The sequence below is a fragment of the Deinococcus roseus genome (assembly GCF_014646895.1).
Lineage (GTDB): Bacteria > Deinococcota > Deinococci > Deinococcales > Deinococcaceae > Deinococcus_C > Deinococcus_C roseus.
In genome coordinates this window covers 169,613-227,283 of the sequence record NZ_BMOD01000005.1, presented here as the reverse complement: position 1 = coordinate 227,283, position 57,671 = coordinate 169,613, and the positions used below count along the sequence as shown (strand labels likewise).

44 protein-coding genes and 1 pseudogene (2 of these 45 running past the window's edge) are annotated in these 57,671 nt (G+C 55.9%); 29 read left to right on the top strand and 16 right to left on the bottom strand.

All coding sequences use genetic code 11. From position 1 onward, the window contains the following. From IEY52_RS09700 to IEY52_RS09660, 9 genes are all read left to right on the top strand, one after another. Positions 1 to 1,206, top strand: the 3' portion of a protein-coding gene (locus IEY52_RS09700) for an ABC transporter substrate-binding protein (RefSeq protein ID WP_189002481.1). Its footprint begins 96 nt before the window's first position; the window shows 1,206 of its 1,302 coding nt (coding positions 97–1,302); the start codon falls outside the window, past its left edge; it ends in the stop codon at positions 1,204 to 1,206. Positions 1,207 to 1,263: 57 nt separating this feature from the next. Then, a complete protein-coding gene (locus tag IEY52_RS09695; protein ID WP_308425004.1) occupies positions 1,264 to 2,217 on the top strand; it encodes a carbohydrate ABC transporter permease in 954 nt (317 codons plus the stop codon). Continuing rightward, positions 2,214 to 3,077, top strand: a complete 864-nt coding sequence (locus tag IEY52_RS09690) for a carbohydrate ABC transporter permease (RefSeq protein ID WP_189002480.1) — start codon at positions 2,214 to 2,216, stop codon at positions 3,075 to 3,077. The genes IEY52_RS09695 and IEY52_RS09690 overlap by 4 nt, the downstream gene beginning before the upstream one ends. Next, positions 3,074 to 4,309, top strand: coding sequence for a family 1 glycosylhydrolase (locus IEY52_RS09685; protein WP_189002479.1), 1,236 nt, complete (start codon positions 3,074 to 3,076; stop codon positions 4,307 to 4,309). Before IEY52_RS09690 ends, IEY52_RS09685 begins: the two co-directional genes overlap by 4 nt. Beyond that, the gene (locus IEY52_RS09680; RefSeq protein ID WP_229684706.1) at positions 4,306 to 5,289 is read left to right on the top strand and encodes a glycoside hydrolase family 43 protein; all 984 of its coding nucleotides are present in this window, start codon (positions 4,306 to 4,308) and stop codon (positions 5,287 to 5,289) included. The genes IEY52_RS09685 and IEY52_RS09680 overlap by 4 nt, the downstream gene beginning before the upstream one ends. Beyond that, positions 5,286 to 6,410, top strand: a complete 1,125-nt coding sequence (locus IEY52_RS09675) for a M24 family metallopeptidase (RefSeq protein ID WP_189002478.1) — start codon at positions 5,286 to 5,288, stop codon at positions 6,408 to 6,410. The genes IEY52_RS09680 and IEY52_RS09675 overlap by 4 nt, the downstream gene beginning before the upstream one ends. A gap of 64 nt (positions 6,411 to 6,474) precedes the next feature. Beyond that, positions 6,475 to 7,404 (top strand): glycoside hydrolase family 43 protein, encoded by a 930-nt coding sequence (locus IEY52_RS09670; RefSeq protein WP_189002477.1) that lies wholly within the window; start codon positions 6,475 to 6,477, stop codon positions 7,402 to 7,404. Between the two features lie 215 nt (positions 7,405 to 7,619). Continuing rightward, complete coding sequence (locus IEY52_RS09665) at positions 7,620 to 8,330, top strand: 2-phosphosulfolactate phosphatase (RefSeq protein WP_189002476.1); 711 nt, start codon at positions 7,620 to 7,622, stop codon at positions 8,328 to 8,330. A 29-nt stretch (positions 8,331 to 8,359) separates the two neighbouring features. Beyond that, positions 8,360 to 9,070: a WecB/TagA/CpsF family glycosyltransferase gene (locus tag IEY52_RS09660; protein WP_229684705.1), complete on the top strand. Its 711-nt coding sequence runs from the start codon at positions 8,360 to 8,362 to the stop codon at positions 9,068 to 9,070. Positions 9,071 to 9,097: 27 nt separating this feature from the next. On the opposite strand, the pseudogene IEY52_RS26645 reads toward IEY52_RS09660, so the two are convergent. After that, positions 9,098 to 10,365: pseudogene (locus IEY52_RS26645) on the bottom strand (DUF2254 domain-containing protein). Positions 10,366 to 10,494: 129 nt separating this feature from the next. On the opposite strand from IEY52_RS26645, the gene IEY52_RS09645 reads away from it, so the two are divergent. After that, on the top strand, positions 10,495 to 22,149 hold the full coding sequence (locus IEY52_RS09645) for a polymorphic toxin-type HINT domain-containing protein (RefSeq protein WP_189002472.1): 11,655 nt from the start codon (positions 10,495 to 10,497) through the stop codon (positions 22,147 to 22,149). Further along, positions 22,146 to 22,619: a hypothetical protein gene (locus IEY52_RS09640; protein WP_189002471.1), complete on the top strand. Its 474-nt coding sequence runs from the start codon at positions 22,146 to 22,148 to the stop codon at positions 22,617 to 22,619. Before IEY52_RS09645 ends, IEY52_RS09640 begins: the two co-directional genes overlap by 4 nt. An 87-nt stretch (positions 22,620 to 22,706) precedes the next feature. Here the strand turns inward: IEY52_RS09640 and IEY52_RS09635 are convergent, their stop codons facing one another. From IEY52_RS09635 to IEY52_RS09615, 5 genes are all read right to left on the bottom strand, one after another. After that, positions 22,707 to 23,135: a hypothetical protein gene (locus IEY52_RS09635; protein ID WP_189002470.1), complete on the bottom strand. Its 429-nt coding sequence runs from the start codon at positions 23,133 to 23,135 to the stop codon at positions 22,707 to 22,709. A gap of 44 nt (positions 23,136 to 23,179) precedes the next feature. Further along, a complete protein-coding gene (locus tag IEY52_RS09630) occupies positions 23,180 to 24,358 on the bottom strand; it encodes a type II secretion system protein GspD (protein ID WP_189002469.1) in 1,179 nt (392 codons plus the stop codon). A gap of 57 nt (positions 24,359 to 24,415) precedes the next feature. Then, on the bottom strand, positions 24,416 to 26,458 hold the full coding sequence (locus IEY52_RS09625; RefSeq protein ID WP_189002468.1) for a S8 family peptidase: 2,043 nt from the start codon (positions 26,456 to 26,458) through the stop codon (positions 24,416 to 24,418). A gap of 24 nt (positions 26,459 to 26,482) precedes the next feature. Continuing rightward, positions 26,483 to 27,610, bottom strand: coding sequence for an Ig-like domain-containing protein (locus IEY52_RS09620; protein ID WP_189002467.1), 1,128 nt, complete (start codon positions 27,608 to 27,610; stop codon positions 26,483 to 26,485). 167 nt (positions 27,611 to 27,777) lie between these two features. After that, positions 27,778 to 28,230 carry an Lrp/AsnC family transcriptional regulator gene (locus IEY52_RS09615; protein ID WP_189002466.1) on the bottom strand — a complete coding sequence of 151 codons (453 nt, stop codon included), beginning with the start codon at positions 28,228 to 28,230 and terminating at the stop codon, positions 27,778 to 27,780. Positions 28,231 to 28,395: 165 nt separating this feature from the next. Here IEY52_RS09615 and purN point away from each other — a divergent pair, with 165 nt between their 5' ends. Beyond that, complete coding sequence (gene purN, locus IEY52_RS09610; RefSeq protein ID WP_189002465.1) at positions 28,396 to 29,343, top strand: phosphoribosylglycinamide formyltransferase; 948 nt, start codon at positions 28,396 to 28,398, stop codon at positions 29,341 to 29,343. Between the two features lie 10 nt (positions 29,344 to 29,353). After that, complete coding sequence (purD, locus tag IEY52_RS09605) at positions 29,354 to 30,607, top strand: phosphoribosylamine--glycine ligase (protein ID WP_189002464.1); 1,254 nt, start codon at positions 29,354 to 29,356, stop codon at positions 30,605 to 30,607. 87 nt (positions 30,608 to 30,694) lie between these two features. On the opposite strand, the gene IEY52_RS09600 is transcribed toward purD, so the two are convergent. Beyond that, positions 30,695 to 31,603 (bottom strand): hypothetical protein, encoded by a 909-nt coding sequence (locus IEY52_RS09600; protein ID WP_189002463.1) that lies wholly within the window; start codon positions 31,601 to 31,603, stop codon positions 30,695 to 30,697. A gap of 277 nt (positions 31,604 to 31,880) precedes the next feature. Here IEY52_RS09600 and IEY52_RS09595 point away from each other — a divergent pair, with 277 nt between their 5' ends. The 3 genes from IEY52_RS09595 to queC are packed head-to-tail and all read left to right on the top strand — an operon-like array spanning position 31,881 to position 33,697. Beyond that, on the top strand, positions 31,881 to 32,285 hold the full coding sequence (locus tag IEY52_RS09595) for a 6-pyruvoyl trahydropterin synthase family protein (protein WP_189002462.1): 405 nt from the start codon (positions 31,881 to 31,883) through the stop codon (positions 32,283 to 32,285). Positions 32,286 to 32,291: 6 nt separating this feature from the next. Next, a complete protein-coding gene (locus tag IEY52_RS09590; RefSeq protein ID WP_189002461.1) occupies positions 32,292 to 32,984 on the top strand; it encodes a 7-carboxy-7-deazaguanine synthase QueE in 693 nt (230 codons plus the stop codon). An 8-nt stretch (positions 32,985 to 32,992) separates the two neighbouring features. Next, a complete protein-coding gene (gene queC, locus IEY52_RS09585) occupies positions 32,993 to 33,697 on the top strand; it encodes a 7-cyano-7-deazaguanine synthase QueC (protein WP_189002460.1) in 705 nt (234 codons plus the stop codon). 60 nt (positions 33,698 to 33,757) lie between these two features. Here the strand turns inward: queC and IEY52_RS09580 are convergent, their stop codons facing one another. Continuing rightward, positions 33,758 to 36,625 (bottom strand): DUF2135 domain-containing protein, encoded by a 2,868-nt coding sequence (locus tag IEY52_RS09580; RefSeq protein ID WP_189002459.1) that lies wholly within the window; start codon positions 36,623 to 36,625, stop codon positions 33,758 to 33,760. Between the two features lie 111 nt (positions 36,626 to 36,736). Here IEY52_RS09580 and IEY52_RS09575 point away from each other — a divergent pair, with 111 nt between their 5' ends. Genes IEY52_RS09575 through bioA form a run of 5 tightly spaced genes read left to right on the top strand, consistent with a single transcriptional unit; the run spans position 36,737 to position 41,129 of the window. After that, positions 36,737 to 37,930 (top strand): aminotransferase class I/II-fold pyridoxal phosphate-dependent enzyme, encoded by a 1,194-nt coding sequence (locus IEY52_RS09575; protein WP_189002458.1) that lies wholly within the window; start codon positions 36,737 to 36,739, stop codon positions 37,928 to 37,930. Next, the gene (locus IEY52_RS09570; protein ID WP_189002457.1) at positions 37,927 to 38,547 is read left to right on the top strand and encodes an alpha/beta fold hydrolase; all 621 of its coding nucleotides are present in this window, start codon (positions 37,927 to 37,929) and stop codon (positions 38,545 to 38,547) included. The genes IEY52_RS09575 and IEY52_RS09570 overlap by 4 nt, the downstream gene beginning before the upstream one ends. Then, a complete protein-coding gene (locus IEY52_RS09565) occupies positions 38,544 to 39,293 on the top strand; it encodes a methyltransferase domain-containing protein (RefSeq protein WP_189002456.1) in 750 nt (249 codons plus the stop codon). The genes IEY52_RS09570 and IEY52_RS09565 overlap by 4 nt, the downstream gene beginning before the upstream one ends. Then, positions 39,290 to 39,883, top strand: a complete 594-nt coding sequence (bioD, locus tag IEY52_RS09560; RefSeq protein WP_189002455.1) for a dethiobiotin synthase — start codon at positions 39,290 to 39,292, stop codon at positions 39,881 to 39,883. Before IEY52_RS09565 ends, bioD begins: the two co-directional genes overlap by 4 nt. Continuing rightward, positions 39,873 to 41,129: an adenosylmethionine--8-amino-7-oxononanoate transaminase gene (gene bioA, locus IEY52_RS09555; protein WP_189002454.1), complete on the top strand. Its 1,257-nt coding sequence runs from the start codon at positions 39,873 to 39,875 to the stop codon at positions 41,127 to 41,129. Before bioD ends, bioA begins: the two co-directional genes overlap by 11 nt. A 48-nt stretch (positions 41,130 to 41,177) precedes the next feature. Here bioA and IEY52_RS09550 read toward each other — a convergent pair whose 3' ends face one another. Further along, positions 41,178 to 42,716: an ABC transporter ATP-binding protein gene (locus IEY52_RS09550; RefSeq protein ID WP_189002453.1), complete on the bottom strand. Its 1,539-nt coding sequence runs from the start codon at positions 42,714 to 42,716 to the stop codon at positions 41,178 to 41,180. A 254-nt stretch (positions 42,717 to 42,970) separates the two neighbouring features. Here IEY52_RS09550 and IEY52_RS09545 point away from each other — a divergent pair, with 254 nt between their 5' ends. Further along, a complete protein-coding gene (locus IEY52_RS09545) occupies positions 42,971 to 43,822 on the top strand; it encodes an HD domain-containing phosphohydrolase (RefSeq protein ID WP_189002452.1) in 852 nt (283 codons plus the stop codon). 75 nt (positions 43,823 to 43,897) lie between these two features. Here the strand turns inward: IEY52_RS09545 and IEY52_RS09540 are convergent, their stop codons facing one another. Continuing rightward, positions 43,898 to 45,004: a BMP family lipoprotein gene (locus IEY52_RS09540; protein WP_189002451.1), complete on the bottom strand. Its 1,107-nt coding sequence runs from the start codon at positions 45,002 to 45,004 to the stop codon at positions 43,898 to 43,900. Between the two features lie 495 nt (positions 45,005 to 45,499). Between IEY52_RS09540 and ligA the strand changes: the two genes are divergently transcribed. Further along, a complete protein-coding gene (gene ligA, locus IEY52_RS09535; RefSeq protein ID WP_229684703.1) occupies positions 45,500 to 47,530 on the top strand; it encodes an NAD-dependent DNA ligase LigA in 2,031 nt (676 codons plus the stop codon). 74 nt (positions 47,531 to 47,604) lie between these two features. Here the strand turns inward: ligA and IEY52_RS09530 are convergent, their stop codons facing one another. Next, positions 47,605 to 49,152: a C1 family peptidase gene (locus tag IEY52_RS09530; RefSeq protein WP_189002449.1), complete on the bottom strand. Its 1,548-nt coding sequence runs from the start codon at positions 49,150 to 49,152 to the stop codon at positions 47,605 to 47,607. A 231-nt stretch (positions 49,153 to 49,383) separates the two neighbouring features. On the opposite strand from IEY52_RS09530, the gene IEY52_RS09525 reads away from it, so the two are divergent. The 4 genes from IEY52_RS09525 (at position 49,384) to IEY52_RS09510 (ending at position 51,596) form a co-directional block, all read left to right on the top strand. After that, positions 49,384 to 49,650: an Asp23/Gls24 family envelope stress response protein gene (locus tag IEY52_RS09525; RefSeq protein WP_189002448.1), complete on the top strand. Its 267-nt coding sequence runs from the start codon at positions 49,384 to 49,386 to the stop codon at positions 49,648 to 49,650. Between the two features lie 61 nt (positions 49,651 to 49,711). After that, entirely contained in the window at positions 49,712 to 50,305 is a 594-nt protein-coding gene (gene nusB, locus IEY52_RS09520) for a transcription antitermination factor NusB (RefSeq protein WP_189002447.1), read from the top strand. After that, entirely contained in the window at positions 50,302 to 51,129 is an 828-nt protein-coding gene (locus tag IEY52_RS09515; protein ID WP_189002446.1) for a bifunctional 5,10-methylenetetrahydrofolate dehydrogenase/5,10-methenyltetrahydrofolate cyclohydrolase, read from the top strand. The genes nusB and IEY52_RS09515 overlap by 4 nt, the downstream gene beginning before the upstream one ends. Positions 51,130 to 51,131: 2 nt before the next feature. Further along, positions 51,132 to 51,596 (top strand): divergent PAP2 family protein, encoded by a 465-nt coding sequence (locus IEY52_RS09510; protein WP_189002445.1) that lies wholly within the window; start codon positions 51,132 to 51,134, stop codon positions 51,594 to 51,596. 1 nt (position 51,597) lies between these two features. Here IEY52_RS09510 and IEY52_RS09505 read toward each other — a convergent pair whose 3' ends face one another. The 3 genes from IEY52_RS09505 to IEY52_RS09495 form a co-directional block, all read right to left on the bottom strand. Continuing rightward, on the bottom strand, positions 51,598 to 52,875 hold the full coding sequence (locus IEY52_RS09505; protein ID WP_189002444.1) for a glycosyl hydrolase: 1,278 nt from the start codon (positions 52,873 to 52,875) through the stop codon (positions 51,598 to 51,600). A 68-nt stretch (positions 52,876 to 52,943) separates the two neighbouring features. Further along, complete coding sequence (locus IEY52_RS09500; protein ID WP_189002443.1) at positions 52,944 to 53,327, bottom strand: NADH-quinone oxidoreductase subunit 15; 384 nt, start codon at positions 53,325 to 53,327, stop codon at positions 52,944 to 52,946. A 44-nt stretch (positions 53,328 to 53,371) separates the two neighbouring features. Next, complete coding sequence (locus IEY52_RS09495; protein WP_189002442.1) at positions 53,372 to 53,815, bottom strand: hypothetical protein; 444 nt, start codon at positions 53,813 to 53,815, stop codon at positions 53,372 to 53,374. Between the two features lie 230 nt (positions 53,816 to 54,045). Between IEY52_RS09495 and IEY52_RS09490 the strand changes: the two genes are divergently transcribed. Next, entirely contained in the window at positions 54,046 to 55,848 is a 1,803-nt protein-coding gene (locus IEY52_RS09490; protein ID WP_189002441.1) for an arginine--tRNA ligase, read from the top strand. Positions 55,849 to 55,872: 24 nt separating this feature from the next. Here IEY52_RS09490 and IEY52_RS09485 read toward each other — a convergent pair whose 3' ends face one another. Then, positions 55,873 to 56,451 (bottom strand): PadR family transcriptional regulator, encoded by a 579-nt coding sequence (locus IEY52_RS09485; protein ID WP_229684702.1) that lies wholly within the window; start codon positions 56,449 to 56,451, stop codon positions 55,873 to 55,875. Positions 56,452 to 56,516: 65 nt separating this feature from the next. On the opposite strand from IEY52_RS09485, the gene IEY52_RS09480 reads away from it, so the two are divergent. Continuing rightward, positions 56,517 to 57,503 carry an NAD-dependent epimerase/dehydratase family protein gene (locus IEY52_RS09480; protein WP_189002439.1) on the top strand — a complete coding sequence of 329 codons (987 nt, stop codon included), beginning with the start codon at positions 56,517 to 56,519 and terminating at the stop codon, positions 57,501 to 57,503. Here the strand turns inward: IEY52_RS09480 and IEY52_RS09475 are convergent. Beyond that, positions 57,495 to 57,671: the final stretch of a sterol desaturase family protein gene (locus tag IEY52_RS09475; protein WP_229684701.1), read on the bottom strand. Its footprint extends 600 nt past the window's final position; the window shows 177 of its 777 coding nt (coding positions 601–777); its start codon lies off the right edge, out of view; it ends in the stop codon at positions 57,495 to 57,497. The genes IEY52_RS09480 and IEY52_RS09475 overlap by 9 nt on opposite strands.

Here is a 57,671-nt window from a genome sequence, read left to right as displayed (position 1 = left end):
CACGGCTTTACGGGCCCTGACCGTCCGGTCATGGAAGCCCTGGTCAAGAAGTTCAACGACACCCACCCCAACATCACGGTGAAAGCCAGCGCACAGCCCTGGGGCACCACCTGGCAGCAGCTTGCTCCCCTGGTGGCTTCGGGCCGCGCCTCCGATGTGGTGGTCATCAACGAAGACCAGGTGACCGGATTCATTGCCCGTGGCGCACTCACCCCCCTGACCAGTGCAGACCTCAAAGCAGGCGGCATCACCAAGGCCAACTTTTACGGCCCCCTCTGGAAAACCGCTGATTACAAAGGCCGCAGCTACGGGGTTCCCGTGCACAGCGTGGCCCTGGCCATGTACTACAACAAGGACCTGATGAAGAAGTACGGCATCAACAAGGTCCCCACCAACCGTGCAGAATTCCTGGCCGCTGCCAAGGCCTGCACCGTGGACAAAAACGGCAAGAACCCCGGAGAAGCCGGATTTGATCCCAAGAACCTCAACACCTGGGCCAACGGTGTGGTCAACGGCTGGATGGGCGGCACCATCGCCTACTCCGTGCTGCGCCAGAACGGTGTGAACCTGGTGGACAAAGACCTCAATGCGGCCTTCAACACCGCTGCAGGTCAGGAAGCCATCCAGTTCCTGGCAGACCAGATCACCAAGTACCAGACCTCTCCTGCCAACGCCACCGAGCAGAGCGAAATCAACGCCTTCCGCCAGGGCAAAACCTGCTTCAACTTCAACGGCGTGTGGATGCTGGAACAGTACAAAGGTCAGGCAGGTCTGAACTTCGGTGTGGCCCCCTTCCCACAACTGGGCACCAAGATGAAAGCCGCCTGGGGCGGAAGCAGCCATCTGACCCTGCCCAAACAGCGCGCTGGTTACGACAAGAACAAGCGTCTGGCTGCCCTGGAATTCATCGGCTGGCTGACCGAACCCGAGCAGAACCTGACCTGGACCAGCACCGGTGGCCTCCCCACCCAGGCCAAAGTCGCAGCAGACAAGTCCTACGACACCAACCCCATCAACGGGCTGTTTGAAGGCCTGCCCAACGTGTACGCCACCTCCGGTTACCCCTGGGTCGGTCAGGTGCGCGGTGCATGGGACGCTGCCGTGGAAGCTGCCATCCTGGGCAAGAAGTCCGTTAAAGAGGCCCTGGAAGACGGCCAGAACGAGGCCAACAAGCAGATCGATCAGGCCCGCAAGTCCCTGCAATAAATCCCCTTTCTGGCCTGGCTGCCCGTCAGTCAGGCCACCTCTTTTCGGGGAGAACTTATGAGCGACATGACCACCAAAACTGCAGTCCCCAGAAAACGCAGCAGACGGAGTTCCTACAACACCGGACATCCCATTGTGCCCTGGCTGTACCTGCTGCCCCACGCGATTTTTTTCCTTGGTTTCATCATTTTCCCGGTGTTTTATGGGCTGTACATCAGCATGCACCGTTGGGATCCCTTATTGGAAAGCCAGCCCTTTGTCGGACTGGAATTTTATGCCAACCTGTTCAAGGCGGGCACCCCACAAAGCGAGTTCTTCTGGAAGACCTTTATCAACACTGCCATTTTTACGGTGGTCAGCGTGCCCCTGCTTGTGGGCACCTCCATCACCCTGGCGGTTTTGCTGTTCAAACCCATTTTTGGACGTGCCTTTTTCCGCAGCATCTTCTTCATGCCCGGCATCTTGTCTGTTTCTGTAATGGGCATCCTCTGGAAGTGGCTCTTTGAAAACCAGAGCGGTCTGGTCAACATCATCCTCACCGAGTACCTGCACCTTCCCGGAATTCCCTTCCTGACCACCGAAGGCTGGGCCTGGGTGCCGATTGTGCTGGGAACAGTGTGGTGGACCATCGGCTTCAACATGACCCTCTACCTCGCCGCCATGAACAACATCTCCAAAGCCATCTACGAGGCGGCGGAACTGGACGGGGCCACGGCATTCCAGCAGTTCAGGTTCATCACCTGGCCCAACTTGTCCTCCACAACTTTGTTTGTGGTGGTGACCACCGTGCTGGGCTCCTTCCAGCTGTTCGGGCAACCGCAACTGATCACCGGGGGCGGCCCTGTGCGCTCCACCCAGTCTGTGATCATGTACATCACCGAAGAGGCATTCTCCAACAACCAGTTTTCCAGCGCTGCGGCCATGGCCTTCATGTTCGGTCTGATCATGCTGATCTTCACCGCCTTCCAGTTCTGGCTGCAAACCCGTGAACTCAGAGGGAGCAAGAAATGACCACCCAGCCGCAACTCCCACAGCCAACCTCACGCAAACGCCGGGTTCCCCGTGAAATTCCCCGTTTTGTGGTGCTGGCCCTGCTGGCCCTGCTGTTCCTGGCCCCGATTTACTGGATGCTCTCCACCAGCTTCAAACCCGAGTCTGACACCATCAGTCTGCCCATCCAGTGGTGGCCCAAGAACTTCACCCTGCAGAACTACACCGAGATCTTCAATTCGCCCGATGGCAACATTGGCCGCTGGACGCTCAACTCGGTGTTCACCAGTCTGTCTTACACCTTGCTGCACCTGCTGTTCAGTGTGCTGGCCGCCTATCCGCTGGCCCGCATGCGGTTTCCAGGCCGGGATGCATGGTTCTGGTTCGTGATCTCTTCCATGATGGTTCCCGGAATCGTGACCCTGATTCCCAGTTACATCATGATGATCAACCTCAACTGGATTGACAGCTACCACGCCCTGATCTGGCCCGGTGTGTCGGGTGCTTTCGGGGTGTTCCTGCTCAGGCAGTTCTTCATGAGCATTCCCGGAGAACTGGAAGAAGCCGCTGTACTGGACGGAGCCAACTCCTGGCAGATTTTGTGGCGGGTGATCGTTCCCCTCTCCGTTCCCGTGCTGGTCACGCTGGCTGTGTTTGCCTTCATGGGAAGCTGGAACAACTACGTCTGGCCGCTCTTTGTGGTGCACGGTGATTTGCAGACCCTGCCTGTGGGCATCACCTCCTTTTCCAGCCGCTACACCACCGATTACGGCAAGCTGATGGCCGGAACCGCCATTGCCTCCATTCCCGTGCTGGTCGCCTACCTGATTGGACAGCGTTACCTGGAGCAGGGCCTCTCTGCCGGAGGAAGCAAAGAATGAGCACGTTCTGGTGGGGGGTTGGCATTGAAAACACCAGCATGCCCGACATGGGCGTGAACGAACTCCTCATGACCGACCACCAGAACCACTGGCGTGAAGACCTGCAAAAGGCAAAAGACCTGGGGGTGCAGTTCATCCGCCATGGTCTGCCCTGGGACATGCAGCACCCTGAAAAAGACCGTTACGACTGGTCCTGGACCGATCAGGTCATTTCAGAAATGCAGGCCCTGGGCTTGACCCCCATCTGGGATTTGATTCACTTCGGGACCCCTGCATGGCTGGAAAACGGGTTTCTGAACCCGGATTACCCTGCAGAACTGGCCCGTTACGCCCGTGACTTTGCGGCACGTTATCCCCAGATCACCCTCTTCACCCCGTTCAATGAGCCTTACATCTGCGCTTTTTTCAGAGGGGGCAATGGGACCTGGCCTCCGTATGGCACCAGTGCCCGCACTTTTGTGGATCTGCTGGTGCCCATCATCGAAAGCATCCGGCAGACGGTGCAGTCCATTCAGCAGGTGAACCCCTCGGCCCAGTTCTGGCTCAACGATGGGGCCGACGGTTTCCGGGCACTCGATGCTGGCGTGCAGAGTCTGGCAGATGAGCTCACACAGTACCGTTTTATCGCGCTGGATGTGCTGCTGGGCAAAGCCAATGTGGACAGCTGGACCGCAAAGTTTCTGCTGCAAAACGGGGTTTCCCAGAACTGGCTGGACTCTTTTCTGGAGGCACCCGTGCAAATCGACATGATCGGACTGGATTACTACCCTGGTTCTGAACACGTGATTTTCACGCCCAGAGGCCCCAAACCGGCCTCGGATTGGGGAAGGCGCACCGATTACCGTCTGGACGCAGACTCCACTCCTCCCGGACTGGGCGAAACCCTCAGGCTGTACCACCAGCGCTACCAGAAACCCGTTTATGTGGCCGAAACCAGCTCAGACCGGGACCAGCAGGAGTGGTTGAATTACAGCACCTCCGAAGTGGCACGGGTCAGGGCAGAGGGGATTGAGGTGGTTGCATACACGTGGTGGCCTTTCTTTGACCACATCGACTGGAACACCGGACTCACCGAATTGACCGGGCATGTGTGCCCCTCCGGGCTGTACCACCTGCACAACATGCAGCGCAGACCCGGTCCCGTGCAGGAAGCCTTCAAAAGCCTGATCCAGCACCCTCCAGCAGACACCGGACACCGGACTTTTCCCTTCTGTCCCGGAGTGACCTCATGAAAAAGCTTTTCTTGAACGGCATGGCCCTGCTGACCCTGGCAGGCTGCGCCCAGGCGGAGAAACACGTGAAATACCAGAACCCCGTCCTCAACATCAATTTCCCCGACCCTTTCGTGCTGAAAACCAGTGAAGGCTACTACGCCTACGCCACCAACGGCGAGGGCAGAGACATCCAGATGGCCTTCAGCAAAGACCTCGTGAACTGGGAGGTCAAAGGGGATGCCCTGGGTGGCCTGCCGTTCTGGGCACAGGGCGGTCTGACCTGGGCCCCCGAAGTGATCCAGAATGAAGGCAAATACCTGATGTACTACACCTTGCGGGACAGGGAGAGCAATTACCAGTGCATCAGCATTGCTGAATCGGACAGCCCTGCAGGTCCTTTCAAGGACACCTCAGACAAACCCCTGATCTGTCAGGCCGATGAAGGAGGCAGCATCGACGCCAGCCCCTTCCGGGACCAGAACGGCGACCTCTACCTGTACTGGAAGAACGATGGCAACGCCATCGGGTTCCTGACCTACATCTACGGTCAGAAACTGTCCAAAGACGGCAAGACATTGCTGGACAAACCCGTGCAGCTCATCCACAACCGGGAACTCTGGGAAGGCAACCTGGTGGAAGCCCCCACCATGCATTACCAGGAGGGGTATTACTACCTGCTGTTCTCGGCCAGTGATTTTGCCAGCGATCTGTACGGGGTGGGTTACGCCGTTGGAAAAAGCCCTCTGGGGGAATTCAAAAAATTTGAAGACAACCCCATCGTGTACTCGGTGGGCGAGGTGGCCGGACCCGGACACCAGACCGTCACCACCGACGATGCAGGCAACACCTGGCTGGTTTATCACGCCTGGACCGCAGGATTCACCGGAGATGATGTGGGCAAACGCACCATGCGCATCGATCCCATCCAGTTCAAAGACGGCAAGGTGAGCTTCAAGGAACCCACCCTCTCTGAACAGGAAGGTCCAGTGATCAAATGAGCGATTCCGAGACCCTCAGGGTGCAGGACATCCAGCAGAAGACTGCTCTTGTGCGTGCCCTGCTGCAAGAAAATGGAGCTGCCGCTGTGCGCTTCCGGGGCATCGAGTGGTTCGGCTGGATCACTGCTGGCGGGTCCAGTGCCGTGTTGCAAACCGTGGAAGGTGGCTGTGCAGAGGTGCTGATCACCTCCACAGATTTCATTGTGCTGACCGATGAAATCGAGGCCCCCAGAATCCGCGATGAAGAACTCCCGGCAGGCACCCAGATCCACGCTGTTCCCTGGACCGAGGGCCACCTGCAACAACAATTTGTGCAAGAAAAAGTTGGGACAGGACAGGTCCTCAGTGACCGCCCCGGACCCGGTGAACATCCCCTCCCTGAAAGCTTTTACCTGCACAGACACCACCTGACCGAACACGACATCCAGCGTTACCGCCTTCTGGGTCGCCTCAGTGCAGAAGCCCTGTCTGAGACCCTCAGGCAGGCCACCCCGGACCTCACCGAAGACCAGCTTTCCGCTCTGGGCGCAAAAGCCCTCAGGGACAGAGGGCTCGATGTGGGCCTCATCCAGGTGGCAGGAGACCGCAGGTTGCAGCTGTACCGCCACCTTCCTCCACAGAACATTCCACTGGGACATCAGGCCATGGTGTCCTTCTGTGCCCGGCAGGGGGGCCTGTGGGTGAGCCTGACCCGCTTTGTGGCTTTTCAACCGCTGGGCAGGGAACAGCAAACCAGACACCAGAAACTGCAGGCCATCGAAGCTGTGCTGCTGCAGGAAACCCGCCCAGGCAGCACCATGGACCACCTGTATCAGACCTTAAAGCAAACCTACCAGACCCACGGAGAGCCCCAGGCCATCCGTGAACACCACCAGGGTGGACTGACCGGGTACGGCTGTCGGGAACGCATCGCCACCCCTGGAGATGCCTACACCCTGCAAGGTCCCCAGGCTTTCGCCTGGAACCCCAGCCTCACCGGAGCCAAACTCGAAGACACTGTGCTGATGCACGAGGACGGCACCCTGGAAGTGCTGACCCTGGATCCTGAATGGCCCATGCAGGTGGTGGAGGGTCTGCCCAGACCCATCGTGTGGCAACACCTCATTCCCCAGAACGCCTGAATTTCAGAACCCGACCCTCCATCCCCCTCCGCAGGTGAACGCTCACCTGCTGACAGGAGCCGACATGACCTCGCTCAGCCCACGCCATTCCGCTTACTTCGCAGACCCTTTCATCCTGAAACACCAGGACCGCTATTACGCTTTTGGAACCGGACGCAGCGCCAGAGAAGGCCGGGCTTTTGAAGTGCTCACCTCTGCAGACCTGCAACACTGGGAATCTCTGGGCGGTGCCCTCCTGCCCGTCCCCGGCTTTGAAAACGGCGATTACTGGGCACCCGAAGTTGCTTTCTCAGAGGGCAAGTTCTACATGTATTACAGTGTCGGGCATGGGGACAAAGGGCACCACCTGCGGGTCGCCATTTCCGCCACTCCAGAAGGCCCTTACGAGGACCAGAACCTGAACCTCGTTTCAGGTGAACCTTTCTCCATCGACCCCAGCCCATTTCAGGACGAGGATGGCCAGTGGTACCTGTATTACGCCAGAGACTTCCTGGATGGTGCACGGGTGGGCACAGCACTGGTGGTGGACCGCATGCTCAGCATGACCGAGCTGGCAGGACACCCACAGGTGGTGCTGCGGGCCTCCCAGGACTGGCAGATTTACCAGAGAAACCGGGAAATGTACGGTCAGACCCTGGACTGGCACACCCTGGAAGGGGCTTTTACCGTCAAGAGGAACGGCAAATACTTCTGCTTCTATTCGGGTGGAGCCTGGATCAACGACACCTACGGGGTCAATTACGCTGTGGCAGACCATCCCCTGGGTCCCTGGACCGAACCTTTTGACCATGCCAGCATCCTCAACACCCACCTGACTGGACTGACTGGCCCTGGTCACAACTCCATCACGGTCATGCCAGACGGACAGGACGGAATTGTGTTCCACGCCTGGGATGAAGAACGCACCCGCAGGCAACTCTACATTCTCCCCCTCCTGTGGACGCCAGAGGGTCCCAGAGTGGAAGGGACGGCGGTGTTGCAAGGCAGCGAATAAATGCCGAGGGCCAAGGGCCGAGGGCCGAGAGCAAAAAAGAGCCAGAGCATGCGCAAAGAGGATAAAAACGCGCAAGCTCTGGCTTTACAGGTGCTCAAAGCCCTCGGCCCTCGGCTCTCGGCTTTCATCCCCTGTGCTAAAATCACACCGGAACGTCACCCGGAAGTCTTGCCCTTTGCCAACCTGCCAGATCCGGGGCACGTCATGGAGGTCTCATGCGCCTGAAAGTTGATTTGCTGCCCAGAGGCTCCTACCCGGATGTGGTGGTGCTGGTGGATGTCCTCAGGGGAACCACCAATGCGCCCATTCTGCTGGAAGCAGGAGCAAAACACGTTTACCTGACACCCAGCCTGAAAACCGCCCGCCAGTACGCACAGGACCACAACCTGCTGCTGGTGGGAGAGCGGGACGGTATGCCCCTGGAGGGCAGCAATTACCCGGCCAGTCCTGCCGAACTGCGCAACCGGACCCTGGACCGGGACGTGATGTACATGGCCCAGAGCACCCCCCAGGCCCTGCGCAACCTCAGTGAAGCAAAACATGTGCTGCTGGGCAGCTTTTACAATGCCCGCGCAGTGGTCAAAAAGGCCGTGGAGCTCGCCGCCGAGGAAATCGCTATCGTCTGCACCGGACAGGACGGCAACGAAACGCTGGAGGACACTGTGTGCGCAGGTTTTCTGGCCCGCCGCATTGAAAAATTGAGAGAAGTGCAGCTGCTGGACGCGGCCCGCATGGCCATGGCCCTGGTTCGGGCTTTTCCGGATGTGCAGGAAGCGTTGCTGCAATCCTCCACCGGACAGCAGTTGCAGAAACTCAGGCTGTACGAAGACATTGCAGTTTCCAGCCTGATTTCGCAAACTGATAGGGTGCCGAAGTTGCTAGATGTCAAACTGTCCGAAGACACCCCCGTTTACAGGTTCAAATGATGCAGAGGCTGTCCCTGTTCAATTTTCCGTTGGATCCCCTGGATCTGGATGGCGTGGTGGAGAAACTGGAAGGCTGGATGGGTTCTTTTGATCCCCACACCGTCATCACCCTCAACCCCGAAATCGTGATTCAGGCCGAAGAAGAAGACGCTGAACTGGCCCAGGTGATCCGTGGTGCCGATCTGGTTTCTGCAGATGGTGTGGGCATTGTGTGGGCCGTCAAGAAGATGCTGGACATCGATTTGCCAGGTCGGGCCTCGGGCATCGACATCATCACCCAGTTGATGGAGCGCCAGGGCTCCAACCTGAGGGTGTTCTTTCTGGGCGGCAAACCCGGAATCGCCGAACAGGCCGCCAGAAACTGTGCCGAGAAATACGGCATTCAGGTGGCCGGGTTTGAACATGGCTACTTCAAGGACGATGGCAATGAGGACCTCAAGCTGGTGGAAAAAATCCGGGCGGGCTATCCCCACCTGTTGATCACTTCGCTGGGGGCCGGGCGGCAGGAGAAATTCAACCACCGCCACCGCAACCGCCTGAAAGTCCCCATCATGATCGGGGCCGGAGGCACCCTGGATGTGTTCTCTGGGACGGTGGAACGTGCTCCCGAATGGACCCAGAAAATGAAAGTGGAATGGGCTTACCGCATCCTGGGAGACCGCAAACGCTGGAACAGGTTCCCTCGCCTGATGAAGTTTGCCATGCGGGTGCAGAACGCCAAACCCATCGAGAAAAAATAACCAGACCTTCAGCCAGCAGCAGGGGCGTCAGTGCCTCTGCTGCTCTGGTTTTTCAGGTTGTTTGCAGTGACCCAGCACCCTCTGGAAACGTTCTTCGAGGTCTTGCTGGTCTGCTGGATTTGATGCAGCTTCCTTTCCCTGCTTGCGCACCAGACGGGCATGCCTCAGCAGGTGTTCCTGATGCTCTGGTTCCTGCAGAATTTCCATGACTGTGCCCAGCACATCCAGCAATCGGATCATCACTGCAGGGGACTTGCTGCCAAATTGCCGGATCTGGTGAAACATGCTGTTGGTCAGGCCTGCAAAATCGGTGGTGGGTATATACACACGCGCCTTGCCCTGCCTGTCCAGATGCACCCCACTCTTCAGAATGCGGTTTTTCAGCAGACACAGGGCAGCTCCCATGCGGTCCATGCAGGTGATCACGGTGTAGGGGTCCTTCAGACCCGATTCCATGCTGCGCACTGCAATCTCGTTCAGTTGCCTGACTGCGAATTCAGCATCGTGGGCGGTTTTGCGGTCATCGCTGAAGGCCAGAAAGGATTTGAGGTTCAGGGGGACAGACGTTTCTGCGATCACCATGCCTGGAAAAACATACTGGCCCGGACGGACTTTGAAATGCACCACGGCATTCAGTTGTGCTGCCTTTCGGACCAGGGCCTGAATTTGATGTGGCAGAGGTTGCTGGAATGGGTGCTGTGGATCAGAATGGCATCTTTCAAAGGTTCAGGTTGAGGCAAAGCAGGCAGCACAGAAGAAACCTCCAGCAGGGTTTGCTGCAATTGCCTCCCCAGATGGTTCACCTGAGAGGTGATGTTCATGGCCCGGGTCATCTGGTAAATGAACATGATCAGCATCCCCAGGGCCAGATAAGCCAGCAAAACCGCCACATTCACCGTCAGGAGGGGCACAGGATTGCTTTGTGGAGTGCTTTGCACCACAGCGATGGTCCACAAATTGAAACTGAAGGTGCCCAGCAAAATCCCCAGGGTCAGCTGGGTTTTCCAATCCTGCACAAAATTTTCCAGCAGCCTGGGTCCCATGTCCCGCGAAGCAAAAGACAGGGCCGCAATGCTGATGGTGAATGTGCTGGCCACAAAGGTGTACATGGCGGCAGCCACGGTGTACACCAGATTGTGGGCTCCATTCAGGCTCTGGATGGGCCACAACCAGTGGCTGTGCTTCAGATTCAGGGTGTGGTCCAGAAACAGGGTGAAATGGACCAGCAAAAGCAGCAACAGCACACATCCCACAGGAAGAATCCAGAATTGCCGCAAAATGCTGTTGGAACCCATGAAAACATTGTAGAAAGCCTTCTTTTTCCACAATACGAGATTTGCCCCGATGTGTCTGGGCAGGTGGTTCATCTTCATGGGAGAAGTGTGATAAAACTGTAAATTGAGAAATTCTTGAGGGGTTTATAAATGAAAATTCACCCGTATCGTGAGCTCGGCAATGGAAATGCACAACCTGCCTCCTCTCCCCAGCATCGACACCAATTGTCGATGGGTCTGGGCCTCACATCCCTGATCCTGCTGGGACAGTTCCTGCCCTTTGGGGTGGCTTTTGCGTCCCCCAGTGAGATCAGCCGACCCGGAGCCGGGGTCAGCCGCATCCCCCTCGAAGTCATGGCCTTCAACGCCCCCGGCTTCGGGGACATCAGCGATGCCATCAACCTCGCCAACGGCAACGTCTACCTCGATGTCGGAGAACTCAGCCGCAACACCAAAGTAGACACCCCCCAGGACAACAAGAATACCGTCCTCAACGCCAACTGGAACCTCAAAAACCGCACCCGTCTGCTCGACAGTGCCCTCGGTGACTTCAAACCCAGCTGGACTCTGGGGTCCCTCAGCGGCGAAGTGATCCTGGAGCAGGGTGACGGCAGCACCCAGCGTTTCAGCCAGGTGCAGGACAGCAGCCTGCCAGTTGATGCGCCCAGCTGGATCAAAGCGCGTTATGCTGCAGTGATCAGTGCCCAGCAAAGCAGCGGCATCCAGACGGTGGCGTTTTACCGGGTGAGACCCATGGTGGGGACGCGGCACAGCGAAGAGTGGATTGTTTTTGTCAAGGGTCTGGATGGACTTTATGGGCACCACTACGACCACAACGGGAACCGCACCACGTTTCACAACGATGGGGCCTTCCCGGATTATGTGCAGAACCCGAGCCAGCAGTACCGCACTGCCAAACTCACCGGGACCGATGTCAGTGAGGGCCTGAGCGGCGGACTGAAAACCGAAATCAACTACCAGGACAAAACGGCAGGCCGCATCAGTGAAATCAAAGATGAGTTTGGCCGCATCACCAGTTACTGGTGGGTGGATGCTGGTGTCAACGGGTGGGTGCTGGGCCAGATCGATTACAAGAATGATGGGACACTGATCAACAAGCAAACCACCTTCAGTTATGGTGCGCAGGCGGGGTTGTACCTGCTCAAAGGGGTGGGTTTCAAAACCTGGGACGGCAAAGGCACCGCCTTCAGCCTCAACTCCACCCGCAATTTTACTTTGCATTACAGCAACGCCCAGAGCTTCGGGAGTGAAAAACCGGTGCTTCTCAAGGCCATCACCCGGGAAGTGGTGAACACCACTGGGGACAAAAACACCCCCAGCAGCTGGGTGAACGGCAGCAAATTGCTGACCACCAGTTACACCTATGGTGCGGTGAATTTGAACGGCAAGGCCAGTTACGCCCTGACGGAATCCAGAGATCTGGTGGATGCCAGCATTGACGCGACCACAGCCGCGGTGACGGGTGGGACGGACGTGCAACCCAAAACCACTTACGGTTACACCGATGCAGATCCGCTGTACAAGGGCCTGAAAGTGGTGGTATCGCAGGGGGACCAGGAAACCCAGTATTACTACGACAAGGGCTCCCGACTGCGGGAACGCTGGGTGAAGGACGTGCAGGCGGCGAGCAACGCCAGACTGACTGCCGTGAACCGGTACCTGAAGTGGTCTTACGATTACTACCTGAACGGCAACCTCGCCCTGGAAGTCAACCCGGACGCCACGGGTGAAGCGCTGGGGAAAACCATCCACTATGCTTACGATGGTCGGGGGAATGTGGTCCGCAAGGACACCTTTGCCAGCAAACAGTTCTTCATTGACGACAAGATTCCGTTGCGACTGAACCTGACGGCAGACAAAGGGTACTACCGTCCTGGGGACCTGGCGGTGTTCAGCGGCGTGCTGGAGGGAGCAGATCCCACCAAATCCAGCTTGACCTGGACCATTGATGCCCCCAGTCTGGTGGCTGTCACCATGCCCGGGGTAGACAACTTTACGGAAGCCAGCAACTGGAGTGCACTTTACACCAGGGATCTGGTGACCGGAGCATCCACCACCCCGATGGTCAGGGCCAATGTGTTTGCGGGCAGCACGGCTTCTGCGGTGCGGGTGCAGGGCCTTTCGGTGCGCTGGCAGAGTGATCCCCTGATGCCGGAAGTGTTGCGCAGAACCTTGCTGTCTCCGGGGAGTTACACCCTGACGGTGAAGGTGAAGAAGAACGACTCCCGCACGGGAAGTGTGCTGGTGAGGATTCCGGGCCAGACCGATCAGATTTTCACCCTGGAATCCAGCTGGAAAACCCTGAACATTCCTTTCACAGTCAACGAAACCACCAGTGGAGACCTGGGTTTGATTGCCACTGGGACGGGAGACTTCGAGTTTGATGCCCTGAGTGTGGCTCCTGCGGTCTTGCAGGCCTCCAGCCAGAATTACGATCCTGCCAAGTCGTTAACAGACAGCAGTGCCTGGACGTCGCGCAACGCTGCAGAATATCCAGCGCATCGGGTGTTCAATGTGCCCAGTACAGACAACGCCAATGGATACAGTGGACTGATCTCTCACAGCTACTTTTTCAGCCAGGGGTGCTTGGGAGCCTGCCGGGTGCGCTTCTGGGCCCGCACAGTCAGTGGCACCCTGCCGATCAACTACGGGATCAATGACTATGCCAGCACCAGTGGCACCCTGACCACCAGCTGGAAGTACTTCGACACCACTTTCAATGTGGGATCCATGAACTACTGGGACAACAATTTCTCGCGGCAATTCCAGATTTTTGAGCAGACAAGCGGCAATCCTGCATGGCAAATTGCCGGGGTCATGGTCAATCAGGTGGATGGCAACAACAACCCTGTGAGTGGCATTGTGGATTCAGATTTGACCGGACCGGACAGTGGGCTGTGGGGCGGGTACTTCTTGAAGCCTGCCGTGATGGTGCAAGATCCCACCAGCAATGGTTACACAGTGTTCAAATCGGACAGCAGCACTGACAATGTGACGGGCGGTCTGACCCTCAAGCAGAAACTGCCTGTGGGTCGCTATCAGGTGTCTTTTGACGCGAAAGCAGACTCGGCGCTGGACATTTACAGTGGCATGAGCGATGCGGCACTGCAGAAAAGCAGCCTGACCAGCAGCTGGCAGACGGTGAGCACCACCCTGGTGGTCAGCAATGACACCGACCGTTTCACTTTGCTGGAGAAAACCACCAACAACCCTGGGTGGTACGTGCGGAACCTGAAACTGAACTACCTGGATGGCAAGCTGGTGCAGATCCCGAGGGGTGTGCCTTCCTTTCAGTTGACGGTGAAAGCCAAAAGCGACAGCTACCCGGATGTGGTGAACGAAGTGAGTTTGCCGGTGTACTCGTACATCAAGAGCGTGGCTGCCCCTGCCCCCGAGGGGGACTTGCCGCTCTCTGCAGTGACCACCGGGACCAAACCCACCAGTGTGCGTTACCAGATTCCGCTGCCTGCTTCTGCGAACAACCCTTACAACAAGGGTTATCAGGTGAAGGCACATTTGAACCTGGACAGTGCTGCGACTTCCAGTGATGTGTTCAGCAAGAAGATCCGCTGGTACACCAACGGTGGCAGCATTGCGAAAACGTCAGACAACGACGAGACCATCACCTTTACGCCTCCAGCTTGGAGCAAGGATCTGTCAGGGTCAACGCAGCAGTACACGCTGGTGGCGGTTTCTGAAGAGAACCCCAGTGTCTACGACGTGATCCCCGTAGAAGTGCGTTACTTCGGCTTCGACTTTTACGACTTCCCCAACTCGGGCATCTATCCCAGCACCATTTACCTCTGCTATCCATGGGATTGTGGTACACCCAATGATCCCAACAAGAAGCGCAACTTCCAGTTCAAAATCGAAATGAAGAACTTGCCCACCAGTGCCGATGGCAAGTTCTGGTATCCCATCATGGGCTTGGGTTGGAAGGATTCTGGTTCCACCCAATACACCTGGTTTGGTCTCAGTCAGACCACTGCTGAAAGCAAAATTGACATTGATGGTTGCATGGCTGTGCGTTACTTTGACATGCGTCCAATTGGTGCACAGAGTTCCATCGAATCTTCTATTGCAGTGGGTTTGAACAACAACCGGGACATCAAAATTGAACGGCCCCTGACCATGAAGATTGGCGGTCAGGAATTGGCATGCACTTTCAACGATTCAGGCATTCCCAAGAACAATGGCGTGTTCAAGGTCAACGGAGGGTTGATTCCCACCGATGAAGCCTTGCAGGGCACCAAAGACTGGCAGGCAGTGGTGCAGGCTGCGATGGGCACCCAGAGCAGCAGCGATCCGGGAATCCTGAATGTCGCCAATCAGATTTTGAGTGTTCGCAACGGCATTGCCAACCTGAAGTTCGCCCCCATGGCCCTAACGGCCACGCAGAGTGCTGAAGACCAGCAGATCATTTTGCCTGAAGGGGTCAGCGCTGAAGTGCTCGGGGAATTCAACCCGGCGGAACGCAAAGGCTGGACCAGCCAAGAGAACTTCGTTTACAACAACGACAACCAGCTGGTGCAAAGCCAGCGTCCCGCGATCACCAGCAGTTACCTTTACGGCAACACCACCTCCCCTTACACCCCCAGTTACCCTGCACTGGGCACAGTGAACCAGTACAGCCTGGGCACCGCAGTGCTGGTGAACAACCAGAGTTTCAACGTGGTGGCCCAGGTGGACGCTGCCATCCTCAAAGGGGCGTCTTTTGATGCCAAAGTCATTCCTGCCAGCATTGCCAGTGTGGGTGGAACGGAATTGCGCCGGACGGTGCTGACCTACGACCAGAGTGGCCGCAGAGGACTGCTGGCCACGCAGGGTGTGAAGTGGAATGACCAGAACGGGGTGGCGCACCAGACCACCGCGACCTACACTTACCGGGCAGCAAGCGATGCCACCGTGACCACCGGCCAGCTGCTGTACTACCGGGATGTGAACAACACCACCACCGCAGGGGCACCCACGGTGACCCGCACGGTAAAACAACCGCAGGATCAACCCTCTCAGGTGATCACGCGGGACCTGGCGGGCAACACCCTGAGCAACCAGTACTTGCATTACGACGAGTTCGGCAATGTGGTGCGCGATGAACTGGTGGGTGCAGTGGCAGGCAACTTGCCGAGCAGTGTGACGGCAGATCCCAGCAGTGTGACCAGGAGCAATTACCAGACGAGGATGGTGTACAACGGGTTCGGGCAGAAGGTGTGGAGCACCGAACTGCTGGGCAGCTACCAGAACGAACAGGTGAACAATTACGCCTCGAGTGGGGAACTGCTGAGCAACTGGAGTGGGCATGTCAGCAACCTGACGGATTACCACTTCAGCAACGGAATGTTGACCGGGGTGGCCAGAGGGCTGGGTCCGAACACGGCGTGGAGCGCGCAGTCTCCGATCAGCACGCTGAGGAGCCTGGAAACCTATGAACTGGACAGCTTTGGTCGGGTGAGCAAAGAACACCGCCTGGTGCTGGAAGGCGGGACGCTGAAGAACGACTTTGTGATCAGCCACAGTTATGACAGCCTGGGACGGGAACTGAGTGGTAGCAACCCGGATGGCAGCGGCATGGCGCAAACCTACGATGCGTTTGGTGGGGTGGACAAGCAGACCAAACTGGACCCAAAAGGGGAAGTGGAGCTGCTGCAGACGTATGCCCGCAACCATCTGGGCTGGGTGACGCGGGAATCCAAGACCACGTATGCCACCAGCACGCTGGCCGGAACGAACGTGAACACGGGGACCTTCAACACGGATCATGTGTATGACCAGCTGGGTCTGGAGATTGTGACGCTGTCGTATGACGCGAGCATCGTGTCGGACAATGACAGCCGTCGGATGGTGAAGCGGTACGACGTGGAAGGGAACCTGCTGTACACGGTAAGCCCGGTGATGCGGAACGTGTCGAGCAACAGCGTGACAGACAACCGCCGCAGTGTGGTGTCGAGCACGTACGACAACCTGGGGCAGGTGATCAAACAACGGGTGCTGCTGGAGAGCGACACCACGGTGAACTGGGCAGATCCTCTGGTGAGAGTCAGCGATGGCAGCCTGGTGGGGGATGTGGCGACCACCACCACCGAGTACAACGACCTTGGTCAGGCCGTGAAGGTCACGGATGCCGAAGGGTACGTCACCACCACCGATTACGACCTTCTGAACAACGCTTACCGGGTCAAGAAGTCCCTGTGGAATGCCAAAGAACCCACATCCACTTCAGATCCGCTGTCCTCCAGAAGCATCACCCTGGACAAAACCCAGACGGATGCTGTGGTGTGGTCTGCGTTTGATGCTGCGAAGAATGTTGTTGGACAGATGAACAACGATGGGAAAGTCAGGAAGCTGTACTACAATCCGCTGAACCAGGTGTATGCCGAGAGCGAATGGTATGATCCTGCCTCTGCTGCTGGTGGGGTGATCAGCAAGTTCTCCTCCATCACTGCCGATGGGATGGTGGTGGGCACTTACCTGCCGAAAGTGACGGGAACGCCTGCCACCACAGGGACGGCTTCCTGGACCAGCAGCATTGGCATGTACTTTGATCAGGTGGAGTCCTTCCAGTTCAATTACAGTCTGCCTCTGCCCAGCAAGTCCGGGAAACCCAGTGCAAATCTGGTGTCTGGAACCCCCACCTGGGTGTGGACCAGTTTTGAGTACAACCATCAGGGGAAACCTGTAAAGACGACCTTACCGACGGGTGGGGTGCTGACGCAGGCTTACGACGAGGATGGCAACACCACCGAACAGGTGAACGCTGAGGGGTTCAAGACCACCTTCAAGTACAATCCCTTCGGTCAGGTGCTGGAGAGGAAAGAACTCGCCCGCACCACCACCACCAGCGGGACCACCACGACCAACAGTGTGGACAGTGCAGCAGGATTGTCTGGTGGCTTCACTTACACCTACAAATACGACTGGTATGGGAACCTGACCCGCAAGAGTGAGCGGAACCTGTACACGTACTACGAGTACAACAGCCTGGGGAAAATGACAGCGGAATCCCGTCCTGCGGTGTTTTCTGCGACCGGGGTGCCCTGGAAGAAACACCTGTACCGTCTGGACGGGAACAAGGTGATGGAAACCAGTTATGCGTACACCGATTCCAATCCCAGCTTCTTGACCCTTACACCTGTGCAGAAGCTGACGGTGAATGCGGGTTCTCCCACTGCAGGCAACCTGAAAATCTGGGAGCTCGATGGATTGGGCCGGGTCAGCAAAGAAATCAGCAAAGGTGTGGGCTATGATCCCAACGGGGCTGCAGATCCCATCAACCTGTACTTTGCAGAAGAGTACTTTGCACAATTTGTCTACAACAGCCTGAATGCGCGGGTCTACCGTTACTTCCGTGGGAACCCACAGATTTACGCCCAGCAGACCAAAGACGATGGCACCCAGTTGCTGGATGCGAGCGGAAAACCAGAAACGCGTTACGGCACCTACTGGAAATACAACACGCTGGGGTTGCTGAAAGAGAAATACGATGAAGTGCTGGCTGCAGGCCAGGTGCTCAAGAAGAACACCTTCACCTACGAATACGATGCCCAGGGTCGGGAAACCCGTGGCGATCGCAACCTGAAGATCAATGTGGAGAACCCTGCCAAGATTGGCTCTACCACTCTGGCGGCCACCCTGGGAGCCATTGTCACCGAGTACAACAACCGGGGTCTGGTTCAGAAAACCACCATCACCGATCAGAGCGTGACCCATAACAACACCCTGGAAGCCACGCCATTGACCCAGGTGACAGAGAATGAATACTACCTGGATGGCAACAGATCCAAAGTGACCGTCACTTCTGGAGGCACCTCCAATTTCCAGACCTTCAAGTACGACACGCTGGGTCGAGAGATTGAAAGCAAAGACTCCAATGGAGCCCGTTATTTCATCAAGCCCGAAGACGTCAATGCCCAGAATTTCAATGTGCTGGCTGCCTCTGCGGCCCAGCCCCTGGTGATCACCACTGCTTACGGATTGGATGCCACCCAGACCGTTTCCATGTACTCTGCAGTGACGGGTTGCACTTTCACAGAAAAGACCACCCAGACCCTTTCTGGTCTCAATTATTCAACTGTGAAAACCAAAGATGCCTGTGGAGTGGTGACATCCACCCTGGATCAACTGGGAATCGGCAAGGTTGGAAATCCCAGCCTTGGCGATGATGACCTTTCCAAAAGAGCGTCCAAAGTGTTTGGACCCACAGCTTATGCCAGTTCTGTGGTCTGGAAAAATGGCGAAGCCATGTTTGCCAACCTGCAGCTCAACAAGGCCTGGAAATACAACACCACCCTCACCAACAAATACAATGCCTATGGTCAGTCTGTTTCCCTGGTGAAAACTGATTCCAGAACAGCAGAAGTCTCTGACACCCAGAACTCCTACAAGACCGAATTTGTGTCGAATGGGGATCTGGTCAGCCAGACCAGCCAGACCATGGATTGTACTGCAGACGGACTGGGGGGTGCAGAGTGTTCTCCTGGTGAATCCAAGAGGACTTATGTGCCCAACACAGGTCAGCAAAGTGGTACCACCCCGGATCCCTTCCCAACCGAAGGAGATTTCACCGCCACTTACACCACCATTGGTGCGCCTTTCAACCTGTACAGCCTGACTTATCTGGTGAAAGGGACGTACGGAAACAGCACCACCAACACGGTGGGCTACACGTACGATGCCAACTATCAGAATCTGACGAGCACTTCTTCCAGCTTCTCCACATCTGAAATTGCGCCAACGAAAACCCAGGTGGGCAGCCCCACCAGAACCACAGACATCAGCATCATGAACCGGGGTGAAGTGTCGTTCACTGCTGCCTCTGCACCCATGGTGATGAAAACCAGTGACAACAAGCCAGCAGAGAACTTCAGTGGCGTGATTGTGACCACGGGGGTCTGGACAGGTTCTGCTCCTTCTGGTCAGACCACGGTGACCAATTATGTGTACACCCCCACAGATGGGCACCTGTTCCGGGAGGAAACGCCTCAGCCCAACGATGCAACGGTCACCTTCTACAAGCAGTACTCTCTGGACTCCAGAGGCAACCGCATCCTGTTCACCAGCAAAGACGGCAACATCTTCAAGAATTATGGTTACCTGAAGCGGTATGACGCCGATCAGAAAGTCGCCCTCTTCTACAAGGTGGAGGCAGACAAGCACAACTGGAACCACTTTCTCTACAGCCCCACAGGAGATGAGGTGCTGTCCAGCACGGCAGGTGTGCGCCAGTTGCCCACAGATGGCACATCCACCAAATACTCCACACTTGTCGAGCGCAAATGGAACAGTTCCTACTCCACAGGACTGACCATTCAAATGGTTCGCCACAAGGAAGGCAGTTACACCGCAACCATTGACCGTTCTACCCTGGCTTCCACCAACGGAAGTGGCACCTATGACCCGGCAAACGCAGATTACCTGAAACAACCTGACAAGTATGATCAGGTCAGAGATGCCACATTTTCTCTGGCCGATGGGGTCAACAGTTCGACAGAATGGACGGGCGTGGTGGTCTTTGACGCACCAGACACCCAGGCAGACACCGAAGCTGCAGAAGTGTTGCCTGAATCCATCACAGGCACTGTGGCACCCCTGGATGTCCAGTCCCACGATCAGGTGGATCCCATTCCCTCTCCTGGAGATGTGAAACCCTCTGGGGCCAAAGACACCACCAAAGCAAAAACCCCACAGAAACCCACAGCTGAAACCCCTGCTGAAGGCCAGACCCAGAAAACTTCAGACAAGAAAGATGGCATCTCCAGTCCTGAAATCACCACCTTCTCTCAGGGAACCAGCACACAGGTGGTTCAGGGCAAAGCCGTTTCCCCCCAGGCTGCAGAAGAAAAAACGCCTGGATCAGCCCCTGCGCCCACAGTTCACATTGATGCAACAGGACAGATCACGGTCAGTGACACCACAGTGAAATCTGATGGGGATCAGGCAGAAAACAGCAGTGTGCTGCCTGGGAGCATTGAAGGCGTGACCCTCAATGAGGTTCAGACCCATGGGGCAGATTCCGGTGCGCCCATTCAGGACCTCAACCCTGGCGGGGTTGCAGGGGTTGAACCTGCTCCTCCCAGTGTGGGTGTGACCACCAGTGACTCACCTGGAGATGTGGTGTCCAGTGAAGGCACAGAACCCGCAACCCCTGACACAGGCCATGCTCCCCGCAGCACCAGCATCAAACCCAGCAGCAACACGGTTGAAACAATGGCGGGACCAGCAGCTTACTTGTGTACCGTCAAGGGATGTATTGCCAAGCAAGACCTGGAAAAAGCAAAAAATGACATTGAACAAAGGGTGGCTGACCTGGCCGCACGCGATGACGAAATAGGCAAGGCCATGAGGAGGTATCAACAACTGATTGAAGATAGAATCAGAGGCAACATCAACATATCCGTTTATGGAAGATTGTATGCTTATGAAGCGGCCCTGGCCATTATTGATTCTCCAAAGATGCAATCTGATACCAAGGCAATCTTCCTTAATTCTATTGCTGATTCCGTTGAAAAAGGTTATCTCAAAGCTTTCGATTTTATTCATGGTCATGATGAACTTGCGAAAATCATCAAGAATGGTGCAAGTCCAGATCAAATTGCAAGGCATATGATTTCTTACTATGCAGATAAAGAATTTGAAAATCAGTTGAAAATTATCAATGCCCAGACAACCATGAAGATTGTGGATGACTTGTTGGGAATCACCACGCTGCAAGAGTGTAGATTTGGCGACAAACTGGCCTGTGGTCTTGCCGCGGCATCTGTGGTTCCCTGGGGCGAAGCTGCAGGCCCACTGGTCAGGACCCTTGGAAAATACCTCCCAGAAGAAGCAACTGCTGCTGCATCTGCATTTGGTTCCAAAATCAAGGGCTGGCTTGATACAGATGTGGGTGAGTTGTTTAGGGGGGCTGCAAAAGCATGTGGAAACAGTTTTGATCCAGAAACCCTGGTGAAAACGGCCTCTGGAGACAAAGCCATTGCCTCTCTGATGGTGGGCGAGAAAGTCCTGGCCTTTAACGAAGAAACGGGCAAGGAAGAATACCAGCCCATCTCCCAGATCTTCAAAAACGAAGACCCTGCCCTGACCGTGCTAGGCATCAGTGACCCTGAATCGGGTCAGATGGAATTCATCACCACCACTCCAGAACACCCCTTCTACGTCACGGAGCGTTCAGACGGTGAACCCAGACCCAAACCCGAAGGCCACTCGGACCTGAGCGACAAGTGGGTCGGCGCTGGTCATCTGAAAGTAGGGGATAAACTCAAGCAAGCGGATGGCACTCTGGGTGAAGTTCGGTATGTGAATATCATTGAGCAAGCCCGCACCATGTACAATCTGGAGGTTGCTGAAGCCCATACTTTCTTTGTAGGGGCACAGGGCTGGTTGGTGCATAATGGTAAGAAACGTTGTGAGATATCATTTCAGGGAACAACTGTAGGTGCGTCAGATGCAATATCTAAAGGTTTCCATCTAAATTATGGAAATGGTGAATTGAACTTAGTTCCTACCAGGGTCACTGTACGTGATGCCAAAGGAAAGGTTGTAAATGAATATATCGAAATTCAATTGAAATCAACATTTAGTAAGAAGAAAAGTGCTGTGGAAGTAGATGGCAAAGTTGCTGCTAGTGTTGAAGAATTCATAAGAGAAAATATGAAGAAAGCAGCTAAAGGCGCTGAGGCAATTATCGGAAACTGGTCTGATGTCCCATCTATGGCACAAAGAGTTGCTGAAGCGAAACTACTAATGGAAGCTTTTACTGGGCAAACACAGTTTAAGGTTGTACCATGAAAAAATATAACTTTATAACTAAATTTATTGATGATTTTCTTACTCGAGAGCAGATATTTGGACTTGGTCTCCACTCTTCAGTAGACCAAATTAAAGAAATATTTGGACAAGAAACTGAAGAAGATGAAATTTTATATGAAAATTTGTGCTTTAATTATATATTCTTTCAAAAATCTTATATCATAATTTCCGAAGGAAAGATAAGACAAATCAATATAGATTTTAGGGGAATTCCGGAGAAGATTGATTCAAGTATAAGAGCTTTGAAAAAATTAACCTATGAAGATGTAGTAGAATTATGCAAAATTAATAATATTTTGTATAAAAGAATGATAGATCCATATCTAGAACAATTATTTATTGTTAGTACAAATAACCATGCTGTTTTAGTATTTAATGAGAATCTTGTTTTGAAGGAGATAGTCATAGCAAGTCTTATAGCCAAATTAGAGGAAGTTTCTGATTCATAGGAATTTTTATGATTTATATTGAGTGTATATAGAGTAAAGCGCTTTCGAAATTCGAAAGCGCTTTACTCTATATATTTCTATAAAGATTCAATTCCTGCACAACCCCACTGCCAGCACCTGAGAACTCTTCCCTTCCAGCACAGAATAAGTCACCCGTGGCTTCTGCCTCTGGTCGTAGATGAACGCTGCAATCTGGTCCCCTTTGGCCGTCACGGTCATGTACACCCCGAAAGGGTTGTCCTTGATGAAGAAGGCGTTTTCCAGCGGGCAGTATCCGGGGTGGCTTCTGTAGAACTGGTCCACCAGTTTCTGGAAGGCCGTGGACTCCAGGCCTGCGTAAAGGGCACTGCTGCCCGAAAGGATGGTGATGCCCAGGTCTTTCAGTTCCTGCTGGAAGTACCCTTGCTGCTCCTGGGTGACGCTCTGGGGCAGAGGACTGACGGGCACCGTGTCATCCTGAACGGCAGGCGCACAGGCCCCCAGCACCAGCAGCATGGAAGAGAGGAGACTGAACAATGTCAGCCTCCTGAGGGATGGGGTGGGCAGTGCAGGAATGGGGATCATGGCTGTTCGGGGCTGGTGATCAGGCGGGGGGTCACAATGATCATCAGGTCACTGCTGCTGGTCTGGGTGCTGTTGTGGGTGAACAGTGCCCCCAGAATGGGAATGTCTCCCAGCAGGGGCACCTTGCTGGTGCTGTTGAGGGTGCGGCTTTCCAGCAACCCCCCAATCACGATGGGTTCACCGTTCTTGACCCGCACGGTGGTGCTGGCATCACGGGAACTGTAGGTGGTGACGTTGTTGACCATCCCGGTGGGCACACTGACCACGATGTTGAGGCTGGCCTCGATGATGCCGTCCGGTCCCACTTTGGGCAGGAAGCGCAGCGAAATCCCGGTGGTGATGTTGGTGACGCTCTGGGAGCCGTTCTGGCTGGAGAGGATCACCGGCTGGGTCTGGGTGCTGTTGATGCGGGCTTCCACGCCATCCAGGGTGGTGACGCGGGGCTGGGCCAGCACTTTTGCAGCGTTGTTGGCTTTCAGGGCACTGATGCCCAGCGACAGGCTGAGGGGGGTGCGGTCCACCTTGCCGAATTTCAGGAAGCTGCCACTGTCCCCCTCAGAGAGTTTGAGGGTGAAAAGGTCATCGTATTTGATGCCCAGCTGGGTGGTGGTGCCCTGGTTGATTTCCAGAATTTCTGCCTCGAACATCACCTGGGGTCGGGCCTGATCGAGCTGTTTGACCACCTTGAGGATCAATTCGCGGTCCTGGGGGTTCACCATGATCAGCAGGGCACGCTGGCGGTCGTCCACCTGGATTTTCAGGTTGCTGTACATGCCGTTCAGCAGGCTGGCCACCTGGCTGGGACTGGCACTGCTGAGGGGAATGAACAGGGGGGCACGGTCGTCCACCTGCTGCACGGTGCTGCCCGGAACAGGCACGAAGAACAGGGAGGTGTTGGTGGGGGAGAGCGACACCTGATAATTGTCTGGAATGGTGATTTTCAGGTCATTGCCCACCACTTCGGCTTTGAAGCCTTCGGGAAGGGGGGTGGTTTCGTCCAGGGAGGCATTGCTGATCAGGATGTTGTGGGTTCCCGCTTCGGCTTTGTAGGCAATGCGTTCAGGGCTCACCAGAGCGAGTTTCTGGGAGTCTTTGCTGTAATCGGCTTTGAGGGTGGCGGCTTGGGCCAGGCTGGCAAGGGTGAGGAGCAGGCTGATCAGGGCGGTGCGTTTCATGGTTCTCCTGGTTGGGATGCTGGGCATTTCGCTGGGCATGTCATTGAGAGGGCTGGATCAGAGGTACAGGGTGTGGGTGCCATCGGAGGGATTCAGTTGCAATCCCTGATCGCTGAGGGTCTGGCCGGGCTGGGTGCTGACCGGGATGGCTGCACTCAACAGTTCTCCCGCTTCTGCCAGAATGCCGTTGCGGTTGTGGTCGGTGGCGGCCAGCAGTTTGATGGGGGTTTGAGGAGGCAGGTTGTTGAGGGTGTAGGTGCCGTCACTGCGCACCACCGTCCAGCGCACCACCTCGTTCTGGTCGTTCAGGGCCAGCACATAGGTGCGTTTGTTGAAGTCTTTTTGCAGACCCGCTTGCACCAGCCCATGACCGTAGCGTTCATCCAGTCCCAGCACCCCCAGATCGTTTGCGGCGTTCAGCAGGGTCTCTTTCAGCAGGTTTTTGGGGGTGCCCTGCCCGAGCAGCAGGGCAGCAATGCCAGTCACCTGGGGGGCGGCCATGCTGGTGCCATTGCGCAGGCTGTATCCGGGCAGGCCGCCATTGATGTCTGTGGAAAGGATGCCGTCTCTGATTTTGTCGTTGTCCTGGTCTGCCGATTTGTCTCCGCCAAAAGCAGCCAGCTGGGTGTTGGGTCCACGGCTGGCATAGGAGGGTTGATAGGTGTTTTTGGGACCCGAAACAGAGGTGACTGCAACCACACCGTCCAGTGCCGCAGGGTAACTGAGCACACTGCCGTCGTTTCCTGTGGCAGCCACCACCAGAGCCCCCTTGTTGATGGCGGTTTGCACGGCGCTGGCCAGGGTGGGGGAGTATTCCCGGATGCCCAGACTCATGTTCAGGATGTCTGCTGGGTTGGGGTTGGGATGGTCAGGCAGCGCATTGACCGCCCACAGGATGCCTTTGGAGAGGGCCAGCACACTGCCCGCCTGGAAGGGATCTGTGACCCGCACAGGCAGGATTTTGGCCCGCGGGGCAGGGCTGATCAGGTCTTTGCTGGCTGCAATCAGACCGGTGACGTGGGTTCCGTGCCCGGACACATCCACAGGGCTGCTGTCTTCATCCAGAAAGTCATAACCGGGCAGCAGTTGCGTGACAAATTCCGGGTGAGGATACACCCCGGTGTCAATGACGGCCACCGTCACCCCGTTGCCGCCCTCTGCGGGAAGCTGCTGAAGTCCTTCCAGGGGCCAGAACCACTGGGTGCCCAGACTGGTGTCTTCCAGAACCTGCTGTTTGATGCCGTCTTGCACCTGCACCACGTCGTCATACTCCGTGCCCAGCACACAGGTGTTGCTGGCTGCAGTCTTGCGGGCCTGGGCGGCATCTGTGGTGCTGCTGTAACTGGCCTGTACCACCTTCAATTCCGGGTGCAGGGTGACGGTGGCCTGCTGGGTGGGCAGGGTGTTCAAGCAGCTGGCTGCCGTTGAAGCCACCGTGAACAGCACCACCTTCCCTGAGGTGGCCTGTTGCCTGGAAACAGTGGTGCTGGAAGCAGAAGTGGCTTCTGAGGGCAGGACCACTGTTCCAGACACCCGGGATGCCTGATAGGTAAAAGTCTGGCTGGCACTGGGTTTGCCCTCCACGATCACCCGCACATCCAGATCGCCATAAGGCAGGGTGTTGTCGATGGAGACATTCAATTGACCCGAAGTGAGTTCTGAGGGGGCAGTCAGGTGCCCGTTGATTTCCACCAGAACATTTTTTGCAGTGGCGGTGGAAGTCTTCCAGCCAGCCCCTTCAATGGTGAGGATGCTGGCCTGTCGGGTGATGTTGCCTATGCGGGGCAACAACTCCAGGGTGGTCATCAGCTGTTTGTCTGAACCCGCGCCAAGGTACAGGTAATGCAGGCCAGCCAGGGTGTCCAGTGGCATTTGCAAGAACAATCCCTGGTTGGTGGGACGGTACCCCAGGGGTTGATCGTCCAGCAGCAGGACAGGGGTGTCTGGCAGGGTGCCATACACGGCCACCTCACTGCCCACCACAGCCGGGTTGGGGATCACATGGGTGATGGCATATTTGACGGGTGTCTGTTCGGTGCAGGACACGGCGGTCAGCAGGGCCAGGGACAAACCCAGAAAACGGATGGTGTTGTTTTTCATGTCAAAACCTTTAAAACCTTCAAATCAGGGAACAATGAATGTGGTGGGTTTGCTGAAACTGAACGCTGTTGGACGTCCATCTGCATTGAAGCGAACCCCGGCCACCCACCAGTAATAGGTACCTTTGGTCAGCGCAGGTTTTTCTGCCGGATAGGTGGCATTGGTGTTGGGGGTGGTTTTGGGGTAATTGGTCCACAGGGCCGAAGGATTGCCCACGGTGGGATCTGAAGCATACAGGTAATACAGGTACTCGTCTGCCTCTGGAAGCTCATCCCAGCTGATGGTGACCTGGGGAGAAGCCACCTGTGCGCCATCGGCAGGAGAGAGGTTGAGGGGCTGGTTGACCAGGAAGTTGGTGGACATGCTGTTGGACAATCCGCTTTCTCCCGAGGCATTCTTGGCGGTCACCATGCCATGAAAATTCTGGTCTTTGGTCACTGCTTCAGTGATGATTTTGTCCACGAAAGCAGAGCCCGATTGCTCACTGCTGGTGGAGGTTGCCGTGATTTTCTTGACGTACTTGTAGGTGCCAACAGCATCTTCTGTGCTGGCATACAGGTAGTATTCGTTGGCCGTGTTGACAGGCAGCAGCCCCCAGCGCAGAGCGTATTTGACGTTGATGGGAGTGGCCTGTGCAGCAACCTGTTGCTTCTGAATTTTGTGGCTGGAAGCTTTTCCACCTGAAGCAACAGCGCCCACCGTTGGAGCATGGGGAAGTTGTGCGTCTGAATCCTGCAATTTCTGGGTTGCAGCTGCTGGAGTGGCTGCCGGATAAGTGTAAGCCACAAAATAAGACAGCTGGGGAAGCCCTGGATTGACGGGTTTCACGTACACGGCATCGCTGGTGCCCGTCATGCCAGATTCATCGATCGCTTCGGCATACAATTCTGCAGAGACCTGATTGGGAATGTTGTAGGTGGGCCAGGAAATCACATAAGGAGAAGAAGAAGCGCTGCCCAGCAAAACGCCTTTCTGGCTGCTGCCTTTTTCTCTGGCATAAACCCTGACTTTGGAAATACCGGATTCATCAGATGCGTTGATTTGAATGGAAACCACACCGCTGATTCCACCAATTCCATTGCTGACAGGTGAAGTGATGGAAACACGCGGAGGATTCTGGTCAGGATCACTGCACCCAACCAACAGCGCCATCCAAACAGACCAAACAGATAGATATTGGAACTTCTTGATATTCATACGCTCAACACTATACCCGATCTGTGACACACCAAATAATGTGTTGACTGGGTAAGTTCTTCATGAGAGCCGGGTTGTTCTGGTTGGGAATTCTTTGAGGTCCAACACAAAATCAAAAGTTGTTATGCTTTTGGGGTCACTTCTTTAAAAGCAATCGGATTGGACAGCACGATGCTGGTCTGGCAGGTGAAGCCCATCTCGATGAGTTCGGCCAGCACCCGTTCCAGTTCGCTGATGTTTTCCACGGCAATCCGCAGCATGCAGGAGTTCTCTCCGGTGACCGAGTAACATTCCAGCACCCCGTCCCGCTTTTTGGCCCAGTCAATCAAAATGGGGTCTTTCTGGCCGCTGTCCTGCACCCCAATGAAGGCCATCACCTTGCGGCCCAGGTTCTGCGGCAGCACCCGCGCAGCGTACCCCACAATCACCCCGCCTTCCTCCAGTCGGCTGACCCGCTCGGCGGTGGCGGGCGCAGAAAGCCCAATGCGGCGGCCCAGCTCACGCATGCTCAGGCGGGCATCCTGCTGCAACTCTTGCAAAATACGGGTATCGAGGTCATCCAGCTTGCTTTTCATTTGACAGGTCAATTGTACAGATTTGAGGGGGGGTTGGCTAGGGAAGATGCAGCCGAGGTCCGAGAGCTGGGCCGCAACTCTGGGCTTTCTGCCTTCTGCCGCGAAGTTCCCCAATGCCTAACCCAACCTGAAGCCAGAGAAGTGCAGCATGCTACAATTCGCCTGATGAAACGCATAGCCGTCTTTGCCTCGGGAAGTGGCACCAACCTGCAGACTTTGCTGGGCTGGTTTCCCCACAAGGATCCCCGGGCGACCATCACCCTGGTGATCAGCAACAAAAAAGACGCTTACGCTCTGGAACGGGCCAGAACCGCCGGAGTGGAAGCGGTTTACATCCCCTGGAAGAAAAATGGCCGGGAAGAATTTGAACAGCAGGCCCAGCAACTCATGCAGGAGAAGGGCATCGATCTGGTGGTGCTGGCGGGTTTCATGCGCATTTCCAGCGATGACTTTGTGAATGCATGGCGGGGCCGCATCATCAACATTCATCCCAGCTTGCTGCCGGATTTTCCTGGCCTGCACCCACAGCAGCAGGCTCTGGATGCAGGTGTGGAACGCTCTGGTTGCACGGTACATTTTGTGGACACGGTGCTCGATGGAGGAGACCCCATTCTGCAAAAAGCTGTCCCGGTGCTCCCTGAAGACACTGCAGAGACCCTGGCTGCACGCATTCAGCCTGCTGAGCATGAAGCCTATCCTCAGGCGGTGCGACTGTGGCTGTCCGGTCTGGCTTTTCCTGTTCCCACCTTGCAAGAAGGCGCCAAGGAATTTGGCCTCGAATTTGCAGAGGTGCTCCAGACCTGGGAGGCAGAAAACTGGTCTGTCCCCCAGAAGCAACATGCTGTGCGGGTGGCCCGTGTGCTGAAAGACTGGGGAAGACCCGATCAGGTGATTTCGGGTTTGCTTTTGAAGCCCGCACCCGAGGTGGCCCTGGCCCGCAGTGCCGATGAACTCAGGCTGGCTTTCGTGGGCCTGGATGCTCTGGAAGAACGCAAAGCAAAGTGGGACAGCCGGGAACGCCTGTTGCAACGCGCTGAAGCCCTGAACCTGCGGGATGCTTTTGACCAGATTCTGCAAACCACTGCCCTGGAATGGGACAGAACCACTTTTTAAGGAGACCCGCATGAAAGTTCTGGTGATTGGCAGCGGTGGCCGTGAACACGCCATCGTCAAAGCCCTGAAAAAATCTGAGCGCATTGACCAGTTGCTGTGCATTCCTGGCAACGCTGGCATTGCTGAAGACGCCGAGTGTCTGAAAGTGGGCCTGGAACCCGAAACTGTGGCTGATTTCGCAGAACAGAACCACGTGGATTTCGTGGTGGTGGGACCAGACAACCAGCTTGCAGATGGTGTGGTGGACGCCCTGCAGGCCCGCAACATTCCTGCTTTTGGTCCGGTCAAAGCTGCGGCCCGTCTGGAATGGTCCAAGCGTTACTCCAAAGAAATCATGGCGAAGTACAACATCCCCACTGCGGCCTACCAGAGCTTCACGGATCTGGAGGCTGCAAAAGCTTATGTGCAGGAACAGGGTGCCCCAATTGTGGTCAAGGATTCTGCACTGGCCCTGGGCAAAGGGGTCACGGTGGCCCAGACTGTCGAAGAAGCCCTTGCTGCTCTGGACGCCATTTTTGACCGTCCCAGTGGTGCAGAGGTGGTCATTGAGGAGTTCATGCAGGGCATGGAGGTCTCCATTATGGCCTTCTGTGATGGCAAGAGCGCCGTGATGATGCTGCCCAGCCAGGACCACAAAACCATTTACGATGGTGACGTGGGACCGATGACCGGAGGCATGGGCGTCATTGCTCCTTTTCCCCTCACGGAAGAACAAACAGAGCGCATCCAGAGCGAGATTCTGGACCGCCTGATGGCCGGGATGCAGCAGGAAGGGCTTCCTTATCAGGGTGTGATTTATCCAGGCCTGATGCTTACAGCCCAGGGGCCAAAAGTGGTGGAGTTCAACTCCCGCTTTGGTGATCCTGAAACAGAGTGCATTTTGCCCCTGCTGGAAAGCGATTTGCTGACCATCCTGGAGGCCTGCGTGAACGGCACCCTCACCCCGGATCTGGTGAAGTTCAGCAATGCAGCCAGTGCCCTGGTGATCCTGGCTTCTCCTGGATACCCTGCCAGCAGCACCAGAGGCATTGCCATTCAGCTTCCTGAAACCGGCGAAGATGCCATCATTTTCCATGCTGGAACAGCTTTACAAGATGGAACACTGGTGTCCAATGGTGGACGCGTGCTGGCCGTGCAGGCCTCTGGTGCAGACCTCACAGAAGCCGTCACCCATGCTTATCGGGTGGCAGATGCCATTGATTTTCCGGGTGCCCAGATGCGCCGGGACATCGGGGGCAGGCTGGGGATTCAGATTCAGAAGTGATCTCCAGACCTCAAAACAGAAAACCTCAAAACAGAGAGCAAAAAACAAAAAAACAGCCCATCTGGGCTGTTTTTCATTGCTCCAGGTTCATTTCCTCAGCTTGCTGTAGTCTTCATAGGTGAAGATGGCCAGCCCGCCGTATCCAGCCTGGAGACTGAGGTTGCTGTTCACGGTGCTGAGGGTCTTTTCCATGCTGCGGGTGCCTTCTTCGTAGAAGGTGGTGCTGGCTGGGCTCAGGCCGTTTTCGTTTTTGGTGTTGACACCCAGCACCACCTTCTTGCCAAGGGCTCCGGCGTACAGAATCTCGTTGTACCCACTGTTGATGATGCCCTGGGTGGTGTCCCGGTAGTCCATCAGCACGGTGGTGTCCACTGCAGCAATCACCCATTCGGAAAGGGGACGGGTCTGGCTGTTGCGGGTCACCTGAATTTCATCAAACCAGCAGGGGATGTCCACGGTCAGTTTCATGCTGCTGCCCAGAGTGGTTTTCACCTGGGCCAGCATGTCCAGGTACTGGCTTGCCACATTCTGAGGGCTGACGGTCCACTCGGGCAGCAGGTAGGGTTCCACGTCCAGGTGCAGGCTGGTGCCTGTGGTCTGCGGGTACTGCTGGGCAAATTTTGCTGCACTCTGGGCAAAAGCCACAGCCCTGGGCTGATTGGCAACCAGGGCCCAGTTGCTGTAGCCCGTCAGCAATTCCACTTTGAATTTGCGGCTGGCGGCATCCTGAATGAAGGAAGCCAGCTGAGCAGGGCGGTTTTGCAGGTTGTACTCGGCTTCCAGATAGATGTTGTTGATGGGGTGGCTGGAGGCAAAGTTGTAGAAAGCGGTTTTCACTTTGGGCTGGCCCACCAGATCGCTGTAGGTCCACACGGCTGCACCAAAAGCCAGGGCCTGGGTGTCCACCTCGGTGGATGAAGCAGAAGGAGCGGGCTGCTGGGCACAACTGGCCACGAAGAGAAGAAGGAAGGAAGAAAGCCAGACAATGGAACGCATATGACTCAGGATGGCATAAGGTGACGCTCATGTGTTTACAATTGCGATTCATTAATTCCTGACACTTTATTTTCAATATGCAGGAGAATGTTCTTGACAGACGGACAAAACCCTGTATTAAATTCTTTACAAAGGGCTCTGAATTGTGGCTTTAATCTTCTCATTTGTAACAATTGAGGCTTGGTGAAGGCCCAAAGCGAGATGGACAGCCCCCTCTGGGCCCCCAAGGAGACCGAAGCACACTCTGAAGGGGGCACATCGTATACACTCTTTGGGTATGCCTTGGAAGCTGGTGACAGAGTTTACTTTTGACAGTGCCCACGTGATCGTCGGATACGACGGACCGTGTGGCCGACTGCATGGCCACACCTACCGGGTGAAAATGGAACTGCAGTCCGACCGACTGCGCCCCAGTGCGCACGTCAAACGCGACATCATGGTCGCGGATTTCAAGACCCTCAAATGGGCCAAAAAAGACGTGGAGAAGGGCGGCCTGGACCACGCCTACCTCAATGACCTGCTGGGAGACGACACCACAGCGGAAGTCATCGTGCAGCACCTGTACCGCAAGACCCTGGAGCGCATCCGGGAAAACCTTTCTGCAGACGACGATGGCAGTGACCTGCAACTGAAAGTCACCCTGTGGGAAACCCCGGAATCCTACTGTGAATACTGGGAGTGACCTCCGATGAAGTACCCGGTCTACGAGCGTTTTTACACCTGGCAGGGTGAAGGGGTGCACCTGGGGCGTGCGGCTTACTTCATCCGGCTGTACGGCTGCCCCCAGAAGTGCTTCTGGTGCGACAGTGCCGGAACCTGGCACCCTGAATTCCGTCCTCCCCAGGTGGGCCTGTATTCTGCCCAGGAACTGGCGGAATTTGTGCGTCAGGAAAGCCCAGAAGGGGCCATTGTGGTGCTCACCGGAGGGGAACCCATCCTGTTTGACCTGAAAGAACTGACGGATGCTTTGCACGTCCTGGGCCGCAAGGTGCATCTGGAAACCAGTGGAATTGCTCCCCTCAGAGGAGACCTGGACTGGGTGACCCTGTCTCCCAAACCCTTTGGCATGCCTCCCCTCAGGGAAATTGTAGAACTGACCGATGAGGTCAAAATCATCGTGCATGATCCCTCTGACCTGGATGCAGGATTGCAGGTGCTCTCCGGGTTGCCCGAAGAAGCCATGATCTGGCTGCATCCTGAATGGTCCAGAGCCAGAGAAAAAGACATGACCGTCCTGAACCTGATCACCCACGCAGTCAAACAGAACCCCAGACTGAGGGCCGGATACCAGATGCACAAAGCCTACCGCGCAGACGATCTGGACCCCCACAGCGACAAAAGACAGATCCCCCTGGGGGGCAACCCCGAACTGGGGGTGTGAGGAGAACCATGACCAATCAGAGCAAAAAAGCTGTTGTGTTGCTCTCAGGCGGGCTGGATTCCAGCACCACTGCTGCCATTGCCAAAATCGAACACGGGTACGAGGTGACGGCCCTGTCCTTCCGTTATGGTCAGCGCCACACCATCGAACTCGAACAGGCCCAGAAAATGGCCCAGCACTTTGGACTGAAACACTTCGTGGTGGATGTCAACATCGCCCAGTGGGGGGGCAGTGCCCTCACCGATGAATCCATAGATGTGCCCACTGAAGGAACCGAAGAAGGGGTCATTCCTCCCACCTATGTTCCTGGCCGGAACACGGTGTTCATTTCCATTGGCCTGTCTCTGGCCGAAGCCATCGATGCAGAAGCCCTGTATCTGGGCATCAACGCTGTGGATTACTCGGGTTACCCAGATTGCCGACCAGAGTACCTTGAAGCCTTCCAGAAGCTTGCAGACCTGGCCAGCAAAGCCGGGCTTGAAGGTCGAGGCGCAAAACTCGAAGCCCCTCTGGTCCTGATGACCAAGGTGGACATCGTGAAAAAAGCCCTGGAACTCGGGGTGCCCATCCAGGAAACCTGGTCTTGCTATCAGGGTGGGGAAGAACCCTGCGGGGTGTGTGACTCCTGCCGCATCCGGGACAGAGCGCTGATTGAAGCAGGTCGTCCAGATCTGGCTTCCCGTTTTGCACAGGAGCACCTCACCGGGTCCTGAGTCTGCCCTTCAAAGAGAAGCAGCAGAGGTTTGATCTATGCTGCTTCCTGTTTTTCCCACTCACTTCACTTCAAATTCCCCCACAAACACATTGTCATTGCTGTCCTTGAGGCGCAGGGTGATCAGCTGTTCCTGCTGCTCTGGGGTTCCAAAGTGGGTGATCAGTTTGGCTTGCAGGGTCACCGCTCCAGCCAGAATCTGCTGACGGCTGCCGTAATAATCGGCCTGAATGGTGTACTTGCCTTTTTTGGCTGTTTTGAGGGAAAACTCCTCTGGTCCATAGCCACCTGTCAGGTCGTGGGAGATGCGCCCACCCTGGTGGCTCAGGCGGTGCCCGTAATACACCCGTTCCTGGTTGGGGTCGGTGATCCACAAATCCATGTCGGTGTTGTCTGCATCCCAGGTCAGCACCACCCGCAGATCCACAGGCAAATCCTGCAGGAAACGGGGATCCATGAAGCTGGTGTCCAGCTTTGTTTTTGAAGCGTGCACAATGGCGTTCAGCTCATTGAGGGCAATCAGTTCCACCTCAGAGAAACGGCCATCCCACTGCTGGTCCACCACCCGGTACAGGTTCTCAATGGCTTTCTGGTCTTTGTGGGCCTGCTGGTAAGCCAGACCCAGATCCCGGAAACTCTGGGGTTCGTAGGGGGCCAGTTTCACCACCTCTTCCAGCAGGGGAATGGCCAGTTCAGGGTATCCAGCCTGCAGGTAACGGTAGGCCTGAATGCGCAGGATCGAGCGGTTTTCCAGTTCCAGTTCAGAGAGGTTGCTGAGGACCCTCAAAGCCAGATCGGGAAGTTTTTTCTCAAAGAGCTGGTCTGCCACATCCAGAAAGAAAGCCGTGCTGTTTTCATATTCAGGGCGTTCATCCAGATAGATGGCATACAGGTCTCTGGCCTGGGCTTCCTGCATGCGCCGAATGTACGGGGCATCTGAGGTCCATTTTTTCAACTGGATGCTGATCTGGTTGCCTGCTGGTTGTGGAACGCCTCCCGCTGTGTCTGCAGCGACAGGTTCAGGGCTGGGGGCCATGGAAGCAGGCGCAGCAACAGAAGGGGAGGGCATTTCATTGCGTGAGAGTCGCATTTCTGTGTCGTTTGTTTCTGCCATGTCGAAGGCGATTCCCTCTTCTCCTTCGGCTTCTCCAGATTTCTGGGGTTCTGCAGGTTTGGGAACGTCTCCTTTGGGGAAATCCTTTTTCCACCAATCCTGGTACCCCTGCAGCAAGCCCAGCACCATGTCCTGATGGTTGCGTTTCTGGGTTTGCACAGTGTTGTCCTGCTCCTGGATCAATTGCTGGTACTCTGCTTGCAGTTCTGCAGGAGGCTCAATTTCATAACGCACATAGTCCTGAACGGTGTCCAGCACGATCAATGAGGTCTGGGGGGTCACCAGATTGAACTGTTTGCCCAGCCGCTGAATGGCCGCTTCGTTCAGGCGTTCCTCTCCACGCAACTGTTCCACAGTCCAGCTGGCCCACAGGGGTGCAACCTGGGTGCTGCGAGGGGATGCACTGCTGACTTTCAGGGTTTGCGTTTCACCTGCCAGCTGGTAGGAAAGCTGGGCGGTGTTGTCGGTCAGGATGCCAGCAATGGTCCAGCTTTCTGGATCCTCGTGCACCACCAGATTTTTTGCTCCTCGGGCCGTCAGTTTCTGCAGCTGCACAGTGCCATACAGCAATTCCTGCAGGGCCTGGTCTTTTGACAGGCGGGTCAGGTTGATGCTCTTGCCGCCAGACTGGGCCAGAAATTTAAGGCGCACTGGATCACTGCTGACGGCAGAGGAGACCACATCAACCGGAACACTGGATGCAGCCAGGGCTGCTTCGGTCATGTTGTCCAGTCCATCAGTGAAAATCAGACGCTCAGAAGCCCCAGGAGGTGCATTCAGGGCATCAAAATCGGTGCCCCCGTCATAAATGGTTTTCAGCAGCGCCTCACGCAGGTCTTCCCAGTTGCCCCCTTTGACCTCGAAAGTCTCTGCTGCATCTGCCACGTTGCGGAAACGCACCAGTTTGACGGTCAGGTTCGGGAATTTCTGGAAATACCCCTCCAGCAGGGCCAGTTCTTTGTCATGGTCGCGTTTCAGTCCAGAGAGGGAACTGTCCCAGAGGATTTCCATACTCTGGGGCGCAATTCTGGGAACCGTCAGCTGGGGTCTGGGCACCACCGCCATGAAGTAACGCTGGCCTTGCAGGTTCTGGCTGAAGGTTGCGGTTTCGCTTGCCCCGGTCAGTTGCACTTCCAGCATGCCCTCTCCGGTGAAGTTGGCTTCATCGAACTGCAGGCTTTGCCCGGATGTTCCTCTGGGTTTGAGTTCCAGATCCTGCAATTCTGAGAGGCCCTCTGGGGTTCTCAGGGTGGCGTCGTTGTTGGTGATGTTCAGGTTGACCCGCAGGCGCGAGAGGGCACTGTAGCTGAGGGGCAGGCGGTACACCCCTCCTGCGCTGTTCAGGTGTTCGGTGATGCGCAACTTGACCTTGCGGATGCCCTGGGCAGGCAAAGGATAAACCCGGAGTTTGTAATTGTTGCCCTTTGTGACCTGCAAGAGGGCAGGGTCCACATTCCCGCGAACCACATCTTCAAAGACCTGCTGGGCTCTGGGTTTCTCGATGGCCACGGCATCCCGCCATTTGCCATTGAAATCCAGTGCGAAACCCGTCACGGTCTGGCCTTCGAGCAGGGGGAATTCCAGTTCTCCTTCCAGAATGCGGCGGTTGGGGTTGTAAAAAGTCAATTCGATTTCTGTCTGTGCAAAAGGGCCACTGATTTCTGCATTGACGGTCACTGCCCGCAATTGCACCGGGGTTTCTCTGGGTGTGGTTTTTACGGTCAATGCAGGTCGGGTCACGATGCTCTGGGCCGCCACATGGGGGGCCTGGGCCATCAAAAGCAGGGAGGCACTCAACATCAGCCATTTGTACATGGGTCACCTCTGGGAAACAGAATCTGGTTTTGGGAATCAAAAAGCGGCCTGATGTCATGGTAGGTCAAAAAATTGTGAGGTTTGACAGAATTTATGTAAACTGTTTTTCAGATGAATGGTTTACCAGAGAAGTGGAGCCACTTGCAAAGCCTGCTGGAGGAGCAGAAGCAACAAGGCCTTTTGCGCTCCCTCACCAGCAGCGAACCTGCGGAACGCCCCGGATGGATTCGCAGGGGGGGGCAGTTGCAACTGGATCTGGCTTCTAACGATTATCTGGGCCTTTCCAGACACCAGCCCACCACCGCTGATCCCCTGATCCAGGCGGCTTTGAACTGCCATGCCAGCACCGCTTCCCGTCTGGTGGTGGGAAACCACCCCATTTACCCGCGTTTTGAAACGGCACTGGCTGAGCTCAAAGGCACCGAAGCTGCCCTCACTTTTTGCAGTGGTTATGCGGCCAACACGGGCACCCTGGCAGCTCTGGTGTCCCGACATGACACGGTGTTCAGTGACCGTCTGAACCACGCCAGCATCATTGACGGAATCCGGCTCAGCGGTGCAAAAGTCCAGCGTTATGCCCACTTTGACCTGGGAGCCCTGGAAAAAGCCCTTCAGAACAGCCCCACCACGGGAAGGCGATGGATCGTCACCGATGCAGTGTTCAGCATGGATGGCACGCAGGCCCACCTGACCGAACTGGTGCGCCTGAAACACCAGTACGGCGCATACCTGATGCTGGACGAGGCCCACTCCGCAGGCGTATTCGGGCCGCAAGGTGCAGGTCTGGCCCACGCCCACCATTTGCAATCCCACATCGACATCCTGATGGGCACCCTGGGCAAGGCTTACGGTTCACATGGGGCTTACATTGCCGGAGACCGGGTGCTGATCCAGCACCTGATGCAGCAGGCCCGAAGCTGGGTGTTCACCACGGCATTGCCCCCCAGTGTGGTGGCCCGATCCTTGCTGAACCTGCAGCAAGCCATGCAGATGGACCAGGAACGCGAGACCTTGCAGTTGAATGCAAAAAAGTTTCGGGAGCAACTGCAGGCAGCAGGCCTGAACTGTGGAGCTTCCAGCACCCAGATCATTCCCCTGCTGGTGGGCAGCAACGAAAACGCCCTGCGTCTGGGCACAGCTTTGCAAGGGGCAGGACTGGCGGCCATTCCCATCCGTCCGCCCACAGTGCCCGCAGGAACGGCCCGCATCCGGTTCTCCCTGACTGCTGCTCACCGCTGGGAAGATCTGCAACACGCCCTGGACACCATCATCAGCACCTGCCAGAAATTGGAGCTGGGACAGTGACAGCGACATTTCAAAAGGTGCTCTGGTTGCATGGCTGGTCTTTTTCTGCAGAAATCTGGCAGCAGGTGCACGCCTTGCTCCCAGATTTTGAACACCACACCCTGACGTACCACAACTGCACATCTGCTGAAGATTTTGTTTCTCTGGTGCAAACCCGGATTGCTGAAGTGCAGCCAGATGTGGTGGTGGGCTGGTCTCTGGGTGCAACCCTGGCCCTCAGTTGCTGGAAAGCCAACCCCACCTTTCAGGTGCTGGTGCTCTCTGGCAGCCTGAAGTTCACGGAGGTGTGGCCTGCACGGGTGTTGCAACAGATGGTGCGCAAACTCAGGCACGATCCTGCAAAAGTCATTCAGGATTTCTGGCAGCACATCGGCCATGAGGAGGTATTGCAGACCAGAGGCCTCTGGCCTACAGAAGCCCTGATCGCAGGCTTGCAGGTGCTGCAGGACACCGATCACTCTGACCTGACCCATTTGCACGGTCACTGGCTGCATGGCACCCATGATCCCCTGATGCGCCCCCCTGAGCAGCTGCCATTTGAGGTGCTGGATGGAGGGCACCTCCTGATGCTCACCCTCCCCCAGAACATTGCACAGGTTTTGCGGAGCATGGCATGACCCCTTTTGTTGCAGACACCTTCACCCGCCATGCCCACACCTATGAGCAGCATGCCACCGTGCAGCGCACCATTGCCCTGCGCCTGCTGGATTTTCTGCCTGCATCGGACGGTGTACATCAGGTGCTGGAATTGGGCTGCGGCACTGGATTCCTGAGTGATCACCTGTACAGCACATATTCACAGGCCCACCTGACCCTGCTGGATGCCAGTCCAGGGATGCTGCAGCAAATGCAGCAAAAACCCTGGACCTCAAAGGCCGCTCTGGTCCATGCAGAAGCTGAACAGTACCATCCTCCTGCCCTGCAAGACCTGATTGTCAGCAGCTGTGCAGCCCAGTGGTTCAGGGATCCTGTGGCAGACCTCAGACGTTACTGGCAGCACCTTCAAGCCAATGGGCAGCTGGTTTTCTCGGTGCTTTTGCAGGGTACTTTGCAGGAATGGCACACCTGCTTGCAGGAAACCTACAGGCACCATCAACTTCCCATTCAAACCCACCAGATGGGTCATCTTCCCTTGAAAGCATGGCACTCCTGGCCCGGTCTGCAATGCCACACCGAGACCCACACCCTGACCTACCAGAATGCTCTGGAAGCCCTCAGGGCCATCAAGAATGCAGGGGCAGCTGGGTCCGCAGTGCATCTGCCCGCCCACCTGATGCGAGATGCCCTCAGGCGCTATGACCATGCATACCCTCAGGGGGTTCCTGTGACCTATCAGGTGCTGTATGGAGTGTGCCAGAAATGAAAAAAGCATTTGTGACCGGAACAGGAACGGGGGTGGGCAAAACCATTGTCAGCGCTGCTTTGTGCCTGCACTGGAAAGCCAGTTACTTCAAGCCCATCCAGACCGGACTGGATTCGGACACCGAAACCGTCCAGAGGCTCACGGGTGCTCCTGCTGTGCCGCCCAGGCACCACTTTCCAGAGCCAGTGTCGCCCCATGCTGCTGCAAAGCTGGCAGGTGCAGAGATCCAGCTCTCGGACCTCCAGCTTCCAGAGACAAACCCTCTGGTGGTGGAAGGGGCAGGAGGCGTGATGGTGCCCATCAACGGGCAACACCTGATGCTGGATGTGATGGCGCATTTTGGGTTGCCCGTGGTGGTGGTGGCTTCAACACAGCTTGGCACCATCAACCACACCCTTTTGACCTTGCAGGCCCTCAGGCACCGAAACCTTCAAATTCTGGGCGTGGTGCAGGTGGGAGAGGCTGAGCCCACTGGCACCCAGGCCATCGAGCATTACGGTAGCGTTCCCATCCTGTTTCGTCTGCCGCTGTTCTCTGAACTGACCCCGGCCAGCCTGACTGCATTTGTGGAGACCCTGCATGGCTTCTGATTTCATCTGGCCCCCCTTCACCCAGACCAGAACCGCACCGGACCCCATCAAAATCGTGCGGGGTCAGGGAAGCGTGCTTTACACCGAAGACGGCCTGGAACTGCTGGACCTGATTTCCTCCTGGTGGGTCAATTTGCACGGGCATGCCCATCCCGTCCTTGCAGAAGCCCTTTATCAGCAGGCACAGACGCTGGAACACGTGATTTTTGCAGGGTTCAGCCACCAGCCCGCAGAACAGCTTGCAGAAAGCCTGTGCAGGCTCTCAGGACTGGACCGCCTGTTCTTCTCGGACAATGGCTCCACCAGTGTGGAAGTGGCCCTCAAGATGGCCCTGCAATACTGGCACAACCTTGAACAGCCCAGAAAACGCATCCTGACCTTGCAGGGGGGTTACCACGGAGACACTTTTGGGGCCATGTCGGTGGGGCAGAGCTCGGGGTTTTATGGCCCTTTTGAGCACCTGCTTTTTGCTGTGGATGCCCTGCCTTTCCCGGCAGCCCCACAAGCCTCTCTGGACTGGCTGGACCGTCATCTGCAACAACATGCAGCAGATGTGGCTGCAGTCATTCTGGAGCCTCTGGTGCAGGGGGCCGCAGGCATGCGCATGTACAGCCCGGAATTTCTGGAAGCCGTGTGCCAGAAGGTCAGAATGGCCGGAGGTCTGGTCATCCTGGACGAGGTGATGACAGGGTTTTACCGCACTGGAAAACTGTTCGCTTTTCAGCACACCCCTGTGAAGCCCGATTTCCTGTGCCTCTCCAAAGGCATCACGGGAGGGTTCATGCCTCTGGGGGTGACCCTCACCACAAGTCAGATCTTTGAAGCGTTCGAGGGGAATTCCTTCAGCCGTGCATTTGCCCACGGACATTCTTACACCGCCAACCCGCTGTCCTGTGCAGTGGCAAATGCTTCTCTGGAGCTTCTGCTGCATCCTGAAACCCTGCAGAACATTTCACGCATTGAAGAGCAGCACCGCACCTTCCTGACCGAATTGCAGCCCCAGAAAGACATCCAGGGTGCCCGTGTTCTGGGCACCTTGCTGGCATTTGAATGGCAGTGTCAGGGAGAGTACGGCTCATCATGCAGTCTGAACCTCAGAAATGCGTTTTTGCAAAAAGGTTTGTTGTTGCGTCCCCTGGGCAACACCCTTTACCTGATGCCCCCCTACTGCACCACGTCAACGCAGCTGGGACGGGCGCATCAGACGATTTTGCAGGTGCTGGGTGAAACAAAAAGCACCCCATGATCAGGGTGCCTTCCTGGATTTTTCCAGTCATGACAGACAGCCGTGGTTTCAGCCCCTGGCACCATCCCGCACACCAGCCATCATCAGGCCCAGTTGTTCCTGGGTGGCGACTTCGGCATCCACCTCGCCCACCATTTCCCCCTCGAACATCACCAGAATGCGGTCAGAGAGGTTCATCACTTCGGTGAGGTCTGCACTGACCAGCAGCACGGCCAGACCCTGGTCGCGGGCTGCCACAATCTGCTTGTGGATGAACTCGATGGCCCCAATGTCCACCCCACGGGTGGGCTGACTGGCAATCAGGATTTTGGGGTTTTTGGCCATCTCACGGGCCACAATGATCTTCTGGGCATTTCCCCCCGAATACTGGCTGGCCAGCAGGGAAGTGCTTCTGGGACGCACATCGAACTTCTCGCTGCGTTCTCTGGAGATCTGCTCGATTTTCTCCAGGTCCAGCAATCCCAGAAAACCTGCAAAAGGAGAGCGGTCATGCTGCCCCAGAATCATGTTCTCGGCGGTGGTCATGTCCACCACCAGACCCCGTTCGTTGCGGTCCTCTGGAACGTGGGACACCCCGGCCAGACTGACTTTTGCTGCATTGGCACGGGGGATGTCCTTGCCCTGGTACAGAATTTGCCCGGAGTTGACGTGTTCCAGGCCCGTGATGGCTTCCACCAGCTGGCTCTGGCCGTTCCCTTCGATCCCGGCAATGCCCACAATTTCTCCGGCCCGCACGGAAAAGCTCACGTTGTTCACAACAGGCTTCTTGTTGGGTCCCTGCACCTTGACATTTTTCAATTCCAGCGCCACTTCTTTGGGCTGGGGTGGGGCTTTCTCCACGCTGAGCACCACATCGCGGCCCACCATCATGCGGGCAATCTTGATCTCGGTGGCATCACTTGCATCAATGCTGCCAATCATCTTGCCGTCCCGGATCACCGAGATCTCATCACAGAGCTCTAAAACCTCGTGCAGCTTGTGGGAAATGAAAATCACACTGTTCCCCTGCGCGATGTAATTGTTTTTCAAAAAAGAAAAAAGCTCTTTTGTTTCATTGGGGGTCAAGACTGCAGTGGGTTCGTCCAGAATCAGGATTTTGGCTCCCCGGTACAGGGTTTTCAGAATCTCCACCTTCTGCTGCACCCCCACAGCCAGATCCTCAATTTTTGCATCCGGGTCCAGATCAAACTTGAACTGCTCAATCAATTCCCTCACCCGTTTGCGTGCAGCAGCGTAATTGATGCTGGTGCCACTGGTGGGCTCCATCCCCAGAATCACGTTCTCGGTCACGGTCAGGGGTTCCACCAGCATGAAGTGCTGGTGCACCATCCCGATGCCCTGCGCAATCGAGTCTTTGGGATCGTGGAAATGCACCTGCTGCCCGTTCACCCAGATTTCGCCACTGGTGGGGGGCTGCATGCCATAAAGGATTTTCATGAGGGTGCTTTTCCCTGCGCCGTTCTCTCCCACCAGCGCATGGATGCTGCCCCATTTCACCTTCAGGTTGATGTTGTCGTTGGCCAGCACCAGCGGAAAACGCTTGGTGATGCCCTTGAGTTCGATGGCATAGGGTTTGGCCTGGGTCATGGGGACATACTACTGCTGTTAGGGGGTTGAGACAAGGAATCTGCGTTCAAAAGCAGAAGGCAAAAGGCAGTGCCCCAGTGCCGACAGGGCCGTCCCCGAGGCACGCTTTAAGGAGCAAGAAGAAGGCCAAGGCGGTTTGGAGGCCAAGGCATAAGCTTTTTGCCTTCTGCTTTCAGCCTTCAGCCTTCTGCTACCCCTTTCACGCTCCTTTGACACCAGATCACTTAAACTTAAGTCAAGCTGAGGGGGAACCTATGAAAATCATGCTGATCGACGAACCACTGCTCAAATCCGTGCTGACCCTGGCCACCCTGATCGAGGCAAGGGATCCCTACACCGGAGGGCACACCTGGAGGGTGAGCCAGTACTCCGTGAAGCTGGCCCAGAGCATGAACCTCAGCCATGACGAGGTGTTCCTGGTGGCCCTGGGGGGAATGATTCACGATCTGGGCAAGATCGCCATTCCAGATGCCATCCTCAACAAACCTGAACGCCTGACCGACGATGAATTCATGAAGATGCGCCAGCATCCGATTGTGGGGGTAAGTTCGATGTCTGATCATCCCCTCGCAGATCTGGTGCGCCCCATGATTGAGGAGCACCATGAAAAGCACGATGGCTCTGGGTACCCTTATGGCAAGCATGGAGAGGAAACCAATTTGTACGCCAGAATTGTTTCCATTGCAGATGCTTTCGATGCCATGACCAGTTCCCGGCCTTACCGCAAAGGCATGCCCACCGAAAAAGCCCTCTCCATCCTCACTGAAGGGGCAGGCACCCAGTTTGACCCCCAGCTCACCCCACTTTTTGTGGATCTGGGCAAGAAAGGCGTTCTGGACCACATCCTGGGTCACAGTGCTGAAGGTCGCCTGCTGGTGGGTTGCCCTGCTTGCGGTCCCATTCTGGCGCTGCCAAAAGACAAGGGGGATGGGGATGTGGTGTGCTGCCCGAATTGCACCGGGAAATACCGCATTCACCGCAAAGGGGACCATTATGAGGCTGAATTCACAGGCGTGCTGGACCCCAGCATGACCGCAAGACCCGACCTGGAAGAGGTGCAGGACTTCCTGAAAGAATCCCCCAGAGCCCTGTGGATTCCTGGCTGAGCAGGGCTGGACAGAGCGGATCAGACAAAACAAAAAGAACCCTCTGAAAAGAGGGTTCTTTGCTTGAGGTGGGGTTTATTTCTCGGGAACGCTGACTTTGCCAGCGATGATGGCTGCTTTGGCCTTCTCGACTTTGGCCAGCAGGCTCTGGGGGAGCAGGGCACGGTTGTAGTCGCTGACAGCGTAACCCACGCCGCCTTCTTTCAGACCGAGGCTCACGCCGCCACCCTTGAAGGTGTTGGTGACAACCCCTTTGATGATGGAGTACACAGCGTTGTCCACGCGTTTCAGCATGCTGGTCAGACCGTGGTTGAGGGTCTTGGAGTTGCTGTCGGTGTCGCCGAAGCGGGTCTGGTCAGAGTCCACACCGATGAAGAACATGGGGCGGGCGTCTCCGGTGCACTTGGCACGGTAGCCTTCAGACTTGGGCACATTCTTGAAGAGGTCGCTGCTGAAAGCAACGCCTTTGGGCAGCTGGCTCTTCTTGATGCACTGGGTGGTCTTCACGAAGTCGATCAGACCGTTGCCGGAAGCACCTGCAGCGCCGTAGATGATGTCGGTGCCGCGGGCCTTCATGGTGCCAGCGATTTCCTTGGCTTTGGCGGGGTCGTTCCAGGCCTGGGGGGTGGTTCCCACGTACTGGGCGATCACTTTGGCTTTGGGGTTGGCGGCTTTCACACCGGCAGTGAAGCCAGCTTCAAATTTGTGGATCAGGGGGATGTCCATCCCGCCGATGAAGCCCACCACGCCAGTGGAGGTGCTCAGACCGGCGATGTAGCCCACCAGGTAGGAACCTTCCTGCTCCTTGAAGGTGACGCTCTGCACGTTTTTGGCTTCTGAAACGTCGTCGATCAGGCCGAAAGCCAGATCGTTGTTTTCTTTGGCCACGCTGGTGATGGAAGCATTGTTGGCAAACCCGATGGCGAGGGTCAGGTCAAAGCCGTTCTGGGCGAAAGAACGGATGCCGCTGACCACCTGGCTGGGGTCGGAGGGTTCGAAGTCCTTGAGGAGGATCTTGAAGTCTTTTTCGGCACGCTTGGCACCGTTCCAGGCAGACTCGTTGAACGAGTGGTCAAACTTGCCGCCTGCATCGAATGCGATCCCCACTTTGACCTGTTGTGCACTGGCTGCGCTCAGCATGGCAGTCAGGCCCAGCACAGCGATTAATGCGGTTTTCTTCATCTTTTTCCTCCTGGGATGTTTCCCTGTTATGACTATAATGGTACAAGAGTTGTTTAGGCAAGAGTTTAGACCCGATTCACGGTTAAGCTTTTCTACTGCGTTCTGCGAGAAAAGTTTCATTTGCAAGGATTTTGTAAGTTAAGGGATATAAAGAAATTTGGGGTTTTTAAAGAGGATTTGGGGGGCTGGTGGGGGATGGGTGCGCCGAGGGCCGAGGGCCGAGAGCCGAGGGCAAAAACCTGAAAGCTTTGCGGGGTTCTTCTCAGGTGGTTGAAATTGGATGGCTACAGAGATCTTGCCTAAAAAACAATTTGGTAAATTCGTGAAAAGCATTGGCACCATTACTTTTCGGTGCTTCTGCTGAAAAGCCCCACAGACAAAACACAAGCATTGCTGTACCCCTTGAAATCACCGGTGGGATGCCCTCGGCTCTCGGCCCTCGGCGCACCCATCCCCTGCTGACTTTTTAGCTGAAAACATAATATAATGTTGCTGATGAGCAACCAAGAACACTATTTGTCCCTCGTGAACGAGATTCAGGAGCATAACCGCCGTTATTATCTGCAAGACAACCCGCTGGTCAGCGACGCCGAATACGACCAGTTGATGCGCGAACTCAGGAGCCTGGAAGAACAGCATCCAGACTGGATTGTGAAAGACAGTCCCACCCAGACCGTCGGTGCAGACACCGAAGAAGCCGCCGAACATGCCCTGCTTGCCCGCTCTCCTTTTGCGCCCATCCAGCACCTGCACCGCATGACCAGCCTGGACAATGCTTTCGATGATGCAGATTTGCAGTCTTTTGAGGACCGCATCAACCGGGTGCTGGGCACCAGTGGCCAGACCTACCACTACACCTGCGAACTGAAAATCGACGGCCTGAGCATCAACGTGCACTACCACAACGGAAACCTCATCTGGGCGGCCACCCGGGGCAACGGGGTGATCGGGGAGGATGTCACCCAGAACCTGCTGACCATTCCAGGTATACCCAGAAAACTGGAAGGCGTCCCAGAGCATCTGGAGGTGCGTGGAGAGGTCTTCATGACCAAAGAGGAATTTTTGCGCCTCAATGCAGAAGCAGAAGAACTGGGGGGCACGGTCTTCAAGAACCCCAGAAATGCGGCTGCAGGTTCCCTCAGGCAGAAAGATGCCAGCATCACCGCCAGCAGAAAACTGCAGGTGAACTTCTATGCGCTGGGCAGCACAGAAGGGCTTTCCATCCAGACCCAGTGGGACCTCCTGACCTGGCTGCAAGGCCACGGTTTCCAGACCAACCCCTACTCCAAACGGGTGCAGGGCTGGCAGGAGGCCACCGATTACCACCGCGAGATGATCCAGCAACGCCCACAATTCCCTGTGGATGCAGACGGCTCTGTGATCAAGGTGGACCGTTTTGATCTGCAGAACGAACTGGGCTTCACTTCCCGTGCCCCCAGATGGGCCATTGCCTACAAGTTCCCCGTGGAAGAAGCCAGGACGGTGCTCAGAGACATCACCATCAATGTAGGACGCACTGGAAAGCTGGCTCCTCTGGCCGTGCTGGATCCGGTGGATGTGGAAGGCTCCACGGTGGCCCGGGCCACCCTGCACAACGAAGACTTCATCCGGGACCTGGATTTGCACCTCGGAGACACCGTGGTGATCCGCAAGGCTGGAGGGGTGATTCCCGAAATCGTGCGGGTGGTGACCGAACTGCGCCCAGAGGGCTCTGTGCTGTTCCAGTTCCCAAAAGAATGCCCGGTGTGCCACCACGAAGTCACCCGTGACCCCGAAAACGCCGACACCTACTGTGTGAACCCAGAGTGCCCTTCCCAGTCTTACCAGCGCATCCTGCATTTCATCCACAAGGGGGCCATGGACATTGCTGGAATGGGAGAAAAAACCCTCGAGCAACTGGTGAACACAGGCATTGTCAAAAGCGTGGCAGACCTCTATGACCTGAACCTCGAAACCCTGCTGAAAATCGAACGGATGGGGGAGAAGAACGCCACCAAACTGCTGCAGCAACTGCAGGACAGCAAAACCAGACCCCTCAGCCGCCTGATTTTTGGGCTGGGCATCCGTTATGTGGGGGCACGCAATGCTGAGCTGCTGGAAAAACACTTCCCGGACCTGGACGCCCTCTTGAATGCCAGTGAACAGACCCTCTGCAACATCCCCGGTCTGGGAGACCGCATCGCAGAGAGCGTTTACCATGCCCTGCAGGACCAGAACATGCGGGATGTGGTTGAGCGCCTGAGGGGACAGGGCCTCAACTTCAAGAGCACCTTTGAAGCTGCAGGAGAAGAGCTGGCAGGCCTGACATTCGTGATCACCGGAAGCCTGTCCCAGCCCCGAGACGATGTCAAAAAACGCCTGGAACGCCTGGGAGCCAGGGTGACAGGCAGCGTCACCAAAAAAACCGATTACGTGCTGGCCGGAGAAGATGCAGGATCCAAACTGGACAAGGCCCGTGACCTCGGGGTGAAAGTCATTGACGAGACCACACTGGATGCTCTGATTGCTGAAAAAACCAAAGCCTGATTTTGCTCAAAAAGCAAAGAGGACCAGAAAACATCTGGTCCTCTTTGTGGTTCATGATGTCTCAAATGGGCTGATCAGGGCACCTGCACCCGCACAGCAGAGTAGCCGTAGCTTTTCATGTAATCAAAGGGGATGTAGATGTAGCCGCCATCTTTCCAGCAGGCCCCCCAGGAGTTCTTGGTGATGAAATAACCGCCCCCGGCACCCATGGGCGCTCCAGGCAAAATGGCGGCCAGTTCTGCATTGCTGATCACACCTGTGAAATGCACGGCATGCCCACCCCGGCTTTTCCATTTGACGTTGAGAGGTCGCGTATAGCCAAAACCATTGGCGTCTGCACCATCAAATCCAGGCATCACCCCCATGCTGGCAACCACGCTGTTCCCCAGTTTCAGGGCCAGAATGATGTAGGCCACCGAGCGTTCCCGGTTGCGGTGGTCCCAGAGTTCGGCCTGGGCTGCAGGCAGGATGCTGGTGGGAGCAACGGGTTTGGGGTTGGTCAGACAGATGAACCCGGTGCCAATGTTGGCACAGAATTGCTGGCTCTGGTGGGCGGTTTCAGAGCAGTAAGGGTCGGTGTAACCTGTGCAAGACCCCCGGTAGCCCAACAGGGTGTCCCCGTCTCTGATTTCCTGACGCAAGTAAGACGGGTTGTAGGGCCATTCTTTTTCCAGGGCAAAAAAGTAACGTTCATTTACCGCCTGATCAAAATCGTAACGCACATCGGCGTTGTCTCCGTATTCTCTGGGCTGCCACACTGAGGTGATGCGGTTGTAAAAGGCCTGCTCAGAAAGGTTCACCCATTCCAGTTGGCGAAAAGCATGCTGGGTCTCGGTGGCCGAAATGATCCCGAAAGCCACACAACTCCCACGCATGCCCTGGTTTTTCACCGAAGTGGTGAAGTCCTTGAGGGGCCAGCTGAAATTGTTGTAAACGCCCCCTGCTTTGTGTGCAGAACACCAGGAGTCTGAACGTGCGCGGTCACTGCCATCCAGGTAACCCACTTCACGGGTGGGGTCGTCGGTCCATCCCAGAGGTCGCTGGGGGGTGTTTTTCAACAGCAGGTCGCGGTAGCTGCTGGCGATCCTCTCGTTCCAGCGGGAGATCTGCTCTGTGTCCAGACCCGCCACCTTGGCAGGATCAGGATAACTGTATTGTTTGCGGTCCCTGGCGGGAACCACCGGATAAAGCATCTGGTACATCAGCACCTGATTGTTTTTCTGTGGGAAATGCTGAATGCTGCCTGCCAGACTGGAATATTTGAAGGCCTCTCCCAGTGTGACCACAGGCATGGGATTTTTGGCATTGTCTGTGGTGGTGAACAGGTAATTCCCATCGGCCAGAAATTGCACTTCTGGATCTCCAGGCTGTGGAGCCAGTTTCACCAGTTCATGAAAATCGGTGAGTTCTGGGTGCTGGGCCATGAAGGCTTTAACCACTTTCTGGTTGCTGGCCTCAAAACCCGCATCAACAGGTGGCAGAGGAGGGCTCTTGCTTTGCAGCAGGTAAAACTCTTTTTCCGAAATCAGGGTTGCGCCTTCTGGAAGCGACTTGAACGTCTGTCCTGGATTCTGGGCGTGTGCACTTGAAGCCAGCAAAAGCAGCAAAAACCATTTTTTCATGTTTTGATCCCTCGCACCTGAGACAGGAAGACAGGACGGCTTCAGGTTGCTCTCATGATAGTTCAAAAATCTTCTTTCCTTTCAGGACGCTCCTGCAAGAGAACTGCAGGAGCGTCCTGAAAGGAAAGTGCTAGACTGGTATACGGTTTGTTTCCGGGGGTATTTTTCCGCTGTCTGCCTTCTGGGCCAGCAGGGCAAAATCGATGAAACCCACTCTGGGACTGGAGGATTATGCTTAACATCTCAAAAGACGTGATCATCGGCATTGCTGGCTTCACCCTGCAGAATGTGGCAGGGGTGAAGTCTCCATCCAAATCCATCAAGGTGGACCGGGAGCAGGAGCAGGTCAGCGTGGACCTGGGACTCACCATCGGTTACGGGGTCAATTTGCTGAAACTGTGCTCTGAGGTGCAGCGCAGCGTGGCCGAAAACATTGAACTCATGACGGGCCTGAAAGTTCGGGCCGTGAACATCACGGTACAAAGCGTTGTAGAGTGATTGTCTGCTCTCAGATTGTGGGCCATGGCTCACGGTTCTGGTGTGTCAGAAAGGGAAGTGAATGTCAGATCAAACCCGCCGACAGAAAAACCAGCCCACCGGTTCCCGCAGAAACTCCCGCGAGTTTGCTTTCCGGGTGATTTTTGAAGCCCAGCAGGGCAAACAGGAAATGCAGGACACCTTCTCACGGGTGCTGGCTGCCTCCAGACAGGGAGACACCGAAGTCTACCCCGAGTTGACCCCCCAGGCCGAGCAGTTCGCAGAGGACCTCGCCCTCACCTACGACCGCAACCAGGACGGGGTGGACCAGGCCCTCAAGATGAGCATCACCGGATGGACTTTCAGCCAGATGCCCCAGACCGATGTGAACGTGCTGCGCATTGCCGCCACCGAAATGATGTTCTTCCAGACCGATGCTCCGGTGGTCATTGAAAGCGCCATTCGCATGGCCCGCCGTTTCGGTTCTGACGAATCGGGTCGTTTTGTGAACAGCGTGCTGGACAAGCTGGCCCGTGGCCTGCAGGATGGCAGCATCCCCAGACCTGTGAAGCTTCAGGCTGGTGATCAGGGCCATGAAGAAGACCCCGAAGAAATTCCCGAAGAAATCCTCGAAGAACTTCCAGAAGACCTTCCCACCGAGGATGAAACCCAGTGATTGAACTCCGGGGAGCGCCTGCTGCTGAAAGCCTGCTGCAACAGGCCAGGGAGAGGCTGCAGAACCTGCCTTTTGTGCCTCACCTGCATGTGGTGCGGCTCGGAGAGGATCCGGCCAGTGTCAGTTACGTGCGCCTGAAAGACAGGAAAGCCAGGGAAATTGGCCTGAAGTCCACGGTGCATGTGCTGCCAGAGGAGAGCTCCCAGGCAGATTTGCTGGTCCTGATTGAGCACCTGAATCAGGATCAGGATGCCCACGGCATTCTGGTGCAGTTGCCGCTTCCCAGACACATCGATGCCCAGACGGTGATTGAAACCATCAACCCCCTCAAAGATGTGGACGGATTTCACCCGGAAAATGTGGGGAAACTCTGGCTGGGTCAGGAAGCCCTGCTGCCCTGCACACCAGCGGGCATTCTGGCCCTCTGTGACCACCACCAGATCCAGCTTTCAGGCAAACAGGTGGTGATTGTGGGCCGCAGCAACATCGTGGGGAAACCCCTGGCTGCCCTGATGCTCTCCAGAGATGCCACCGTCACCATTGCACACAGCAGGACTTTGAACCTCTCTGAAGTCACCCGCAGGGCAGATGTGCTGGTGGCTGCCGTGGGCAGGCCTGGAACCATCACCCCCGAGATGGTCAAACCCGGCGCGGTGGTGCTGGATGTGGGGGTCAACCGCCTGGAAGGGAAACTGGTCGGAGATGTGGCCCCAGAAGTTCAGGAAGTGGCCGGAGCCCTCACCCCGGTGCCTGGAGGCATTGGACCCATGACGGTGGCCAACCTGATGCTGAACACCGTGCTGGCTGCAGAACGCCAGAGGTGAGCATGCTGGACTTGCTGAACAACCTGTGGCTGTGGACCGGGTTCGCTGCGGCTTTTCTGGCCCAGGTGCTCAAGGTGCTGCTGGTGCTGGTGCTCGAGAAGCGTTTCAGGCCTGGTCTCTTTGTGGAAACCGGAGGCATGCCCAGCAGCCACACTGCTCTGGTTGCTTCCCTCTGCACCGGAATTGGGTACACCCACGGTCTGGGAAGCCCCATCTTTGCTGTGGCGGTGATTTTCTCCAGCATCGTGATGTACGACTCCACAGGGGTCAGGCGCTCTGCAGGCATGCAGGCCAAACTGCTGAACGAACTGATGGTGGAAATCCGTGAACTGATGCGCGAAGGGTTTGCTCCACAACCGCTGCGTGTGCTGCTCGGACACACCTATTTTGAGGTGGCCATGGGCCTGGTGCTGGGCATCCTGATCGGATACCTCAGCTTTTCCCTGTTTTACACGCCCACCCCCTGATTCAGGGCATTTTGAAGCTGTACTGCACCGGGCTTCCCACATTGGCCACCGCTTTCAGGGTGTGCTTGCCTGCTTTCAAGGTGGGCAGTTGCACCCTGAAGGGGGCCACGCTGGTTTTCTGCAGCAGTTGCCCATCCAGAAAGTACCGCACACTGCTCACCCGGGCATCTGCCACATAACCCAGCACCACGGCGTTCTGGTTCAGGGCTGGAGGAATGGGCTGGTAGCTGTACCTGGAAGCTGAATTGAAGGTCTTCAGAAAGTAAGGCTGGCTGAGGATATGCTGGTAGGTTTTCAGCACACTGGGGCTTTTCAGCAGGTTGTAATTGGCCCTGCGGGTGGCCGGATAACCTTTGTATTCGTCTGCTGCGGTCATGTCGAAATTCAGCCAGTTGATGTTCTTGATGCGCGGGTACTTCAGCATGATGTTGAAGTAAAACTGCTGCATTTTGGCGGTGGCAAAATAAGACAGATCCCGGCTGCTTGAGGCACTGTGGTGCTCTGCAGCATATTCAGACACCTGAATGGGGTGCTTGTCTGCGAAAGCCTGATACAGCACATCCAGCCTGGAATTGGGCAGCAGGTTCACGGTCACCCTGGCAGGATCTCCATTCCAGTAGTACTTGCTGTAGAGTGTGATGCCCACCCAGTCCACAAATTCCTGACCTGGATAATACGCCATCACGCTTTTCAGGTCGCTGAAAGCCATGGGGGTCCATACCATCGCCACATTGGGGGCCTCCTCATGCATGATGCGGGCCACCAGACGGAATTTCTCCCTGTAAAGCACGGGGTCTTTGTTCCAGCTGTTCACCGTGTCGTTGAATTCGGAAGCCCAGCGCATGAAGATCGGACGGTTCAGGGCGCCCGCCTGTCTGGCCCATTCTTTGACCAGATCTTCCGTGACTTCTTTTAAAGGAATCCTGGGTTCCACGGCCAGATGGATGGCGGCATCCTCTCCTCCCAGTTGCTCTACAAATTTGGCCGGAAAGAAGGGCGACCAGGGATTGGCATTCTCCGGCCTGCGAAAGAAGTTGTAGCGGAAATACACCGCGTGGGAGCCCACCAGTTCAGTCAGGCGGTCCAGATCGGACCTTCCATCCGGGGAATCCAGATCGGCCCACAAACCCACATAACACCCTGCAGGAGGTTCAAATTTGGCCAGTGGGGCAGCGGTAGGGTTCTGGGGTGTCTGCACATACAGTTCCAGAGGGGCGGTCAGGGAAGTGGCCATGGTGGTTCCGCTCAGGAAACCCAGCAAGAAGAAAGCACGAAGCACCTTCACATCAGAGCAGAAAAAAGCCCACCGGACAAGTCAGGTTGTCCAGTGGGCTGGGGTTGTGGTGCTCAGGCTGCCGTTCCAGCGCTGTCTCTGGCTTTTTCCAGCAGTTCTTTCAGGCGTTCACGGGTGAAAGGGCGTTTGCCTTCCAGCAGGTCGCCATGGTGTTCATGCAGGTGCCAGTGTTTGCTGCCCCCATGCAACCTCAGGCTGATGCCTTTGTCCTCAACGTGACGGGGGCTGGCTGCTGCCAGCAGGAGGGTTTCCCCACGGGTATTTTGCACGGAGGCACTGGCAATGATGGTGGGCAGGTCATACTGCCGTTCCATGCGGTAAATGTAATCCGGGAAGTCCGAAACCTTCACGAAGTGCAGCCCCAGCTCCTGGGAGAGTTCCTGCATCCAGCCAAGGACATTCATCCATAAGACATAGATTCTCTGGTTATCTTGCATGGTACCCAGAGTATAGCACTCCTTGTGAGGGAAGTCTCAAGCGGTCAGCGGCAGTCCTGGATGTACTCGGCGGCCCCATAAAAATCGGAATACTTGCTGGATCCCGAGCCCATGGTGCGCACATACAATTCGTAATCGTGATCCAGAGGACGCACCACAATGTTGAGTTTCTGCATTCCCACCTGATCCTGTCCCAGGGTCACCGTGTTTTTGAAGGTTCCTGCACTGGCATCCTTCAGGAAGATCTCCAGTGAACCCAGAGCAGTGTTCGGGTTGGGTTTGCTGTTTGCGGGCATCAAGATGGCTTCATAACTGCTGATGGTTCCAGAGGTCTGAAAGGAAAAATCATAGCTCTTCTGGTCGGAAGGGCAATACCACACTTTGATTTTGGCAGGACGCACTTCCGTCACCATGTCAAAGTCCTGGATCACAATGGTGCAAGAACTCAACGACAGGGCCAGTGTTGCAAATAACATCAATCTTTTCATGCTGGTAGCATAGCAAAATGAAGAAAAATACAGTGGGAATTCTTGCAAAATGCCTTTAGAAAACCTTGAATCAGGCACCTTGCAAGACCCGTCAACGGGTCTCGGCAGCAACGTTGAATCTGAGGGTTACAGGTCAAACCATCACATGCCCAGGCACCTGATCACCTGTGCTGCTTGCTTATAGGCGCTTTCAGTGATGCCTGCAGAGAATCGGTATAAGATAATCCGGTATGAATCTCAAAGATGCGCTGAGAAGCGCCGTTCAACAGGCCATTTCCCACCACGGACTCGAAATCGAGGTGGCCATTCAGGAAACCCCCTCGGACAAGCCCGGTGATTATGGCACCCCCGTGGCCTTCCAGCTGGCCAAGGCCCTCAAGAAAAACCCGGTGCAGATTGCCGCCGAAATCAAAGACAGCATCCAGCTTCCTGTGGGCATTGCCCGTGCTGAAAACGTCGGTCCCTACCTCAACTTCTTTGTAGATGTACCCAGCTATGTAAAAGGACTCACCGAGGATGACTTTGCCCCTGGGCAGAAACCCGGCAAGGTGCTGATCGAGCACACCTCCGTGAACCCCAACAAGGAACTGCACGTCGGGCACCTCAGAAACGTGGTGCTCGGGGACGCCATGTCCCGCATTTTCCGGGCCAATGGCTACAACGTTGAGGTGCAAAACTACATTGACGACACCGGCAGACAGGCTGCAGAAAGCCTCTTTGCCAGAGCACACTACGGAGCTTCCTACCAGGGCGAACCCAAATACGACCACTGGCTGGGCGAACTGTACGTGAAGCTCAACGCGGACCCCCAGAAAGCCGATCTCGAACCCGGCATCCGGGAGGTCATGCACAAACTGGAAGCCGGAGAACTGCGCACCGAGATCGAAGAGGTGCTGCATGCCCACCTGGAAACCTGCCATGCCCTGGGTGCAGAATACGACCTGCTGGTCTGGGAATCCGACATTGTGGGCAGTGGATTTCTGGCCAAGGCTATGAAGATCCTGGAAGAAAGCCCGTATTGCTCACATCCCACCGAGGGCAAGTACGCAGGCTGCTTCGTGATGGATGTTTCCAGTTTCATTTCTGGTCTGGAAGATCCCTATCTGGTGCTGATCCGCTCCGATGGAACCGCCACCTATACTGCAAAAGACATCGGTCAGCAGTTCTGGAAATTCGGACTGTTTGAAGGACTGACCTACAAACCCTTCACCACCGAACCCAGTGGAAAAACCCTTTACACCACCCATCCCGATGGACAGCCTGGGGATTTTGCCCATGCCACACGGGTGATCAATGTGATTGATGTCAGGCAATCTCTGGCCCAGCGTATTGTGAGGCTGGCTCCTGCAATTGCGGGTCATCAGGATGCAGCTGAGAACAGCATCCATTTGGCATATGAGACTGTGCTTCTGGAAGGACAGACCATTTCTGGACGGAAAGGCATTACGGTTTCTGTTGATGAAGTGATCAGTGAAGCCAGAATCCGTGCCAAAACTGCTTTAAAGGACATAGCAAAATATCAGGATCCTGATGAGGTTGCAGAAAAAGTGGGACTGGGAGCACTGCGCTTTTCCATGTTGCGCAGTGAACCCAACCGCCAGATTGATTTCCGCTGGGACGCAGCTCTTGCCCTTAACGGAGACACTGCACCTTATGTTCAATATGCTGCAGTGCGTGCCCAGACCATCCTGAAAAAAGCACAGGAAGCAGGGCTTGGTTTTGAGGGTGCTGATTACAGCAAAGTGACGGATTATGAACTTGCTTTGCTTAAAGTGGTGGCCCGTTTTCCTGAAGTGCTGGACATGTGCATCAGGGATACCTCACCCCACCATCTGGTGCAATATGCCCTGGATCTGGCCACTGAACTCAACGGTTGGTACAACAAAAAAGACAAAGATGGCAAACCTGCCACCCGTGTCATTGATGCAGAACCTGGCCTCAGAGAAGCCCGTTTGAACATTGTCCTGCGGGTCCGCAAGACGCTGGAACAGGTGCTGGGAGCGCTCGGCATCGGCATTCCCAGTGAGATGTAAACCCTAAAACTCAAACTTTAAAACTCAACCCTCCTGCACCTCCAGTGGCCGTTCTGGCTTCTGGGGCAATGCAGGAGGGTTTTGCTCGATTTCCTCCCAGAACTGGATGGTGCTCTCTTCAAACAGGCACCCCAGCCTGAGGGAAGCCAGTCCAAAGGTGGCTTCTGGAATGAGGGAAAGCTGTCTGTGCATCTCCTGGTATTCGGCGAGTTTGGTCCGGTGGACTTCCTGCTGCTGTCTGGCCAGGGTTCGGATGGCTTCGGTGGGTCTGCCTTTGGAAAAGTACAGCTTCATCAGGCCCATGTCGCGCAGTTCGGTGGTGGGGGTGCCGGGGTCGCTCAGCCAGGCTTCCAGCACCTGTTTGCCCTGTTCGGTCAGTTGAAACAGGCGGCGGCGGCGTCCGAAGTCTTCCTGTTCTTCTTGCAGCAGGCCCAGTTCGGCCAGACGCTGGGGTTCGGCGTACAGCTGGGAACGGGCAAACGTCCAGAAATTCCCGACGGACTGGTCAATCTGGCGTTTGATGTCGTAGGAGGTGGCGGCTCCGCAATTGTTGACCATGCCGAGCACAGCGTAAGAGGAGGGTCCGAGGCTTGCATCTTTCATGTCCATAGTATACCCTAAATTAGACCGTCCAAAAAGGACCATTCAAAACAGACGGTGGAGGCCTTATGAACGCAAAAGTGAACCCCAGCGAACTGCATGTGATTGTCGGAGCTGGACCCCTTGGCCTTGCCATTGCCAGAGAATTGAAACATCAGGGCAAAAAAGCCCGCATCGTCAGCCGTTCAGGAAAAGTGGTAGACAGTTGCGGAGCAGAAGTGGTCAAAGGAGACATCACCAACCCTGCCTCTGCCCTGAATGCCTGTCACGGAGCCACTGTGCTGTACCACTGCGCCCAGGCTCCCTACCACCGCTGGCCCGAAGAGTCCCCACCCCTGATGGACGGCATCATCCAGACCGCCAGCAAACTCGGGGCAAAAGTGGTGTACGGAGACAACCTCTACATGTACGGAGAGGTGAAAGGCCCCCTCAAAGAAACCCTCCCGCACCTGGCACACACCCGCAAAGGAATCATCCGTTCACAGCTTGCCAATCAGCTTCTGGAAGCCCACAAAAAAGGTCTGGTGCGGGCCACCATCGGGCAGGGTTCAGATTTTTATGGTCCTCATGTCAGGCTTTCCTCTGTGGGAGAACTGGTGTTCAGGAATGCGCTTCAGGGCAAAGGTGCCCAGTACCTGGGAAGCAAAACCACCCCCCACACCTACACTTTCATTGATGATTTTGCCCGTGCCCTCGTGCTGCTGGGTCAGGACGAACGTGCTCTGGGCCAGAGCTGGCATGTGCCCAATGCGCCCACCGTTTCTGCCGGGGAATTTGTGGACATGGTTTACGGACAACTGGGCCGCAAAACCCAGTTGATGGTCATTCCCCGATTTGGCTCAAAACTGCTCGGACTGATCAACCCCATGGTGCGGGAAGTCAACGAGGTGTTCTACCACCACGACCAGCCTTACATCGTGGACCATAGCAAATTTGAACGCACCTTTGGGGCACAATACACCCCTCTCAAAGACGGCATCCAGCAAACCCTTGCCTGGTACCGCAGTGCCCATCCTGAACTGCAAGCTTCGGGTTCCCGCTCTGCTTCAGTCTGAACTGTCAAAATGCTGGGTTCTGGCGCGCTGGAAATCCTCCTCGTAAGCAGGGGAGAGGGTGCCCAGCAAACGGTCCCAGATCAGGGTGTAAAACCCGTAATTGTGGTGGCTGTCCTGGTGGTGTTCGGCATGAAAAGTGCTGGTGGAGATCTCTTTCAGAACAGGGCG

Excerpts from the sequence above, each read along its gene's own strand:
- IEY52_RS09670 (WP_189002477.1), top strand. The coding sequence starts at position 6,475 with ATGACCTCGCTCAGCCCACGCCATTCCGCTTACTTCGCAGACCCTTTC.
- IEY52_RS09530 (WP_189002449.1), bottom strand. The coding sequence starts at position 49,152 with ATGAAAAAATGGTTTTTGCTGCTTTTGCTGGCTTCAAGTGCACACGCC.
- purN (WP_189002465.1), top strand. The coding sequence starts at position 28,396 with ATGAAACGCATAGCCGTCTTTGCCTCGGGAAGTGGCACCAACCTGCAG.
- IEY52_RS09665 (WP_189002476.1), top strand. The coding sequence starts at position 7,620 with ATGCGCCTGAAAGTTGATTTGCTGCCCAGAGGCTCCTACCCGGATGTG.
- queC (WP_189002460.1), top strand. The coding sequence starts at position 32,993 with ATGACCAATCAGAGCAAAAAAGCTGTTGTGTTGCTCTCAGGCGGGCTG.
- IEY52_RS09575 (WP_189002458.1), top strand. The coding sequence starts at position 36,737 with ATGAATGGTTTACCAGAGAAGTGGAGCCACTTGCAAAGCCTGCTGGAG.
- IEY52_RS09595 (WP_189002462.1), top strand. The coding sequence starts at position 31,881 with ATGCCTTGGAAGCTGGTGACAGAGTTTACTTTTGACAGTGCCCACGTG.
- IEY52_RS09580 (WP_189002459.1), bottom strand. The coding sequence starts at position 36,625 with ATGTACAAATGGCTGATGTTGAGTGCCTCCCTGCTTTTGATGGCCCAG.
- IEY52_RS09620 (WP_189002467.1), bottom strand. The coding sequence starts at position 27,610 with ATGGCGCTGTTGGTTGGGTGCAGTGATCCTGACCAGAATCCTCCGCGT.
- IEY52_RS09510 (WP_189002445.1), top strand. The coding sequence starts at position 51,132 with ATGCTGGACTTGCTGAACAACCTGTGGCTGTGGACCGGGTTCGCTGCG.
- IEY52_RS09630 (WP_189002469.1), bottom strand. The coding sequence starts at position 24,358 with ATGAAACGCACCGCCCTGATCAGCCTGCTCCTCACCCTTGCCAGCCTG.
- IEY52_RS09675 (WP_189002478.1), top strand. The coding sequence starts at position 5,286 with ATGAGCGATTCCGAGACCCTCAGGGTGCAGGACATCCAGCAGAAGACT.
- IEY52_RS09690 (WP_189002480.1), top strand. The coding sequence starts at position 2,214 with ATGACCACCCAGCCGCAACTCCCACAGCCAACCTCACGCAAACGCCGG.
- IEY52_RS09685 (WP_189002479.1), top strand. The coding sequence starts at position 3,074 with ATGAGCACGTTCTGGTGGGGGGTTGGCATTGAAAACACCAGCATGCCC.
- IEY52_RS09485 (WP_229684702.1), bottom strand. The coding sequence starts at position 56,451 with ATGAAAGATGCAAGCCTCGGACCCTCCTCTTACGCTGTGCTCGGCATG.
- IEY52_RS09540 (WP_189002451.1), bottom strand. The coding sequence starts at position 45,004 with ATGAAGAAAACCGCATTAATCGCTGTGCTGGGCCTGACTGCCATGCTG.
- nusB (WP_189002447.1), top strand. The coding sequence starts at position 49,712 with ATGTCAGATCAAACCCGCCGACAGAAAAACCAGCCCACCGGTTCCCGC.
- IEY52_RS09615 (WP_189002466.1), bottom strand. The coding sequence starts at position 28,230 with ATGAAAAGCAAGCTGGATGACCTCGATACCCGTATTTTGCAAGAGTTG.
- IEY52_RS09680 (WP_229684706.1), top strand. The coding sequence starts at position 4,306 with ATGAAAAAGCTTTTCTTGAACGGCATGGCCCTGCTGACCCTGGCAGGC.
- IEY52_RS09645 (WP_189002472.1), top strand. The coding sequence starts at position 10,495 with ATGAAAATTCACCCGTATCGTGAGCTCGGCAATGGAAATGCACAACCT.
- IEY52_RS09600 (WP_189002463.1), bottom strand. The coding sequence starts at position 31,603 with ATGCGTTCCATTGTCTGGCTTTCTTCCTTCCTTCTTCTCTTCGTGGCC.
- IEY52_RS09640 (WP_189002471.1), top strand. The coding sequence starts at position 22,146 with ATGAAAAAATATAACTTTATAACTAAATTTATTGATGATTTTCTTACT.
- IEY52_RS09695 (WP_308425004.1), top strand. The coding sequence starts at position 1,264 with ATGAGCGACATGACCACCAAAACTGCAGTCCCCAGAAAACGCAGCAGA.
- IEY52_RS09525 (WP_189002448.1), top strand. The coding sequence starts at position 49,384 with ATGCTTAACATCTCAAAAGACGTGATCATCGGCATTGCTGGCTTCACC.
- bioA (WP_189002454.1), top strand. The coding sequence starts at position 39,873 with ATGGCTTCTGATTTCATCTGGCCCCCCTTCACCCAGACCAGAACCGCA.
- purD (WP_189002464.1), top strand. The coding sequence starts at position 29,354 with ATGAAAGTTCTGGTGATTGGCAGCGGTGGCCGTGAACACGCCATCGTC.
- IEY52_RS09490 (WP_189002441.1), top strand. The coding sequence starts at position 54,046 with ATGAATCTCAAAGATGCGCTGAGAAGCGCCGTTCAACAGGCCATTTCC.
- IEY52_RS09590 (WP_189002461.1), top strand. The coding sequence starts at position 32,292 with ATGAAGTACCCGGTCTACGAGCGTTTTTACACCTGGCAGGGTGAAGGG.
- IEY52_RS09550 (WP_189002453.1), bottom strand. The coding sequence starts at position 42,716 with ATGACCCAGGCCAAACCCTATGCCATCGAACTCAAGGGCATCACCAAG.
- IEY52_RS09500 (WP_189002443.1), bottom strand. The coding sequence starts at position 53,327 with ATGCAAGATAACCAGAGAATCTATGTCTTATGGATGAATGTCCTTGGC.
- IEY52_RS09565 (WP_189002456.1), top strand. The coding sequence starts at position 38,544 with ATGACCCCTTTTGTTGCAGACACCTTCACCCGCCATGCCCACACCTAT.
- ligA (WP_229684703.1), top strand. The coding sequence starts at position 45,500 with ATGAGCAACCAAGAACACTATTTGTCCCTCGTGAACGAGATTCAGGAG.
- bioD (WP_189002455.1), top strand. The coding sequence starts at position 39,290 with ATGAAAAAAGCATTTGTGACCGGAACAGGAACGGGGGTGGGCAAAACC.
- IEY52_RS09545 (WP_189002452.1), top strand. The coding sequence starts at position 42,971 with ATGAAAATCATGCTGATCGACGAACCACTGCTCAAATCCGTGCTGACC.
- IEY52_RS09480 (WP_189002439.1), top strand. The coding sequence starts at position 56,517 with ATGAACGCAAAAGTGAACCCCAGCGAACTGCATGTGATTGTCGGAGCT.
- IEY52_RS09625 (WP_189002468.1), bottom strand. The coding sequence starts at position 26,458 with ATGAAAAACAACACCATCCGTTTTCTGGGTTTGTCCCTGGCCCTGCTG.
- IEY52_RS09495 (WP_189002442.1), bottom strand. The coding sequence starts at position 53,815 with ATGAAAAGATTGATGTTATTTGCAACACTGGCCCTGTCGTTGAGTTCT.